Raw genomic sequence first — 56,611 nt, forward strand, 5'->3', positions numbered from 1 at the left:
CCGGCCAGAATTAACACAATCAGGAACAGATTCAGGATAAATTCCCGGATAAAATTCAGCACCCGCCAGCTCCAGCGGAACAGGCCAGCAATAATTCGCCACAATGTGCGCATAAACTCTCCATATTCACGTAGCCAGGGCAGCCGGTATGCGGTCTGCCCCGATGTCGGGTTCATCCTAAAGAGCAGCGTGCGAAAAGTCAGCAGGAAATCGCGCCAGACTGTTACAAAAGATCGCGCTGTGCCAGGATTAGCCCACGCTTTGTTAATCACGGGAGAATCAAGATGGATGCACTGGAATTACTGGTAAACCGTCGTTCAGCGTCGCGCCTGACCGAGCCGGCACCCGCCGGTGAAGTGCTGCAGAATATTCTGCACGCGGGTATGCGCGCACCGGATCACGGCACGCTGCAGCCGTGGCGCTTCATCATTATTGAAAATGAGGGGCGCGAACGCTTCAGTCATCTGCTGGAGCAGGCCGCACGCGACAGCCAGCTGGATGACAAAGCCATTGAGAAGGCCCGGACGTCACCGTTCCGCGCGCCGATGATCATCACCGTTGTCGCACACTGCGAAGCCTCCGCTAAAGTCCCGCGCTGGGAGCAGGTCGTGTCCGCTGGCTGCGCGGTGATGGCGATGCAAATGGCGGCTGTCGCGCAGGGCTTTAACGGCATCTGGCGCAGCGGGCCATGGACCGACCATCCGCAGGTACGCGCCGCCTTTGGCTGCCGCGAGCAGGATGCGATTGTGGGTTTCCTCTACCTCGGAACGCCGCAGCTGAAAGCCAATACCACCGTGGTTGCGCCCGACAGCGAGGCGTTTGTCAGTTATTTCTGACAGACAGCAGCGGGTTTCTGCGGCAAGGTGCATGCAACGACACTGATTGCACAGTCGCTGTGCGAAAGATCGCGCTTAGCGGCGACAGCGCTTACCAGCAGCGGGCAGCCAGGCTAACATAGCCCTCTCTGTTCAGCGCACAAGGAACCCGCCATGAGCGAACCGCTTCGTTTGACGCAATACAGCCACGGCGCTGGCTGCGGCTGTAAAATTTCACCTCAGGTGCTTGAGACCATTCTGCACAGCGAACTGGCTGCCTTTCACGATCCGCGACTGCTGGTCGGCAATGAAACCCGTGACGATGCTGCCGTGTACGATCTTGGTAACGGCACGGCGGTGGTCAGCACCACTGACTTCTTTATGCCCATCGTTGACGATCCGCACACCTTTGGCCGTATCGCGGCCACCAACGCCATCAGTGATATTTACGCCATGGGCGGCAAACCGATCATGGCCATCGCTATTCTCGGCTGGCCGGTTAATGTGCTGGACGCGAAAGTGGCACAGCAGGTGATTGAAGGCGGTCGCGCGGCCTGCCAGGCGGCCGGCATCGCGCTGGCGGGGGGCCACTCAATCGATGCGCCGGAGCCGATTTTTGGCCTTGCCGTTACCGGCATCGTTGACGTGGCGCGCGTGAAAAAGAACAGCGCCGCGCAGGCGGGCTGCGAGCTGTTCCTCACCAAACCGCTCGGCATCGGAATTCTGACTACCGCAGAGAAAAAAGGGCTGCTGCGTGCGGAGCATCAGACGCTGGCGGCGCAGGTGATGTGCCAGCTCAATAGCGCAGGCGCGGAATTTGCTAAACTGCCCGGTGTCAGCGCCATGACCGATGTCACCGGCTTTGGTCTGCTGGGGCACCTGAGTGAAATCTGTCTGGGCTCCGGCCTGCGCGCACATGTGCAGGCCGCACAGGTACCGCGTCTGCCCGGCGTGGACCAGTACATTGCGGCCGGCGCGGTGCCGGGCGGCACCAGCCGCAACTTCGCCAGCTACGGCGAGCACATTTCTGCGATGGATGAGGCCACGCGCGCACTGCTGTGCGATCCGCAAACTTCCGGCGGGCTGCTGGTGGCGGTGCAGCCTAACGCTATTGCGGCGTTTCACGCGTGCGCCGTGCAGGCTGGCGTCGAGGCCACGGCGATTGGCTCGCTGCTGCCGGCCGACCGCGCCCATCCACTGATTACTGTAGTCACCTGACGTAAAGGAACGACGCCATTCATGCGTTTGTTTATTGCTGAAAAACCCAGTCTGGCGCGCGCCATCGCCGATGTGCTACCCAAACCGCATCGACGTGGCGACGGCTATATTGCCTGTGGTAATGACCAGGTTGTGACCTGGTGTGTCGGGCATCTGCTGGAGCAGGCGCAGCCTGACAGCTATGACAGCCGCTATGCGCGCTGGAATCTGGCGGATTTACCCATCATCCCGGATAAATGGCGCCTGCAGCCGCGCCCGTCGGTGGCGAAGCAGCTCAAAGTGATCGAGGGCTTACTGCAGCAGGCCAGCGTGGTGGTGCACGCCGGTGACCCGGATCGCGAAGGACAATTGCTGGTCGACGAAGTGCTCGATTATCTGCAGCTGCCGGCTGAAAAGCGCCAGCAGGTGCAGCGCTGCCTGATTAACGACCTGAATCCTGCGGCGGTCGAGCGCGCGGTGAGCCGTCTGCGCGAGAACCGTGAATTCATTCCATTGTGTGTCTCGGCGCTGGCCCGGGCGCGCGCTGACTGGCTGTATGGCATCAACATGACCCGCGCCTGGACGCTGCTGGGCCGCAACGCCGGTTACGACGGCGTGCTCTCGGTGGGACGCGTTCAGACGCCGGTGCTGGGGCTGGTGGTGAGGCGCGATGAAGAGATCGAAAACTTTGTGCCGAAGGATTACTTCGAAGTGAAGGCGCACATTGTCACCCCGAAAGAGGAGCGCTTCGTTGCCAGCTGGATCCCCAGCGATGCCTGTGAACCGTGGCAGGATGACGAGGGCCGTTTACTGCATCGTCCTCTCGCTGACCACGTGCTTGAACGTATCAACGGCAAACCGGCGTGGGTTACCGGCTACAACGATAAGCGGGAGTCAGAAACGGCGCCGCTGCCATTTTCCCTCTCCAGCCTGCAAATCGAGGCGGCGAAGCGTTTTGGCCTGAGTGCCCAGACGGTACTGGACTGCTGTCAGCGTTTGTATGAAACCCATAAGCTGATTACGTATCCGCGTTCGGACAGCCGCTATCTGCCGGATGAACATTTTGCCGGACGTCATGCGGTGCTGAACGCCATTCAGGCGCATCAGCCGGACGTGTCGCTGCCAGCGGATTTCAATGCGGATCAGAAAAATCGCTGCTGGGACGATAAAAAAGTGGATGCGCACCATGCCATCGTTCCTACGGCGCGCGCCAGCAAGGTGAACCTGAGCGACAATGAAGCCAATATTTACGGTCTGATTGCGCGCCAGTATCTGATGCAGTTTTGTCCCGACGCGGTATTTCGCAAATGCGTCATCGACCTCGATATCGGCGGTGGCAAGTTCGTCGCCAAAGCACGTTTTCTTGCCGAAGCCGGCTGGCGTGCGCTGCTGGGCAGTAAAGAGCGCGATGAAGAGAATGATGGCACGCCGCTGCCAGTGGTGAGTAAAGGCGATGAGCTGTTGTGTGAGCGTGGTGAGGTGCTGGCGAAGCAGACTCAGCCGCCGCGGCCGTTCACCGACGCCACGCTGCTGTCGGCCATGACCGGTATTGCCCGCTTTGTGCAGGATAAAGAATTAAAGAAAGTGCTGCGTGCGACCGATGGTTTAGGAACGGAAGCGACGCGCGCCGGCATCATAGAATTGCTGTTCCGCCGTACATTTCTGGTGAAAAAAGGTCGCTATATTCACTCAACCGAGGCGGGCAGGGCGCTGATTCATGCGTTACCTGAGATGGCCGCGCGGCCGGATATGACGGCGCACTGGGAGTCAACGCTTACCCGCATCAGTGAAAAAGCCTGTCGCTATGATGAGTTTATGCAGCCGCTGGTCAGTACCTTAATTGGTTTGATCGGTGAGGCGCGCCAGAGGCCGTCGCTGCAGGCTTTTCGTGGATTAGCCGCGACCGGAGCGAAGACGCGCAGTAAAGGCAAAACGCCCCGGCGCAAAACGAAGGAGACGGAATAATGCGTTACGCAACGCTGTTGCTGAGTGGGCTGCTGTTGTGCAGCCATGCCGCGCTGGCTAATCGCCAGCCGGAGCCCGCGCGAATGGGCAATACCGATGTGGTGGTGGATATGCCGCCGGAAGTGTGGACGCAGGGGCAGAATCGTCAGCAGAACAACTGCCTGCAGTGCTGTATCTATGAAAACCGCAGCTACTCCGAAGGCGCCGTGGTGAAAGCAGAGGGCGTATTGCTGCAGTGTGCGCGTGACGAAAAAGTGCTGGGTACCAATCCGCTGATCTGGAAAATCATTAAATAAGCGGGCGTGGCGCGCAGGCGCCACGCTGTTCAGTTACAGCTTGAAACTGGACCACACTGGCGCGTGATCGGACGGCTTTTCCATACTGCGAATGTCGTAGTCGATGCCGCTGTCGATGCAGCGTGATGCCAGCGGTGGGCTGGCCAGCAGCAGATCGATGCGCAGACCGCGGTTGTCATCAAATCCTTTCGAGCGATAGTCGAACCACGAGAAGCGATCTGCGGTTTTCGGGTTTTTCTCACGCCACGTATCGACCAGCCCCCACTGCAGCAAACGATCCATCCACTCGCGCTCTTCCGGCAGGAATGAGCATTTGCCGGTGCGCAGCCAGCGCTTGCGGTTCTCTTCACCAATACCAATGTCCAGGTCGGTACTGCTGATGTTCATATCGCCCATGATCAGCACCGGCTTGTCGGCCGCCAGTTGCTGCTCGAGATAGCTTTGCAGGTCGCGATAGAACTTCTCTTTGGCCGGGAACTTGATGGGATGGTCACGGCTTTCCCCCTGCGGGAAGTAACCGTTGATGACGGTGATATCGCCAATCGGGCTGGGAATTTCTGCCATGATCAGACGTCGCTGGGAATCTTCGCCGTCATCAGGAAAACCGCGTCGAACTGCCACCGGCTGCGTCTTGGTCAGCAGCGCCACGCCGTAATGGCCTTTCTGGCCGTGATAAAACACGTTGTAACCGAGCTTGCTGACCTCTTCCAGCGGGAACATGTCATCGTGCACTTTGGTTTCCTGCAGGCCGATGACATCCGGTTGATGCTGTTCAACCAGCGCCGCCAGCTGATGAGGGCGTGCGCGCAAACCGTTGATGTTAAAAGAGACAAATTTCATTTCGCTGCCATTTTTCGTCGCAAAAGGTTGCGGCGATGGTAACCAGGTTTGCGGCAAAAGTCATGGCTTGCGTCATAAGGGCGTGCCGATAAGAGCAAGAGGCAGAACGCAGGTGATTTGTGGTGGGAGACGCTGGAGAGCGGGGTAAGACAGGCGATGCCGTTTAGCTTAGGGGCGTTGATGTGAATATCCAGGTGCGCATTAATGCGCACCCTACAATCCGGGTGACAACTGGGACGATGAGAATATAAACCGGTCACATGGGTAACATTTCAGGCCGTATCACTGCAGGGGTGGCATGTGGGTACAAACCGGTCACATGGGTAACACTTGAGTCCGTGTCACTGTAGGGGCGCCATTGATGGCGACCTTGCATTGCCTGAATTCAGATGACAACTGGAGGAGAAGTGCAAAATGAAATGGTGGCGGGAGAAGGATTATTCGCCGCAAGCGGCTCACCTTGTGCGCTGAACCAGGTGCGCATTAATGCGCACCCTACCAGCCAGTCTCATAGGTAAGATATCAGTACGCACCACTGTAGGGGCGCCATTGATGGCGACCTGGCATCGCGTAAATTCAGATGTCGGTCTGGTGAAAAGTGCAGCATGAAATGGTGGCGGGAGAAGGATTATTCGCCGCAAGCGGCTCACCCTGCGGGCCGCGCTGCGCGCGTTGTCTCACTGCGTTCGACCCGAAGCTTCGGTCGAAGCTTCTCATCCTTCTCCAGGTGTTATTAACTGGCTTTGTTGACTGGCTGGAAGAAGAGTGCAGCATAGAATGGTGGCGGGAGAAGGATTCGAACCTTCGAAGTCGATGACGGCAGATTTACAGTCTGCTCCCTTTGGCCGCTCGGGAATCCCGCCAGGGATATGAAGCTCAGAAGATTCAGGCGCAGAATGGATTCAGATGGTGGCGGGAGAAGGATTCGAACCTTCGAAGTCGATGACGGCAGATTTACAGTCTGCTCCCTTTGGCCGCTCGGGAATCCCGCCACTGGCCTGAATCTTTATGCCTGAAAGCGGGGCGCATCATACCAAATGCGTTCAGTCTGTAAAGCGCCCGCAGTAAAAAACTCAATCGTTTGCCCACTTTTTACGCGTGGCGCTGAAGAGTTGCGCAAATCAGCGCCGCAGTGGTTAAAGAATGATCGTGCGGTTGCCGTAAACAAATACGCGCTGGCCCAGCACTTTATACAGCGCGCGGCTCAGTACATTCTTCTCCACGTCGCGTCCGGCACGCATCATCTCTTCAGCGGTATAGCTGTGATCGACGTTAATCACGTCCTGCATGATGATCGGGCCTTCATCCAGGTTGTCGTTCACGTAGTGCGCTGTGGCACCGATGATCTTCACGCCGCGCTCATAGGCCTGATGATAAGGACGGGCGCCAATAAAGGCTGGCAGGAACGAGTGGTGAATATTGATGATCTGGTTGGGATAACGCTGCACAAACGCCGGCGTCAGCACGCGCATGTATTTCGCCAGCACCACGTAATCCGGCTGATAGCGATCGATCTCATCCGCCATGCGGTTATCGTGCTCTTCGCGCGTCAGGCCTTCATGGCTGACCAGCACGAACGGGATGTCAAAACGCTCGACCAGCGAACGCAGCGTTTCATGGTTACCAATAACGGCGGCGATTTCCATGTCCAGACCACCAAAGGCACTCTTCATCAGCAGATCGCCCAGGCAATGCGCCTCTTTGGTGACCAGAATCACCACGCGGCGACGTCCGGCGCTGTGCAGCTCACGTACTGAACCGGTCGGCAGCGCGCTGTCGAGGTCAGCCAGCAGCGTGTTGTCGTTGAAAATGCCTTCCAGCTCTGTGCGCATGAAAAAGCGCCCGGTACGGTGATCGACGAACTCATTGTTCTGCACAATGTTCAGTTCGTGCTTGTAGCAAATGTTGGTGATCTTGGCGATCAGACCTTTGGCATCGGGGCAAATGGTCCGTAAAACTTTTCGTTGCATGGTTTGCGCTTGCATCTCGATCAGAGTCCTGTCAAAGCGATGAATGGTGAAGCTGTTGGGCATCTGTCCAGATTAGCCACAACATTTTTTGTATTTTTTATCGGAGCCACAAGGACAGCGATCGTTACGCCCTAACTCCGGCGTTGTTCCGTCGACATAGTACCAGCGTTGATCCTCGCGAAGAAAGCGTGAACATTCATACAGGCTGCAGGTACGGCCTTTTTCGAGATAACGCGCAAAAAAAGTCACGAAGGCTTCATTCTCATGGCTTCCGTGATTACAACGGGTTACATTCAGGCCAAGCCATTCTGTGGTGGCGAAACTTTCGGATAATAGCGTCTCCAGTCCGGCCACGCGCTGGCTGGGATGCCAGGTTTCTACCAGCCAGGCGGCGTTTTGCTTAACGTAAGCGCTGTAACGCGAGCGCATTAACTGTTCAGCGCGCTGTGGCGTTTGTTGCCCGTTCAGAAAGGGCTGACAACATAGGCTATACTGCTCTCCGCTGCAGCAGGGGCACTTTTCGGACACATCATCTCCTGAGAGTGATTAAAGTTAATGGAAGTGTGCGCTATGTTAGCCGACTGGCCAGCGTGAAGCTACGCATCAGGTTGATCACGAGGTGAGATGAGAAAAGTCAGGATTGGGCTGGCCCTGGGATCGGGCGCTGCCAAAGGCTGGGCGCATATCGGTGTCATTAACGCGCTGGAGCGCGCCGGTATTGAGGTGGATGTCGTGGCTGGCTGTTCCGTCGGCGCACTGGTGGGTTCTGCCTACGTCAACGGCCGTCTGGCGTTGATGGAGAAGTGGGTCAGCGCGTTTCGCTACTGGGATGTTATCCGTCTGATGGATCTCTCATGGCAGCGTGGTGGCCTGCTGCGCGGCGACAGGGTGTTTAGCCATATCCGTCAGTTGATCCCTAACGAGCTCATCGAAGACGCGGATAAGCGCTTTGGCGTGGTGGCAACCAACCTCAGCACCGGACGCGAGCTGTGGCTGACCGAAGGGGATTTGCACCAGGCGGTGCGTGCATCGTGTAGTATGCCAGGCTTATTGCCTCCGGTTGGCTACAATGGTTATTGGCTGGTGGATGGTGCGGTGGTCAACCCGGTGCCGATTTCGCTGACCCGCGCGCTGGGCGCTGACATTGTGATTGCCGTTGACCTGCAACATGATGCGCACCTGATGCAGCAGGATCTGCTGTCGGTCACGCCGCAGAGCGGTGAAGAGGCGGCAGCGGCAGAAGCACTGAGCTGGGGCAAAAAACTGCGCCAGCGTCTGATGGGGTTGACCCATCGGCGCGCCAGCCAGTCTCCAGGCGCGATGGAAATTATGTCAACGTCAATCCAGGTATTGGAAAATCGCCTGAAACGTAACCGTATGGCAGGCGATCCGCCGGATGTGCTGATTCAGCCTTTTTGTCCGCAGATTTCAACGCTGGACTTTCATCGGGCTGAAGAGGCCATTGCGGCAGGCAAGGCCGCCGTGGAGAAAAAAATGGATGAACTATTACCGCTGGTCCGTAGCAGATAATCAGTTGTTCATTCACGGGGGTTGTGACTTCAGCCAATTCTGAAAGGCGCAACGGCGTTTTATGAACCACTATTGAAATATCTGGTACGCAGGGGGAGAGAATGGAAAAACCGCTAATCGGCAAAAAGATACTCATTGTCGAAGATGAGGTCGTTTTCCGTTCATTGCTGGACACATTGTTAACTGGCCTTGGAGCCAGCACGTTCGAAGCGGGCGACGGACTCGACGGCCTGAATTTACTCGCCGCGCAGTCGGTGGACCTGGTCATTTGCGATCTGGAAATGCCGCGCATGGGCGGTATTGAGTTTGTCGAGCGAATTCGTACACGCGGTAATAGCGTGCCCATCCTGATCATCTCCGCCACGCAGAACATGGCCGATATTGCCCACGTGCTGCGCCTTGGCGTGCAGGATGTGCTGCTCAAGCCGCTAAAAAACCTGGAACGTTTCCGTGAAGCGGTGTTTGAGTGCCTCTATCCTTCGATGTTCACCTCGAAAGTGGAAGAAGATGAACAGCTCTTTCAGGACTGGGATGCCCTGGTGCGCGATCCGCTCGCTGCCGCCAAGCTGCTCAAACAGCTGCAACCGCCAGTCCAGCAAACCATCGCCAGCTGCCGCATAAACTATCGTCAACTCACCATGGCGGAACAGCCGGGGCTGGTGCTGGATATCGCCGCGCTGTCGGACAAAGATCTGGCGTTTTATTGCCTGGACGTAACGCGTGCCGGCGACAACGGCGTGCTGGCTGCATTATTGCTCAGAGCACTGTTTAACGGTTTATTGCAGGAGCAACTGTCCGGGCAAAAGCAGCGTCTGCCGGAACTCAATGGGCTGCTGCGCCAGGTGAATATGCTGTTGCGTCAGGCCAACCTGAACGGTCAGTTCCCGCTGCTGGTGGGCTACTACCATCGTCAGTTGAAAAATCTGATTCTGGTTTCAGCCGGTCTGAATGCCACGCTACACATCAATACTCAGCAAATCCAGCTCAGTAACGGCGTGCCGCTTGGCACTATGGGCAGCACCCATCTTAATCAAATCAGCCAGCGCGCCGATGCCTGGCAATGTCACGTCTGGGGAGCCGGCGGCCGGCTTCGCCTGATGTTATCGTCCGAAGAATAGCCACTCAGATTTATATTTTCCGCGGGTTAAAGACAGGGCCAAAGCTTAGCTTTACACTTGGGTAATAGTCTTAAATTCCGCGGATTAACTCCATCCAGGATAAATCCGTCTGACACTAACTGATATACTCATTTCGTTTTTAAACCGACATATCAAGTATTAACTTGAACGGCCTATTAAGAGAGGTATTTGATGTCTGCCTATAAGTCTAAAGTAAAAAAAGCGGTAATCCCGGTTGCAGGTCTGGGTACGCGTATGCTGCCTGCCACCAAAGCTATTCCAAAAGAAATGTTACCGCTGGTCGATAAGCCGTTGATCCAGTATGTCGTGAACGAGTGTATTGCTGCGGGTATTAATGAGATCGTGCTGGTTACGCACTCCTCTAAAAACTCCATCGAAAACCATTTTGATACCAGTTTCGAACTGGAAGCGATGCTGGAAAAACGCGTGAAGCGTCAGCTGCTGGATGAAATCCAGTCAATCTGCCCGCCACACGTCACCATCATGCAGGTACGTCAGGGTATCGCCAAGGGCCTCGGTCACGCCGTGATGTGTGCTCATCCGCTGGTCGGTGATGAGCCAGTCGCGGTGATTCTGCCAGACGTGATCATTGATGAGTACGAATCTAACCCAACCAAAGATAACCTGGCAGAAATGCTGACGCGCTTCGAAGAGAGCGGTCGCAGCCAGATCATGGTTGAGCCAGTTGCCGATGTCACCGCTTACGGCGTGGTTGACTGCCAGGGCGCAGAGCTGGCACCGGGCCAGAGCGCACCGATGGTGGGCGTGGTTGAGAAGCCAAAAGCCTCGGAAGCGCCATCTAACCTGGCGGTAGTCGGTCGTTACGTGCTGTCTGCGGACATCTGGCCTCTGCTGGCGAAAACCCCTCCGGGTGCTGGCGGCGAAGTACAGCTGACCGACTCCATCGCCATGCTGATGGAAAAAGAGACCGTAGAAGCTTACCACCTGACCGGCGTGAGCCACGACTGCGGTAACAAACTGGGTTATATGCAAGCTTTTGTTGAGTATGGCGTGCGTCATCCGGTGCTGGGCAAAGATTTCGCTCAGTGGCTCGACGGCGTTGCAGGCAACAAAAAGTAATTCATTAAGCACAGGATAATTCAATGAAAGTCACTGTATTTGGTATCGGCTATGTCGGTCTGGTTCAGGCTGCGGTGTTGGCCGAAGTCGGACATGACGTTCTCTGTATTGATGTCGACGAAAAGAAAGTCGAAAACCTGAAAAAGGGCATCATCCCAATTTTTGAACCGGGCCTGACGCCGCTGGTTATGTCGAACTATGAAGCGGGGCGCCTGAAATTCAGCACCAACGCAGAAGAGGGCGTAAACCATGGCGTAATGCAGTTTATTGCTGTGGGCACGCCGCCGGATGAGGATGGCTCTGCCGACCTGAAATATGTGACTGCGGTTGCGCGTACTATCGCGCAGCACATGAACGATCACAAAGTCGTCATCGACAAATCTACCGTACCGGTAGGCACCGCTGACCGCGTGCGCGCGGTGATGAGCGAAACGCTGAAGCAGCGTGATGCCAATATCGCGTTCGATGTGGTCTCCAACCCGGAGTTCCTGAAAGAGGGCGCCGCAGTTAACGATTGCATGCGTCCGGAACGTATCGTGGTGGGCACCGATAATGATGAAGTGGTCGAACTGCTGCGTGAACTGTACGAGCCGTTTAACCGTAATCACGATCGCATGATTCTGATGGATATCCGCAGTGCAGAGCTGACCAAATATGCAGCTAACTGCATGCTGGCGACCAAAATCAGCTTCATGAACGAGATTTCCAACCTTGCGGAACGCCTGGGTGCTGACGTGGAAAAAGTACGTCAGGGCATCGGTTCTGATTCACGCATCGGTTATCACTTTATTTATCCGGGCTGTGGTTACGGCGGTTCCTGCTTCCCGAAAGACGTGCAGGCGCTGATTCGCACTGCAGAGTCAATCGGCTACACCCCGCGCCTGTTGCAGGCGGTAGAAGACGTCAATGATTCGCAGAAGAACAAGCTGCCGACGTTTATTAAACGTCACTTTGGCGACGATCTGCGTGGCAAGACGTTTGCGCTGTGGGGTCTGGCGTTCAAACCGAACACCGACGACATGCGTGAAGCCTCAAGCCGCGTGCTGATGGAAGCACTGTGGCAGGCGGGTGCAACGGTGCAGGCGTTTGATCCGGAAGCGATGGAAGAAGCTCAGCGCATCTACGGCCATCGTGACGATCTGAAGCTGTGCGGCACTAAAGAAGCTGCGCTGCAGGGCGCCGATGGTCTGGTGATCTGCACCGAGTGGCAGAACTTCCGTGCTCCGGATTTCGACGTGATTAAATCCTCGTTAAAACAACCCGTGATTTTTGATGGTCGTAACCTGTATGATCCGGAGCGTATCAGCAAACGCGGTTTCGTTTATTATGCAATCGGCCGCGGAGCGTCTATTCAAATTGTGTAATAAATGAGGGATGTATGAATTTTCTGGTCACCGGCGCGGCAGGATTTATTGGTTTTCACGTTAGTCAGCGTTTGCTGGCTGCCGGTCACCAGGTTGTTGGTATCGATAACCTGAATGATTACTACGATGTCAGCCTGAAACAGGCGCGCCTCGACCAGATTACCGCACATCCCGCGTTTACTTTTCTTAAAATGGACCTGGCAGATCGCCAGGCCATTTCTTCCCTGTTTGAACAGCATGCGTTTGCGCGTGTGATCCATTTAGGTGCACAGGCGGGTGTTCGCTATTCCATCGAGAATCCGCACGCCTACGCTGATGCCAACCTGATTGGTCACTTAAATATTCTGGAAGGTTGCCGTCATCATAAGATTGGCCACCTGCTGTATGCTTCATCGAGTTCGGTTTATGGCCTGAACCGTAAAATGCCGTTCTCCACGGATGATTCCGTTGACCATCCGGTATCACTTTATGCTGCGACGAAAAAAGCCAACGAATTAATGTCGCATACCTATTCACATCTTTACCAATTACCCACCACCGGATTGCGCTTCTTTACCGTTTATGGTCCGTGGGGCCGCCCGGATATGGCGCTGTTTAAGTTCACCCGCGCGATGCTGGCCGGTGATGCGATTGATGTGTATAACCGCGGCCAGATGACACGTGACTTTACCTATATTGATGATATTGCCGAAGCGATTGTGCGTTTGCAGGACGTGATTCCGCAGGCAGATGAAAACTGGACGGTGGAAAACGGCTCGCCTGCCACCAGTTCGGCGCCGTATCGTGTGTACAATATTGGCAATAGTCAGCCTACCAGCCTGATGACTTACATTGAGTCGCTGGAAAAAGCGCTGGGGATTGAGGCGAAGAAAAATATGCTGCCGATGCAGCCCGGCGATGTATTAGGCACCAGCGCAGACACGCAGCCGCTGTATGACGCGATAAATTTCCGCCCGCAGACCAGCGTAGAGCAGGGCGTGCAGCGTTTTGTTGACTGGTACCGCGACTTCTATCAGCAATAAGTCGCGATAAAAAAAAGGAAGCCAGCGGCTTCCTTTTTTCTTACCCGGTGTAAAACAGAGCACAGCGCCAGGGCTGGCATGCTGCGAAGCACTGGTTCCTTACAGCAGGAAATCGTCCAGTTGTTTACCTTGTTCTTCAATCGCTTTTTTAATCACGGCTGGCGTACGTCCCTGGCCGGTCCAGGTACGGTTCTCACCGTTCTCGTCGACGTAACCATACTTCGCCGGACGTGCCGCGCGTTTGGCTTTACCTGGCGCTTTGGTTTCCGCTAATGCCTGCAGCAGTTCGTTTGGATCAATACCGTCTGCCATCAGCATTTCACGATATTGTTCCAGCTTACGGCTGCGCTCGGCATTTTCCGCCTGGGCAAGAGATTCTTCTTCACGACGTTCATTCACCACAACCTCAAGCTTTTCCAGCATCTCTTCCAGTGTTTCCAGAGAGCATTCCCGAGCCTGCGCGCGCAATGTACGGATATTATTAAGAATTTTAAGTGCTTCGCTCATTGTCCTAATCTCAAAATATAATAAATGGAGTTGTTCTGCCGCCTCATAATAGTGGCGGTGAAAAATAACTGCAATAGCCAGATTAAAAAGCAAAACGTAAAGTTAATGTTGTTAAGCTTTTTAAGGCGCTATTTATTATTCTTTTTATAGATTTGATAGCACAGGTTTTGCAGGGATAAATACCGCTGCGCGCCTTTCGCCCGGGCATCAGCGCTATTAATGCTGAATAAAATTGCTGCATGATCACGGCTTTGACATAACGTGCGAAATGTTGATAAGGATGCTGCTGATCTATGACGATGGCGTTAATTTGAGCAGTTGATAAAATAATGCATCGCAACAGTGCAGCAGCTTTATGATAGACTCCCGCGCAACAGTTTCGGGCAGTGACAAGAGACATTTTATGGCGCAACTCTATTTTTATTACTCAGCGATGAACGCGGGAAAATCCACCGCACTGCTGCAGTCTTCCTACAATTACCACGAGCGCGGCATGCGTACGCTGGTGTATACCGCGGAAATTGACGACCGCTTCGGCGCCGGAAAAGTCAGCTCGCGTATTGGTCTTTCGTCTCCGGCTTTTTTATATAACGCGCAGACCAACCTGGAAAGTGAAATAGCGGAACAGCACGCGAAGCAGACGGTTCACTGTGTACTGGTGGATGAGAGCCAGTTTCTGACGCGGGAGCAGGTGAAAGCCCTGTCGGACGTGGTAGATAATCTGGATATTCCGGTGCTGTGTTATGGTCTGCGTACCGACTTTCGCGGTGAGTTATTTACCGGCAGTCAGTATTTACTGGCCTGGGCCGATAAGCTGGTGGAATTGAAAACCGTGTGTCACTGTGGACGCAAAGCCAGCATGGTGTTACGACTGGATGCTAAGGGTAAACCGTTCAGCGAAGGGGAGCAGGTGGTGATCGGTGGTAATGAGCGTTATATCTCTGTGTGCCGCAAGCACTATAAACAGGCGATTAATGACGGCTCGCTAAACGCCATTTACGGTTCACAACTGCCTCACGCCTGAATAGCCGCAGCATAAAAAAACCCGCCGCAGCGGGTTTTTTTGTATCAGGCCAGTCAGGCCTTCTTGGTTTTCTTCTCACTCTTTACGGCTTTAGCTTCACCCTCAGCAGCAACACTGTTATCTGCTTCTGAGAACTCACGTCCATAGAAGGTATCCAGCATGATTTGTTTCAGTTCGGCAATCAGCGGATAGCGTGGGTTAGCACCGGTACACTGGTCATCGAACGCATCATCCGCTAGCTTGTCGACTTTCGCCAGGAAGTCAGCTTCCTGCACGCCCGCTTCGCGGATAGAAGTTGGGATGCCCAGCTGAGTTTTCATCTCTTCCAGCCATGCCAGCAGTTTTTCAATTTTCTGCGCGGTACGGTCACCGGCTGCGCTCAGACCGAGATGGTCAGCAATCTCAGCATAGCGGCGGCGTGCCTGCGGACGGTCGTACTGGCTGAAGGCAGTCTGCTTGGTTGGATTGTCATTCGCGTTGTAGCGAATCACGTTACAAATCAGCAGGGCGTTGGCCAGACCGTGTGGAATGTGGAACTCAGAGCCCAGTTTATGCGCCATGGAGTGACACACGCCGAGGAAGGCGTTGGCGAAAGCGATACCGGCAATGGTCGCCGCATTGTGAACACGCTCACGCGCCACAGGATTTTTCGCGCCGTCGCGGTAGCTGGCAGGCAGATTCTCTTTCAACAGCTTCAGTGCCTGCAGCGCCTGACCATCGGAGTATTCGTTGGCCAGTACCGATACGTAGGCTTCCAGCGCATGGGTGACGGCATCCAGACCCCCAAAGGCGCACAGCGAACGCGGCATCTCCATTACCAGGTTGGCATCGACAATCGCCATATCCGGCGTCAGGGCATAGTCTGCCAGCGGATATTTCTGGCCGGTGGCATCGTCGGTTACTACCGCAAACGGCGTAACTTCTGAACCGGTACCGGAAGTGGTGGTAATGGCCACCATGCGCGCTTTGACACCCATTTTCGGGAACTTGTAGATACGTTTACGGATGTCCATAAAGCGCAGCGCCAGTTCTTCAAAATGGGTTTCCGGATGCTCGTACATCACCCACATAATCTTAGCCGCATCCATCGGTGAACCCCCGCCCAGGGCAATGATCACGTCAGGTTTGAAGCTGTTCATCTGCTCGGCACCTTTACGTACGATGCTCAGCGTTGGGTCTGCTTCTACTTCAAAGAACACTTCGGTTTCAATCCCGTGTGATTTGAGCACGCGGGTGACCTGGTCAGCATAACCGTTGTTGAACAGGAAGCGGTCGGTGACGATAAAGGCGCGTTTTGCACCGTCAGTCGCCACTTCTTCCAGCGCAATTGGCAGAGAACCGCGGCGGAAGTAGATAGACTTCGGAAGTTTATGCCACAACATATTTTCAGCTCGCTTGGCCACGGTTTTCTTGTTGATCAGGTGTTTTGGACCCACGTTTTCAGAGATAGAGTTACCACCCCATGAACCGCAGCCCAGCGTGAGTGAAGGGGCCAGCTTGAAGTTATACAGGTCACCGATCCCGCCCTGTGAAGCCGGGGTGTTGATCAGGATGCGCGCGGTTTTCATTTTGTCGCCGAAGAAGTTAACGCGCTCGCGCTGGTTATCCTGGTCGGTATAAAGACAGGAGGTGTGGCCGATACCGCCCATTGCCACCAGTTTTTCTGCTTTATCCACCGCATCGTAATAGTCTTTCGCGCGGTACATGGCCAGCGTTGGCGAGAGCTTCTCATGGGCGAACGGCTCAGACTCATCCACCAGTTTCACTTCACCAATCAGAATCTTGGTGCTCACCGGCACGCTAATCCCTGCCAGTTCAGCAATTTTGTAAGCCGGCTGACCGACAATCGCCGCGTTCAGCGCGCCATTTTTCAGGATGATATCCTGCACCGCTTTCAGCTCTTTGCCCTGCAGCAGGTAGCCACCGTGGCTGGCGAAGCGCTCACGCACGGCATCATAGACAGAATCCACGACAATCACTGACTGTTCAGACGCACAAATCACGCCGTTGTCGAAGGTTTTTGACATCAGGATTGAAGCAACCGCGCGTTTGATATCGGCCGTTTCGTCAATCACCACCGGGGTGTTACCCGCGCCCACACCAATCGCTGGTTTGCCGGAGCTGTAAGCCGCTTTCACCATGCCCGGACCACCGGTGGCGAGAATCAGGTTGATATCCGGGTGATGCATCAGCTGGTTAGAGAGCTCAACCGATGGCGCATCAATCCAGCCAATAATGTCTTTTGGCGCGCCGGCCGCGATAGCAGCCTGCAGTACGATATCTGCCGCTTTGTTGGTGGCATCTTTGGCACGTGGATGAGGAGAGAAGATAATACCGTTACGGGTTTTCAGGCTAATCAGGGCCTTGAAGATGGCGGTAGAGGTCGGGTTGGTGGTGGGCACGATGCCACAAATCAGGCCAATCGGCTCAGCGATGGTGATGGTGCCAAAGGTATCATCGGTGTCCAGCACGCCACAGGTTTTTTCGTCTTTGTAAGCGTTATAAATATATTCGGAAGCGAAGTGGTTTTTGATGACTTTATCTTCAACGATACCCATGCCGGATTCGGCAACGGCCATTTTGGCGAGAGGGATACGGGCATCGGCAGCGGCGAGGGCGGCTGCACGGAAAATGGTATCAACTTGTTCCTGACTAAAATTGGCGTATTCGCGCTGTGCCTTTTTAACACGTTCTACCAGTGCGTTAAGCTCGGCAACATTAGTAACGGCCATAATACTCTCCTAAGGAAGTTAAACTTTTTTAGTAAACAAGCCTGAATCCAGAAGTATAGTCTCGTTACGCTTATGGATGGGTTAGGATGGCGATGTCTGTGCCGTTGCTTACTAAAAAGGTTTTTCCGCCAGGATGACCTGTGTCACAGGGTTGAGTTCCGATGGGCTAAGATTACCCCTGATGGGGTAGGCGATTTATGATGCAGATCAATTTAACTATCAGCTGACACCTTTCAGCGCTCACTTTTGCAAGTAAAGTTAGCGTCGACGGCTACAGAAGCCGATCTGACCGGCTGCAGGCCGATAACATCGCGCTAACAGTAGCGGAATAAACTGGGATAGTGCTTTAAGTGCAGCATTTATTTCTGCGTTAGCCTCTGGTGTTTCGCCAGGCTTTTGCACTACATTAAGCGCGATTTTTTCGCCATCACCTGGAGCCCACCGTGACCCCTGCGCTACTCGATCTTTCTGGCTACATTAAATTTTTTGTGGGTTTGTTCGCGCTGGTTAACCCGGTCGGCATTATTCCGGTATTTATCAGCATGACCAGCTACCAGGCGGTGGCGGAGCGCAATAAAACCAACCTGACCGCGAACCTGGCGGTGGCGATTATCCTCTGGACCTCGCTGTTCCTTGGCGACGGTATCCTGCATCTGTTTGGTATCTCGATTGACTCTTTCCGCATCGCCGGCGGCATTCTGGTGGTCACCATCGCCATGTCGATGATCAGCGGCAAGCTGGGTGAAGACAAACAGAACAAGCAGGAGAAGTCAGAAACGGCGATTCGTGAAAGCATCGGCGTGGTGCCGCTGGCGCTGCCGCTGATGGCAGGGCCGGGCGCGATCAGTTCGACCATTGTCTGGAGCTCGCGTTATCACAGCTGGCCAAATCTGCTGGGCTTTACCCTGGCGATTGCGATATTTGCCTTCTGCTGCTGGTTATTGTTCCGGGCCGCACCGCTGATGGTGCGCGTATTGGGACAAACCGGTATCAACGTCATTACGCGTATCATGGGGCTGCTGCTCATGGCGCTGGGCATTGAATTTGTCGTGACCGGAATGAAAGCCCTGTTTCCAGGATTACTGAATTAACGGCGGTTATTTTTTATCGCTAAGCGCTTTATGAACCAGAATGGTGCAATTAAACGGAATATTGCACCATTATAGTGATTTTATTTGTCGCGCTTAATATCGGCTTAACCTCATCAGTTTTACTACTTATGCCATCCTGCACATAGCCTGAGCCGCAAAATACTGTGATAATTGTCACAGTACATCCCTCTGCTCTGCAAATAATCCGCAGTATCATTCTATAGCTTGCGCTATAAATCCGAATAAATATCCGGGCTTCAGCATTAAAAGCAGCAATATTCGTAAATATTATAAAGTTAGTTGATTAACGAATAATTAACGTGCAAATCAGGCTGTAAAATATTATTTATCAGTGGCTTAATCGATAATTCTGCTCAAGAATTAACACTTTTCCTGTGCGCGGCAACGTGATAAAAGAGAATCAGCTAACATTTTTGTGGTTTAGCTTTGGCGTGCGGGCAACGCTTCTGATAATTTTCGGCTCACCGCAAAATTTTTTATCTGCTAGCAACAAATGTGTACGCTTCTTGCTTACTGCTATCAGGTTTATGTTGAAGGTTGATATTGGTTGATGAAAAGCTTGGTAGCGAAAACGGCAGCGCGCACGTTTCTGGCGCTTTGCCTCTCCAGTGCGCTGGCGCAAAGTCAGGCCGCTGAGATCCCAGCCGGGACGTCATTAGCGGATACGCAACGCATCGTTATTAACAACGGCAGCGAAGTGTCCTCGCTTGATCCACAAAAAGTCGAGGGTGTGCCGGAATCCAATGTGATTCGCAATCTGCTGGAAGGACTGGTTGAGACCGACAACAACGGTCAACTGGTGCCCGGCGTGGCGCAGCAGTGGCAAAATCAGCAGGGCCGCATCTGGACGTTCACGCTGCGTAAAGACGCCCGCTGGAGCAATGGTGAGCCGGTCACCGCGCAGGATTTTGTCTACAGCTGGCAGCGTCTGGCCGATCCCTGCACCGCCTCGCCGTACGCCAGCTATTTGCAGGCTGCGCACATCAGCAACATTGATGCCATCCTCGCCGGTAAAGCTGCGCCTTCCCAGCTCGGCGTGAAAGCGCTGGACGATCATCATTTGCAGGTTACGCTCTCTGAACCGGTCCCGTATTTTGTTGATATGCTGGCTCATACTTCGATGAAACCGGTGTATCGTCCGGCGGTAGAGCAGTGGGGCGATGCCTGGACACAGCCGCAGCACTACGTGGGTAATGGTGCTTACACGCTGGCAGATTGGGTGGTGAACGAGCAGATCGTGGTGAAGCGTAATCCGCACTACTGGGACAATGCCCATACCACGCTGGACGAAGGCGTGTTTCTGGCGCTCACCTCTGAGAATAGCGATATAAACCGCTATCGCAGTGGCGGCACCGACATGACCAACAGCGTGGTGCCGCCCGATATGTTCAAAAAACTGCAGCAGGCGCTGGGAGATGAAGTAAAAGTCAGCCCGCTACTGTGCACCTTCTATTACGAAATCAATAACAAGAAAGCGCCGTTTGACGACGTCCGCGTACGCAGCGCGCTGAAGTTAACGCTCGACCGCGACATCATCGCGCAGAAAATTATGGGGCAGGGACAGATCCCGGCCTACGGCCTGACGCCGCCCTTTATTCACGGTATTTCCCTCAATACGCCAGCGTGGGCGCAGCAGACGCAGGCGCAACGTAACGCGGCAGCGAAGCAGCTGCTGGCGGAAGCTGGCTTCAATGCCCGGCATCCGCTGCGTTTTACTCTGCTGTATAACACCTCAGAACAGAACAAGCGTCAGGCGATTGCGGCTGCCTCAATGTGGCAAAAGAATCTCGGTGCGCAGGTGACGCTGCAAAATCAGGAGTGGAAAACGCTACTGGAGACCCGTCATCAGGCACAGTTTGACGTGGTGCGCGCCACCTGGTGTGCGGATTACAACGAGCCATCCAGCTTCCTCAATCTGCTGCTGAGTGGCTCCTCCATCAACACCGCGTTTTATCACAGCGCCGCATTTGATGCGCTGATGGCGCAAACGCTCAACACCGCTGATGACGCGCAGCGCGCGCAGCTCTATCAGCAGGCGGAACAACAGCTGGATCAGGATTCACCGATCATCCCGGTTTACTACCGCGTTAGCGTGCGGCTGGTGAAGCCGTGGGTGGGCGGTTTCAGCGGCAAAGATCCGCAGGATATGCTGGCGCTGAAATACTATTACATAAAGAAACATTGAGTAATGTGACGATCCGGCGCTACAGTCGGGCGTCACGTTGCCGTGGTAACCCTGCAGGGTGGTAGTGATCTTCGCGCAGACAGGCGGAGATCTCCCGGAAACGGGGTACGCCGGGCGGTCAGCCGACCCGGTGACGATAATAAAACTGGAGCGTAATAATGAACAACATCACGAAAAAAAGCCTGATCGCCGCAGGCGTACTGGCGGCCATCGGCGCGCTGGCAGGGAATGCTGCACTGGCGGCCAACGTACCGGCGGATACCGAATTGGCAGCGAAACAGGAACTGGTGCGCGGCAATGGCGATGAAGTGCAGTCGCTGGATCCGCACAAAATCGAAGGCGTGCCGGAAGATAATATCGCCCGTGACCTGTATGAAGGTCTGATCGTGAGCGACAGCAACGGCAAGCCGGTTCCGGGCGTCGCGGAAAGCTGGGAAAACAAAGACTACAAAGTCTGGACCTTCCATCTGCGTAAAAATGCCAAATGGTCAAACGGCGAGCCGGTCACCGCGCAGGACTTCGTCTACAGCTGGCAGCGTCTGGTCGATCCAAAAACCGCCTCGCCTTATGCGAGCTACCCGCAGTATGGCCACATCCTCAACGTGGATGACATCATCGCCGGTAAAAAACCGACCTCCGATCTTGGCGTGAAAGCACTGGATGACCACACGCTGGAAGTGACGCTGAGCGAGCCGGTACCGTACTTCGATAAGCTGCTGATCAACGCGGTGATGTCACCGGTGTATAAGCCCGCCATTGAGAAGTTTGGCGACCAGTGGACGCAGCCGCAGAACTGGGTCGGCAACGGTGCATTTAAACTGGAATCTCACGTGATCAACGAACGCGTGACGCTGGTGCGTAACCCGGAATACTGGGACAACGAACATACCGTACTGAATAAAGTCACCTTCCTGCCAATCAACTCCGAAGTCAGCGATGTGAACCGTTATTTCTCCGAGAACGGCAGCGACATCACTTACAACAACATGCCGATCGAGCTGTTTAAAAAACTGCAGCGTGATAACGGTAAAGAGCTGATGGTGAAACCGTATCTGTGCACCTACTACTATGAAATCAACAACCAGAAAGCACCGTTTACCGATGTTCGCGTGCGTACCGCGCTGAAGCTGGGTCTGGATCGCGACATCATGGTGAACAAAGTGCTGGCGCAGGGTCAACAGCCGGCCTACAGCTTCACACCGCCAGCCACTGACGGCATGGAACTGCTGCCGCCGGACTGGTACAAGTGGGATCAGAACAAGCGTAACGAAGAAGCGAAGAAACTGCTGGCCGAAGCCGGTTATACCGCCGACAAACCGCTGACCTTCAACCTGCTGTACAACACCTCCGATCTGCACAAAAAACTGGCGATTGCCGCTTCGTCTATCTGGAAAAAGAACATCGGCGTGAACATCAAGCTGGAAAACCAGGAGTGGAAAACCTTCCTGGATACCCGTCATCAGGGCAACTTCGATGTCTCCCGCGCAGCATGGTGTGCCGACTATAACGAACCGACTTCCTTCCTGAACATCATGCTGTCGGACAGCAGCAGTAACACCTCGCACTATAAGAGCGCGGACTTCGACAAAGTGATTCACGATGCGGTGAAAGCGGCGGATGACAAAGCGCGCGTGGCCGATTATCAGAAAGCAGAGCAGATCCTGGATAAAGACAGCACCATCGTGCCGGTTTACTACTACGTGAACGCGCGTCTGGTGAAACCGTACGTTGGCGGCTACACCGGCAACGATCCGCTGGATAAAACCCTGGATAAGAACCTGTACATCATTAAGCATTAATAGCACTCAGGCTATCGACAGTGGCGGTGCTGCGGCGCCGCCTTTTTGACTTTGTGAAGCAACAGCCTGGTAGGTACGGCAATGTTAAAATTCATCCTGCGTCGGCTCCTTGAAGCCATCCCGACGCTATTCATTCTGATCACCATCTCCTTCTTTATGATGCGACTGGCACCCGGCAGTCCGTTCACCGGCGAGCGTGCGCTGGCGCCGGAAGTCATGGCCAACATTGAGGCCAAATATCACCTCAACGACCCGATCGGCAAACAGTATCTCAGCTACCTGGTGCAGCTGGCACACGGCGATTTCGGGCCGTCGTTTAAATATAAAGACTACTCGGTTAACTACCTGGTCGGTCATGCGTTTCCGGTATCGGCCAAACTGGGGCTGGCAGCCTTCTTCCTTGCGGTGGTGCTGGGCGTCACGGCAGGGGTTATCGCCGCGCTGAAGCAAAACAGTTTGTGGGATTATGCGGTCATGGGGGTGGCGATGACCGGGGTGGTCATTCCCAGCTTCGTGGTGGCACCGTTGCTGGTACTGATCTTTGCCATCACCCTGCGCTGGCTGCCGGGCGGCGGCTGGAATGGCGGGCAGTGGAACTACATGCTGCTGCCGATGGTGGCGCTGTCACTGGCTTACATCGCCAGTATCGCCCGTATTACCCGCGGCTCGATGATTGAAGTGATGCACTCCAACTTCATCCGCACCGCGCGTGCGAAAGGTCTGCCGCTGCGCCGTACTGTGCTGCGCCACGCGCTGAAGCCGGCGCTGCTGCCGGTGCTCTCCTATATGGGGCCGGCGTTTGTTGGCATCATCACCGGTTCGATGGTAATCGAATCAATTTACGGTCTGCCGGGCATCGGTCAGCTGTTCGTCAACGGCGCGCTAAACCGTGACTACTCACTGGTGATGAGCCTGACCATTCTGGTCGGCGTGCTGACCATCCTGTTCAACGCGATCGTTGACGTGCTGTACGCCGTTATCGATCCGAAAATTCGTTACTGATGGTGGAGCTCGCTCATGATGTTAAGTAAGAAAAATAGCGAAGCTCTGGACGCGTTCAGCGAAAAGCTGGAAGTGGAAGGGCGCAGCCTGTGGCAGGACGCACGTCGCCGCTTTATTCATAACCGTGCGGCCCTCATCAGCCTGCTGGTGCTGCTGGTGATTGCGCTGTTCGTGGTGTTCGCCCCGATGCTGGCGCAGTTCAAATATGATGATACCGACTGGGCGATGATGTCTGCACCGCCGGACACCACCTCAGGGCACTGGTTTGGCACCGACTCCTCGGGACGTGACCTGCTGGTGCGCGTGGCGATTGGCGGCCGTATCTCACTAATGGTTGGCATCGCTTCAGCGCTGATCGCGGTGCTGGTGGGCACGCTGTACGGTTCGCTGGCCGGCTACCTTGGCGGCAAGATTGACTCGGTGATGATGCGTATCCTGGAAATCCTCAACTCGTTCCCGTTTATGTTCTTCGTCATCCTGCTGGTGACCTTCTTTGGCCGCAATATCCTGCTGATCTTTGTTGCCATTGGCATGGTGTCATGGCTGGATATGGCGCGTATCGTGCGCGGCCAGACGCTGGGACTGAAGCGCAAAGAGTTCATCGAAGCAGCGCAGGTCGGCGGCGTTTCAACCGGCAATATCGTGCTGCGTCACATCGTGCCGAACGTGCTGGGTGTGGTGGTGGTGTATGCCTCGCTGCTGGTGCCAAGCATGATCCTGTTTGAATCCTTCCTGAGTTTCCTTGGCCTCGGCACCCAGGAGCCACTGAGCAGCTGGGGCGCGCTGTTGAGCGACGGCGCCAACTCGATGGAAGTATCACCGTGGCTGCTGATGTTCCCGGCGGGCTTCCTGGTGGTGACGTTGTTCTGTTTCAACTTTATCGGCGATGGCCTGCGTGACGCCCTCGACCCGAAAGATCGTTAAGGAGTTTCCCGATGACCCATCATGATACTCAGCAGCCGCTGGCGGCTGCACCTGCGGGAAACGCTAACCTGCTGCTGGACGTTAAAGATCTGCGCGTCACCTTCAGTACTCACGACGGCGACGTGACCGCTGTGAACGACCTCAACTTTTCCCTGCGCGCCGGTGAAACGCTGGGCATTGTCGGTGAATCCGGCTCCGGAAAATCGCAAACCGCGTTTGCACTGATGGGACTGCTGGCGAAAAATGGTCGCATTGGCGGCTCGGCGCAGTTCAACGGCAGCGAAATCCTCAATCTGCCGGAAAGCAAACTGAACAAGCTGCGCGCGGAACAGATTGCGATGATTTTCCAGGACCCGATGACATCGCTCAATCCGTACATGCGCGTCGGCGAACAGCTGATGGAGGTGCTGAAACTGCACAAAGGCATGAGCAGCGCCCAGGCGTTTGAAGAGTCGGTGCGCATGCTGGATGCGGTGAAAATGCCGGAAGCGCGCAAGCGCATGAAGATGTTCCCGCACGAGTTTTCCGGTGGCATGCGTCAGCGCGTAATGATCGCCATGGCGCTGCTGTGCCGGCCAAAGCTGCTGATTGCCGATGAGCCAACCACCGCGCTGGATGTCACCGTGCAGGCGCAAATCATGACGCTGCTGAATGAGCTGAAGCGTGAATTCAACACCGCCATTATCATGATCACTCACGATCTCGGCGTTGTTGCCGGGATCTGTGACAAGGTGCTGGTGATGTATGCCGGGCGCACCATGGAATATGGCCGTGCGCGCGATGTGTTCTACCAGCCGGCCCATCCGTACTCGATCGGTTTGCTGAGCGCGGTGCCGCGTCTTGACGCGGAGGGAGAGTCGCTGACCACCATTCCCGGCAACCCGCCCAACCTGTTGCGTCTGCCGCAGGGCTGTCCGTTCCAGCCGCGCTGCGCATATGCCATGGATATTTGTGCCAAATCACCGCCGCTTGAACCGTTTGCCGAAGGGCGCCTGCGCGCCTGCTTCAAACCGGTGGAGGAGTTAGTATGAGCACCGTAACTGAAGAGAAAAAAGTGTTGCTGGAAATCGCCGATCTCAAGGTGCATTTCGATATCAAAGACGGCAAGCAGTGGTTCTGGCAGCCGCCGAAAACCCTGAAAGCGGTGGATGGTGTCAGCCTGCGCCTGTATGAAGGCGAAACCCTCGGCGTGGTCGGTGAATCCGGCTGCGGCAAATCCACGCTGGCGCGCGCCATTATCGGCCTGGTGAAAGCTACCGATGGGCGCGTGGCGTGGCTGGGGCGCGATCTGCTGGGCCAGAGCCAGGAAGAGTGGCGTCAGGCGCGCAGTGACATTCAGATGATCTTCCAGGACCCGCTGGCCTCGCTCAACCCGCGTATGACCATTGGTGACATCATTGCCGAACCGCTGCGCACCTACTATCCAAAGATGCCGCGTCAGGAAGTGAAGGATAAGGTTAAAACCATGATGATGAAGGTCGGTTTGTTGCCGAACCTCATCAACCGCTATCCGCACGAGTTCTCCGGTGGCCAGTGCCAGCGTATCGGTATCGCCCGTGCACTGATTCTTGAGCCGAAGCTGATTATCTGTGATGAGCCGGTGTCGGCGCTCGACGTATCGATTCAGGCGCAGGTGGTCAACCTGCTGCAGAAACTGCAGCGTGAAATGGGCCTGTCGCTGATTTTCATCGCGCATGACCTGGCGGTGGTGAAGCACATCTCTGATCGCGTACTGGTGATGTATCTCGGCCACGCGGTTGAGCTGGGGACCTATGATGCGGTATATAACGATCCGCAGCATCCGTATACCAAAGCGCTGATGTCGGCGGTGCCGATTCCTGATCCGGACCTGGAGAAGAACAAGCAGATTCAGCTGCTGGAAGGGGAACTGCCGTCGCCGATCAATCCGCCATCAGGCTGCGTATTCCGTACCCGCTGCCCGATTGCCGGCCCGGAGTGCGCCAAAACCCGACCGCTACTGGAAGGCAGTTTCCGCCATGCGGTGTCCTGTCTGAAGGTTGATCCGCTATAAGAGCGGTGCCATAAACAACAACGCCGGGCAGTGCCCGGCGTTTTTTATGCGCTGCGGCTTATTCACGCCACAGAATATGACACAGCTTATGGTCTTTCTCGCGGCACAGCAGGATGCGCGCGAACACATCGGTAATCGGTTCGCCGTCCGCTTCACCGAGGCCGATCACCACTTCTGAGAAGAAGTCAGGGTTGAGATCGAAATCCACATGTTCCTGCCAGTCTTCGGATGGATCAAACAGCTCGGCGCCGCCGCGCTCTTCAAATTGCAGATTGAACAGAATGATGTCTGCCGGATCGAGGTTATCGCCTGCCAGCTCAAGAAAAATATCGTAAGCCTGTTCCAGCGTTTCATCTTCAGTAAGGCGATTATTTAAATCCATGGTCATTCCTGCTTGCCCTGAGGCGGTAATATTTTCGCTCGTTTTACAGTAAAGGGCTAAAGAAGTAAAACAGTCGTTCGACGATGCGCTGCCACCAGGCACGTTTTGCCCAGCGCGCGCCGTCCAGCAGACGTGAACGGGCGATATAATCATCCTGGACGGTGGCGAGATCGCTACCAAAGCCATCATCATCCACCACCAGCGTGATCTCGAAGTTGAGCCACAGGCTGCGCATATCCAGGTTCACCGTGCCCACCAGGCTGAGCTGACCGTCTACCAGCACGCTCTTGGTGTGCAACAGGCCATCTTCAAACTGATAGATTTTCACCCCGGCTTCCAGCAGTTCAGTGAAGAAGGCGCGGCTGGCCCAGCCGACCAGCAGCGAGTCATTGTGGCGCGGTACCACAATGCTCACCTCAACGCCACGCAGCGCGGCGGTACAGATGGCGTGCAGTAAGTCGTCGCTCGGCACGAAGTAGGGCGTGGTCATGATCAGCTGCTCGCGCGCCGAATACACCGCCGTCAGCAGCGCCTGATGAATCATGTCCTCCGGGAAGCCCGGACCTGAGGCGATCACCTGAATGGTGTGACCGCTCTCCTGCTCAAACGGCATCACATTGCCGTCCGGCGCCGGCGGCAGAATGCGTTTGCCGGTTTCGATTTCCCAGTCGCAGGCGTAGACGATGCCCATGGTGGTGGCCACCGGGCCCTCCATGCGCGCCATCAGATCAATCCACTGACCCACGCCAGCCTCCTGTTTAAAGAAGCGCGGATCCACCAGATTCATGCTGCCGGTATAAGCAATATAGTTATCGATCAGCACCACTTTGCGGTGCTGACGCAAATCCATGCGGCGCAGGAATACACGCCACAGGCTAACCTGCAATGCCTCGACCACATCAATACCGGCGTTGCGCATCATGCCCACCCACGGACTGCGGAAGAACGCCACGCTGCCGGCGGAGTCCAGCATCAGGCGGCAGTGCACGCCGCGCCGTGAGGCAGCCATCAGCGATTCCGCTACATCATCAGCCAGACCACCCGGCTGCCAGATGTAAAACACCATCTCAATATTATGGCGCGCCAGCTGGATATCGCGGATCAGCGCCTGCATCACGTCATCGGCGCTGGTCAGCAGCTGCAGCTGATTGCCTTTAACGCCGGCAATACCCTGACGATGACGGCACAGCTCGAACAGGGAACGCGCCACGTCGCTGTGTTCAGTCGCGAAAATGTGACGACACTGTTTCAGGTCGTTGAGCCATTTGGCGGTCGAGGGCCACATGGTGCGGGCGCGTTCTGCGCGACGTTTACCTAAATGCAGTTCGCCAAACGACAGATAGGCGATAATACCCACCAGCGGCAGAATGTAGATGATCAGCAGCCAGGCCATCGCTGAGGTCACCGCACGCCGCTTCATCAGGATGCGCAGCGTAACCCCGGCAATCAGCAGCCAGTAGCCAAACAGCAGCAACCAACTGATAAGGGTATAAAATGTGGTCATAAAGTGGACGTCCCGTTCGCGCTTTGATGGGCAAAGTTTACGTGTTGATCTGCGCCAGCGAAACCTTTAATCGTTGATGACGTTTCGATGAAGGTTTCGATTTGGCATTTTTAGCCAGATCACTATAATTCGTCGCGGGTTTAGCCAGTCAGAGAGGATGTGATGAGACGCAGCAGAAATGAAGTGGCCCGCTGGAGAATGTTACGCCAGGCGCATCGCCGTCGTGCCCGCTGGCTGGAAGGGCAGTCACGTCGTTATAAGCGCATCCATGCGATTCGTCATCAGATAGCGCAGCAGCAGCGCCGCTCCATCCTGTTTATCACGCAGAATACCTGAGCAATTAGCGCGGTCGTCAGTGGCCGCGTAATACCAGTGAAACATTTACTATCTGCAGGGCCGCCGCCAGTACCACCAGCATGACGATGTGCTGGCGCGCCTGACGCCAGCCCTGACGGCGCCACAGCCACAGCGCACGACCAATCAGCAGCAGCACCAGCACTAACAACAGAAGGGGCTGCCACTGCATCAGAACACCCGTTTAAACGGTTTAACCGTGACTTTATCGTACACGCCCGCGGCGATATACGGATCGTCATTGGCCCACGACTGGGCCGTTTCCAGCGATGAGAACTCGGCAACAATCACAGAACCGGTGAAACCAGCCGGGCCCGGCTCATTACTGTCGACGGCAGGCAGAGGACCGGCGACAATCAGACGCCCCTCATCCTGCAGCAATTGCAGACGCGCCAGGTGTGCCGGGCGCACAGAGTTACGTTTTTCCAGTGAATCTGCGGTATCTTCCGCATAAATGACGTAAAGCACGATGGGATACTCCCGTTAGACTTGCCGAATTTGCGAGACACGTTAAGTGATCGCTAAACAGAGTGCAAACGAAAGATAATGGGCGTGCGCTGCAACGCAGGCAGGGTTAAAAAGCGCCTTTCTTTTAGCCTTCAGTAGTGTGCTTATTGAAACTGATTGCTATTTGCATTTAAAATCAGCGCTTCACTCAATGAACATGACTGATATGACGACGTTGACTACGCCTTTTCCAACCCGAACGCCTGTGTCCGTGATTTTATCCGTGCTCCTTCACGGTTCGGTAATCGCCGGCATTCTTTATGCTTCATTTCATCAGACCATTGAGGTTCCTAAAGCGTCTCAGCCTATCAGCATTAGTATGGTAGCCCCCGAAGTGCAGCCTGAACCGGCACCGGCAGCAGTAACCCCGCCGCCGCCGCCCGAGCCGGAACCCGAGCCGGAAGTCGCGCCAGAGCCACCAAAAGCCGAGCCGGTGCCGATCCCTAAGCCGGAACCGAAACCTAAACCGAAGCCAAAACCGAAACCGAAGCCAAAGGTGGAGAAAAAGGCAGAGCCGAAGCCGCGCCAGCAGGTGAAGCCGCAGGAGAATCCGTTTAAACAGGACGCGCCTGCCGCGCAAACGCGCCCCTCGACGGCACCGAAGAGTAACCCGGCCCCGACGCAGACGGTGTCGGATGGACCGAAAGCGATGAGCGTCAGCAAGCCGGCGTATCCGGCGCGTGCGTTCGCGCTGCGCGTTGAAGGGCGGGTGCGGGTGAAGTTTGACGTGGACAGCGATGGGCGCGTCGATAACGTCGAGATTTTGTCTGCCGAGCCGCGCAACATGTTTGAGCGCGAAGTGAAGCAGGCGATGAAGAAATGGCGCTATCAGCCAGGGCGGCCGGGCAAAGGGCTGACGATGAACATCGTGTTCCGCATTAACGGCGGCGCGAACATCGAGTAAAGCCAGACAGGCAAAGAAAAAGCGGCCATTCCGGGCCGCTTTTTTATACGCTTAATTGCTCAGATTGGCCTGGCCTTCCGGCAGCGGGCGGGATTTCCCGCTGTTATCGACCGCCACGTAAACAAACACCGCTTCGGTGGCGCAGTAAGTCTGGCCGATCGGTTCGGACGACACTTTTTTAATCCACACTTCCACGTTGATGGTCATCGAGCTATTGCCGGTGCGGATGCAGCGCGCGTAGCAGCTCACCACATCGCCGACGGCGACGGGCTTGAGGAAGGTCATACCATCCACGCGCACCGTTACCACGCGACCTTTGGCAATTTCTTTAGCCAGTATCGCGCCGCCCATATCCATCTGCGACATCAGCCAGCCGCCGAAGATATCACCGTTGGCATTGGTATCTGCCGGCATCGCCAGGGTGCGCGAGACCATCTCGCCTTGCGGCAACTTATGTTTTTCGTCCATTGCTCAGTTCTTCTGCAGGTGAAGACAAGCCCGGCGGAGACCAGGCTGCATCGATTATTTTTGTTCTTGTTGCGGCATCTGTCGCCAGATATACAGGCCGCTTAACAGCGTAAACAGCAGGGTCAGGCCGGTAAGACCGAACACCTTAAAGTTAACCCAAAACGCCTGGGATAACCAAAACGCAACATAAATATTCGCCAGTCCGCAGGCCAGGAAGAACAGGGCCCAGGCGATATTCAGCCGACGCCATACCGCACCCGGCAGCTGCAGCTCTTTGCCAAGCATGGTCTGGATCAGCGGTTGCTGCATAAACCACTGGCTGTACAGCAGCGCCAGCGCGAACAGCGAGTAAATCACCGTGACTTTCCACTTGATGAACTCATCGTTGTGGAACACATAGGTCAGGGTGCCGAACACCGCAACCAGCACAAAGGTGAAAATGGTCATCTTTTCCAGCTTGCGGTACAGCACCCAGCTGACCACCAGCGCGATACCGGTCGCCACTACCAGCGCGCCGGAGGCGACGAAAATGTCGTACAGCTTGTAGAAAATAAAGAAAACTACCAGGGGAAGAAAATCGAGTAACTGCTTCATAGCGTTTCCAGTCAGGGGCAGGAGCGTTGAGTTACGGCGCCGCCGCGGGCGCCGTAACGCTTAACGTAACAGCATATACAGCCGGTACAAATAGATAATCAGAATGGCTGATACCAGGTTGCCCAGCGCGTTGAGCACCACCGAAGCGATATTGGCAGGCAGCACGGTCAGCGAGGAGAAGAAGAACATCAGCGCAATTTTCGCCAGCAGCCACAGAATAATCGCCGGGGCGATCACCTTAATGTTCTTCCATGCCAGACGCATACTGGCGCGCATCGCACTGAAAATGCCCATTTTTTCACTTGCCAGCATCACCGGCGCCAGCGACAGCAGAATCGCCAGAATCACACCCGGCACCATCAGTACCATAAAGCCCAGCTGAACCAGCAGGGTGATCAGGAAGGTCTGCACCAGCAGTTTCGGCAGCAGCGGTGCAGAGGCGCCAATCGCGCGCAGCGCGCTGACGCGCTGTCCACTGGATACCATCGGCAGCAGGCACAGCATGCCGCCCAGCAGCAGCGTGTTGCCAATCAGGGCAGCAAAAGTGCCGGCGGCAGAGGCGCGCAGCAGAATGCGTTGCTGATCCGGTGACATGTTCTGGACGATTTCAAACAGCGATGAGGCGCTGCTGTCGGTCTGGCTGAGCAGGGATAACTGATCCTCGCCCGGCGTCAGGGCGTGGCCAACAATCACGGTAATAAACGAGGTCAGCAAAGCCATCAGCACGATGGTGACCAGCTGATGGCGCAGAAAATTTCCTGTGTCACGGTATAACGAGCTTGCCGTGATAGACATGTACACTCCTTGAAGGAACCGGGTTAATTAACCCGGCGATTGTACATGTTCTGCAGGCAGGCTGGCACCCGGAATCCCATAACTTTCTGTCATCTCAGGTAAAGAAGGGTGAAAAAGCGCGGGTAAACCATAGCGCGCCCGCGCGCGATCGCAGGCGTCATTCGGCACGCCATTTTCGCCGGACATGGCGAACTCCCGGCACGGTGACGGCCGCTGCGCATAAATCCCACAGGAAACACAGCCGCCAATTTCACCCTGCAGCGCCACGCAGCGCGGGGCACGATCGTTGGTGCCGCGCATGTTGCGCATCATCAGGCTCAGGGGTTCTGTCAGTTCAACCGGCACCGCGCCACCGCCGTCGTCGGCTTCGGCCCAGTAAAAAGAAACGCGAAAATGGGCGCAGCAGGCGCCACAGGTCATACAGGGGTTAAGTAAATCGCTCATCTGATCGCCCGCCACTCCTGAGGCTTCGAACCAAAATCACAAAAGGGGAATAGCAACATAATCACGCCGTGTCATGGCGGCAACAGGATTTTTATGTCCGCTTGTAAAGGCAAAATTGATCTGAATCAATTCATTGTTTTATAAGTGATTAATTTGAATTGATGCTGATGATCTTTTCGCAAAAAAGGGGTAAATCTTGTGCCGCGATTAACCTCAATACCCTGTTTTCCGGCAAAGGAGTGATTATGAAACTGGCTAAATGCGCGCTGCTGCTGGCGCTGGCGATCCCGCAACTGGCACTGGCTCACCAGGCCGGTGATTTTTTTGTGCGCGCCGGTAGCGCGACCGTTCGTCCGACCGAAGGCTCTGATAATGTGCTGGGTATGGGCGGCTTCAGCGTCAGTAATGATACCCAGCTGGGTCTGACGTTTACCTGGATGGCGACCGACAATATCGGCGTTGAGCTGCTGGCGGCCACGCCGTTCCGCCACAAAGTGGGACTTGGCCCGACCGGCAACCTCGCTACCGTGCGTCAGCTGCCGCCCACCCTGATGGCGCAGTACTACTTTTTCGACAGCCAAAGCGCGCTGCGCCCTTACGTTGGCGTCGGGATCAACTACACCACCTTCTACGATGCGAAGTTCAACCAGACCGGGCAGGATGCGCAGCTGAGCGATTTGAGCGTGAAAGATTCATGGGGCGTGGCGGGTCAGGTCGGGCTGGATTATCAGATCAACCGCGACTGGATGCTCAACGCGTCATTGTGGTACATGGACATCGATACCGAGGTGAAATTCAAAGCGGCGGGCGAACAGCAGAATATCAATACCCGCATCGATCCGTGGGTGTTCTTCTTTGGCGCGGGCTACCGTTTCTGATTTTTACACCAGAAAGAAAAAGGGCGACCCGCAGGTCGCCCGTTTAGTTACTTAATCTGCATATTGTTGACGACGGATTTTACCCCCGCCACGTTACGCGTTACCGCAACCGCACGGTTGGCCATCTGCGGCGAGCTGACAAAGCCGCTCAGCTGTACTTTCCCTTTGAAGGTCTCAACGTTAATTTCTGTCGATTTCAGCGCCTCGTCATTCAGCAGCTGAGCCTTCACTTTGGTGGTAATGACCGTGTCATCGATGTAACCGCCGGTCCCTTCCTTTGTTGCTGTTGGTGCACAGGCACTTAAGGTGAGCGCCATCACTGCAGCCACTAAAAAACCCGCAACGACTTTGAACAATTTCATTGGTTATCTCCCTGTCATAGATGGTGGTGCACCGTAACGTGACGGCACGCTTAAGTGTGGGCCGTGCCTCGCATTTCGGCAACTCAGGCGCGATGAAAAAGTTTGTCGCAGGGGAGAAAAAAGGGGGCAGGAAGTAAGAAGGGCCCTGCAGCTTGTGCAGGGCCGTGCCAACTCAGCGGGTAGCCGCTTTGAGATCGCTGACGAACGTTTGCAGTTCGCTAAGCAGCGCCGTTGGGTCGTTCTGATTACGCTCGATGATTTTTACGATGGCCGAGCCGGAGATGGCTCCGGCGGCTCCGGCGGCAACGGCCTCTTTCACCTGACCCGGCTCAGAGATGCCGAAGCCCTGCAGCGGCGGCGCAGCATGATATTCGCGCAGCTTCTCGATCAGATGATGCAGCGGCAGGCTGGCGCGATTTTCCGCACCGGTAACGCCGGCGCGTGACAGCAGATAGGTGTAGCCACGGCCGTGCGAGGCGATTTCGCGCAGCAGATCGTCATCCGCGTTGGGCGGACAGATAAAGATCGGCGCAATGTTGTGACGCATCGCCGCCTGGCGGAATGGGGCCGACTCCTCCACCGGCACGTCTGCCACCAGCACCGAGTCAACGCCCACCGCAGCGCACTGCGCGTAGAAGTTGTCGATACCTCTGCTGAACACCAGGTTGGCGTACATCAGCAGGCCAATCGGCAGATCGGGGTATTTCTGGCGCACGGTGGCGAGCATTTCAAAACACTGCGCTACGGTGGTGCCGGCGGCAAAGGCGCGCAGCGTAGCGCCCTGAATGGTTGGTCCATCGGCCAGCGGATCGGAGAACGGAATGCCCAGCTCCAGCGCATCCGCACCGCCCGCGACCAGCGCATCAATAATTTTGAGCGACAGCGCCGGCGACGGATCGCCAAGGGTGACGAAGGGCACAAACGCGCCTTCCTGTTTCGCGGACAGACGTTGAAACAGCTGATTATAACGCTCCATCAGATCTCTCCCTTAGCTTTCAGAATATCGTGAACGGTAAAGATGTCTTTGTCGCCGCGGCCGGAAAGGTTCACCACCAGCAGCTGCTCTTTGTCCGGGTTTTCGCGGATCATCTTCAGCGCATACGCCAGCGCGTGCGATGACTCCAGTGCCGGAATGATGCCTTCGGCACGACACAGCGTTTTAAAGGCATCCAGCGCTTCATCATCCGTGATTGACACGTAGTCAGCGCGGCCGGTGCTGTTCAGGTGCGCATGCTGCGGACCGACCGACGGGAAATCGAGACCGGCAGAGATGGAGTAGGACTCTTCGATCTGTCCCTCTTCGGTCTGCATCATCGGCGCCTTCATGCCGAAATAGATGCCGACGCGACCGTGCTTGAGCGGCGCACCGTGCTCACCGGTGTCAATACCATGACCCGCAGGCTCCACGCCGATCAGGCGCACGCTGCTCTCTTCGATGAAGTCCGCAAACATGCCGATGGCGTTAGAACCGCCGCCGACGCACGCCAGTACCGCATCCGGCAGGCGACCCTCTTTTTCCAGAATCTGCGCTTTGGTCTCTTCGCCAATCATGCGCTGGAATTCACGCACAATGGTCGGGAACGGATGCGGGCCTGCGGCAGTGCCAAGCATGTAGTGCGCGGTTTCGTAGCTGCCGGACCAGTCGCGCAGCGCCTCGTTACAGGCATCTTTCAGCGTGGCCGAGCCGCTGTGTACCGGAATCACCTCCGCGCCCATCAGCCGCATACGGAACACGTTGGGTGACTGACGTTCAACGTCTTTTGCGCCCATGTAAATACGGCATTTCATGCCGAGCAGGGCACACGCCAGTGCCGACGCCACGCCGTGCTGACCGGCGCCGGTTTCCGCGATGATCTCGTTTTTGCCCATGCGTTTTGCCAGCAGCGCCTGGCCCAGCACCTGGTTAGTTTTGTGTGCGCCGCCGTGCAGCAGGTCTTCGCGCTTCAGGTACAGGCGGGTTTTGCTGCCTTTGGTCAGGTTGCTGCACAGCGTCAGGGCCGTCGGGCGACCGGCGTAATTTTTCAGCAGGTCAGTAAATTCTGCCTGAAACGCCGGATCGCGCTGTGCTTCAACAAAGGCCGTTTCCAGCTGACGCAGTGCTGGCATCAAAATCTGCGGCACATACTGGCCGCCGAATTCGCCAAAGTAGGGATTAAGTAATGTCGTCATCGTGTCCTCTTCCTTATCCGGCCCGCCCGCAGGCGGGCAGACGCAATTAATAGGCGCGCAGCGTGCGGAATACCGCCGCGACTTTGCTGGCATCTTTGATGCCCGGCGCGGACTCCACGCCGGAGTTGAAGTCGAGGCCGGCACAGCCGAGCTGAGCGGCTTCGACGCAGTTATCGGCGCTCAGGCCACCGGCCAGCAGCACATCAGCCAGGTCTTCACCCTGCAGCAGCGACCAGTCAAAGCGCTGACCGCTGCCACCCTGGCCATTATCCAGCACGTAGCGATCAACGTGCGGCCAGTCGCGTGGCGGCAACCGATCTTTAATGCTCAGTGCCTTCCAGATGCGCACGCTGGCTGGCAGCGCCTGGCGCAGTTCCGCGACGTAGGCTTTGTCTTCGTCGCCGTGCAGCTGAACGGCCGCAAGCGATAAACGCGAGGCTGACGTGACAACGTCACTGGTAGTCTGATTGCGGAACACGCCGACATACTTCAGTGGCGCAGCGGCGATCACCGCCTGCGCCTGCGCCTCGTTAACCTGGCGCGGCGAACCGGCGGCAAAGATCACGCCGCCATACAGCGCGCCAGCCTGATGCGCGGCCTGCGCATCTTCCGGGCGGGTCAGGCCGCACACCTTGTTATCGCCCAGTAGCACGCGGCGCACACCGGCGTCGAGGTCGTGCTCTTCCATCAGCGCCGAGCCAATTAAAAAGCCGTTAGCAAAATGGCTCAGCTCGCGTACCTGGGCGTAATTATGGATGCCGGACTCGCTGATCACGGTGACGCCATGGCTGAGACGCGGGGCCAGCTGACGCGTGCGATTCAGGTCAATCGACAAATCACGCAGATCGCGGTTGTTGATGCCGACCACTTTAGCTTCCAGCGCGATAGCGCGCTCCAGCTCTTCTTCGTTACTGACTTCGGTCAGCACGCCCATTTTCAGGCTGTGCGCCACCGCAGCCAGCTGACGGTACTGCTCATCATCCAGTACGGACAGCATCAGCAGAATGGCATCGGCCTGATAATGGCGCGCCAGGTAAATCTGGTAGGGATCAATAATAAAGTCTTTGCACAGCACCGGCTGCGTGATGGCGGCGCTGACCACCGGCAGGAAATCAAAGCTGCCCTGGAAATATTTCTCATCGGTCAGCACTGACACCGCAGAGGCGTAATGGCGGTAGATCCCGGCGATAGTCGCGGGATCAAAATCGGCGCGAATCAGTCCTTTAGACGGGGAGGCTTTTTTACACTCCAGAATGAAGACGGTGCGCGTGCCACGCAGCGCCTCGTAAAAATGACGCTCCGCCGGCTGCAGATCGTTCTGGAAGGAGGCCAGCGGCTGCTGCGATTTACGTGCTTCAACCCACAGGGCTTTATCCTGCACAATTTTCTCTAATACGGTGCCCTTGATACTCATTTCATCCTCTCGCTGCCAGTGCCACAACGCGCTCGTACGCCTGACCGCTGCGAATGGCAGCCATGGCGCGCTCAGCGTTATCGCGCAAATCTTCATTTCCGAATACTTTCAGCAACATTGCGACATTTACCGCAACGGCCTGCTCGTGGGCGGGCTGGCCTTTACCCTGGAGCAAACGCGTCAGAATGTCACGGTTTTCTTCCGGTGTGCCGCCGGCCAGCGCCTCTTTCGGCTGGAAGCTGAAGCCAAAGTCTTCCGGCGTCAGCTGGTAGCTGGTGATCTCGCCGTCACGCAGCTCAGCGACCTGGGTCGCACTGTGCAGCGCCACTTCATCCATGCCGCCACCGTGCACCACGGCAGCACGCTGGTAGCCCAGCACTTTCAGCGTCTGGGCGATGGGCAGCACCAGTTCCGGACTGTAGACGCCAATCACCGCCAGCGGTGGGCGCGCCGGGTTAATCAGCGGACCCAGCACGTTAAACAGCGTGCGGGTTTTCAGCTGCTGGCGCACCGGCATCGCGTGGCGGAAACCGCTGTGATACTGCGGCGCAAACAGGAAGCAGACGTTGAGATCGTCCAGCGCCTGCCGTGCCTGCTGTGCCGGCATGTCGAGATTGATACCGAAAGCGGCCAGCAGATCGGAAGATCCGGATTTGCTGGAGACGCTGCGGTTGCCGTGCTTGGCCACTTTCAGCCCGCAGGTGGCGGCGACAAAGGCGCTGGCCGTTGAAATATTAATGCTGTTGCTGCCATCACCGCCGGTGCCAACGATATCGGCAAAGGTATAGTCCGGACGCGGGAAAGGTCTGGCATCGGCCAGCAGCGCAGAGGCGGCACCGGCGATCTCTTCCGGGCGCTCGCCACGCACTTTCATGGCGATCAGCGCCGCTGCCAGCTGCGTCGGCTCCAGCTGTCCGGTAATAATCGCGCTGAACAGCTGGTGGCTCTCGGCCTGGCTCAGCGTTTGCGCCTGATACAGTTTTTCCAGAATAGTTTGCATCATCATCTCCCTGTTATTTCGCCAGCGCCCAGGCCAGTGTTTGCTCCAGCAGACGTGCGCCCTGCGTGGTGAGAATCGACTCAGGATGGAACTGGAAGCCGCACACGCGGTCCGTTTCGTGACGCACCGCCATCACCATGCCGTTGTAGCTGGCGTTAACCGTCAGTTCCGCCGGCGTATTGCTGCCCACCAGCGAGTGGTAACGCGCCACCGGCAGCGGGTTGCTGAGGCCGGTAAACATTGCCTCGCCATCATGGGTAATGGCGGAGGCTTTACCATGCAGAATTTCGCCCGCCTGGCCGACGTGCCCGCCGTAAGCTTCGACAATGGCCTGATGGCCGAGACAGATACCAATGATCGGCAGCTGACCGCGCAGCGCCTGTAACAGCTGCGGCATGCAGCCGGCATCTTTCGGTGCGCCAGGGCCGGGTGAGAGCATCAGCACCGGGTTTTCCATCTGCTGCAGGCGGTCGATCAGCACTTCTGCCGGGACGTTGTTGCGGTAAATCACCACGTTGTGGCCAAAAGTACGCAGCTGATCAACGAGGTTGTAGGTAAAGGAGTCGATATTATCGAGCAGCAGGATATCGGCCATCAGAAAATCTCCTTGCAGTGATGGGCAGTAGCGATGGCGCGCAATACCGCGCGGGCTTTGTTGCGGCTCTCATCCGCTTCAGCCTGAGGCTGAGAATCCAGCACCACGCCGGCACCAGCCTGCACGGTGGCGACGCCACCTTCCACCCAGGCGGAGCGGATGACGATGCAGGTATCAAGGTCGCCGCTGGCGGTGAAGTAGCCGACCGCGCCGCCGTAGCTGCCGCGCCGCGTGCCTTCTTTTTCCGCAATCAGCTGCATCGCACGCACTTTCGGTGCACCACTTAGCGTGCCCATGTTCATGCAGGCGCGATAGGCGTGTAGCACATCAAGATCGTTGCGCAGCGTGCCTACCACGCGGGACACCAGATGCATCACAAACGAGTAGCGGTCCACTTTGGTTAAATCCGCCACGTAACGGCTGCCGGGCACACAGATACGCGCCAGGTCGTTGCGCGCCAGATCCACCAGCATCAGGTGCTCAGCCAGCTCTTTATGATCGGTGCGCATTTCCAGTTCAATACGGCTGTCCAGGTCGCGATCCAGCGAGCCATCCGCATGGCGACCGCGCGGACGCGTACCGGCAATCGGGTAGATTTCGATCTGGCGTGAGCTGGCGTCATACTTCAGCGAGCTTTCCGGCGAAGCGCCGAACAGCGCAAAATCCTGATCCTGCATAAAGAACATGTACGGGCTGGGATTGCTGTTTTTCAGCGTATCGTAAGCCGCCAGCGGTGACGGGCACGGTAGCGAGAAGCGGCGCGACGGTACCACCTGGAAGATTTCGCCGATGCGAATGGCCTGCTGCAGTTCGCTTACCACGTTGCAGTAAGCTTCATCGCTCTGGCTGGTGCTCAGCGTCATTTGCTCGACGCGCTGCACCGGCAGCGCTGGCGCTGGCTGCGTCATCTGACCGTGCAGCTGTTCAATACGGCTCTGCAGACGCTGAAACTCGCTGGTGGACGGCGCAAACAGGCTGGCCTGCAGACGGGCGCTGCGCTGCTGATGATCGATCACCAGTAACGTTTCGGCGAGGTAGAAACAGTAGTCCGGGCAGCTTTGGTCATTGCGCAGCGGCGGCAGATCTTCAAATCCCGCCACCAGATCGTAGGCAAACAGGCCGCCCAGCAGCATGGCTTCACGTTCTTCGGCCGGGCTGTTTACCAGATGCGGAATCAGACGCAGCGCATCAAACACCGACAGCGCCTTCAGGCGGGAGTCTTCATCATGCAGACCCTCAACCGGCGTGAAATGCAGCTCACGTCCGTCCGGGCGAACGGCGATGCGCACCTCGGGGGGCAGTGCTTCGTCCAGCAGCGGCAGCAGCGCGCGGCCATTTTCCGACAGCGCCTGCAGGGTAACAACATTGCCCAGGGCGCTGATGCGCAGCGCGCTGTCGACAATCAGCAGGCTTTTCAGGTTCTGCTTGCTGTCGATATCGGCAGATTCAAGCAGCAGAGTTGCCGGACGTGCGCCGCATAATTGATGAAACACTGCGGCCGGATCTTCGCGGTAGGGCGCGGTACCGGTAATCAACTTCAATGTAGGTTTCGCATTAGCCATAATGGATTCTCTGAATTTCGCTCAAAAAAAAGCCCGCTCGGTGGCGGGCTCAGGTATCTGCACTGCGGTTACGCAAAATGTGCATGACGACGTCGCCCGTGAAAGGGATCATCGCGCCACCAACCATTAACATGCGTACCGATAAGAGCCATGATTAAATACCCGTTACGTGTGAACTTGTGTACTAGTTAACTGGTTCGGGTGAAAAAAGTCAATACCCTTTTTCAGTTACGGGCAAAATCGTTATCATGCCAGCCGGTTTAATGCAGTCGCTGGAGTGACCTTGTCAGATATCGCCCGTTTTCCACTTTATGATTTACACAGCCATACCCAGGCTTCTGACGGTTTGCTGACGCCGACCGCGCTGGTGCAGCGCGCCGTTGAGATGCACGTCGGCGTGCTGGCGATTACCGATCACGACAGCGTGGCGGGCGTTGCCGAAGCGCAGGCGGCGGTGCAGCAGCTTCAGCTACCGCTGCGGGTACTGGCCGGTGTGGAAGCGTCGACGCTGTGGGAAAACCACGAAATTCATATTGTCGGACTCAACGTTGATACGCAGCATCCGGCGTTAACTGCTTTTCTGGCGCAGCAGCACCAGTGCCGTATGGCACGTGCAGAACTGATTGCCGAACGGCTGGAGCGCGCGCGCATTCCTGACGCACTGGCCGGCGCTCAGCGTCTGGCGCAGGGCGGGGTGATTACCCGCGGGCATTTTGCCCGCTATCTGGTAGAGCTGGGCAAAGCCGATAACATGGCGCAGGTATTTAAAAACTATCTGGCGCGCGGCAAAACCGGCTACGTGCCACCACAATGGTGTACAATTAAACAAGCCATTGATGCTATTCATCATTCTGGTGGCGTGGCGGTACTGGCCCATCCTGCGCGCTACGGGCTGTCGGCCAAATGGCTGAAGCGACTGATTGCGCATTTTGCCGCAGAAGGCGGCGATGCGATGGAAGTGGCGCAGTGTCAGCAGGCACCGAATGAACGTACCCAGCTGGCGAGCTATGCGCGCGATAATCAGCTGGCGGCTTCGCAGGGGTCCGATTTTCACCAACCCTGTCCGTGGATTGAACTGGGGCGCAAGCTATGGCTGCCGGGCGGCGTGGAGCCGGTCTGGGAGCGTTTTCCCGCTTTAGCGCCGGTCAGATCGCACGTTGATGGGTGATATGAGGTTTTTATGAGTCAACTTTTTCACATTCATCCGGAAAATCCGCAGCCGCGTCTGGTTAATCAGGCGGTGGATTATCTCAATAAAGGCAGCGTTATTGTCTATCCGACCGATTCCGGCTACGCGCTGGGATGCCGTCTGGAAGAGAAGAATGCCATGGAGCGTATCTGCCGCATTCGTCAGCTCGATGGTAACCATAACTTTACCCTGATGTGCCGCGATCTTTCTGAGCTGTCGACCTATTCGCAGGTGGATAACAGCGCGTTTCGCATTCTGAAAAACAATACGCCAGGCAATTACACCTTCATTCTGAAGGCCACCAAAGAAGTGCCGCGTCGTCTGATGAACGACAAACGTAAAACCATCGGCCTGCGCGTACCGTCAAATCCGGTGGCGCTGGCGCTGCTGGAACGCCTCAATGAGCCGATGATGTCGACCTCACTGATGCTGCCAGGTAATGACTTCACTGAATCCGATCCGGAAGAGATCCAGCACAGCATCGGCAAGCTGGTGGATTTAATTATCGATGGCGGCACGCTGGGCCAGCAGCCAACCACCGTGATCGATCTCACCAGCGATGCGCCCGTCATCGTGCGTGAAGGGGCAGGCGATACCCGCCCGTTCCTGTAATTACGCCGGGCCGGGCGCTGTTTGTGGCGTCTGGCCAATATTGGCTTCCAGCCAGCGTTTGAAATCGCCGTACGGAATGTACAGCGAGACATCTTTTAAGATGACTTTTTTGCTGCGTACGTTAGCAATTTCATGGCTGTAACCCACAATCACCCCGCTGATTGTCTGGTCGGCATTATAGACAGCGCCGCCTGACATCCCCTGAACGACACCGGCATCGGAAGCCATTGCCATGCAGGGCTTTTTATTCCAGCGATTATTAATGGCGGTGCGCGCCAGATTAACGCCGCTCGACTCGACCGGCATCGCGGAAATAAAACTGTAGCCATACATTTTAATTGGCTCGCCCACCGCGCTGCTGCGGAATTTCGCCAGCGTATCCGGGCTGTTTTTATGATAAATAATCGCGACGTCGCAATAGGGGTGATAAGCCTTCACGCGCTGCACGGCGGTTTTGGCCACGTGCGCGGCAGTCAGACTGTATTCCGGCGTTAACGGAATGGTTGTACCGAGGATGCCCAAACCCAGTACCGTCGGGATGCCGGTCACGCTCATATCCACGTGCTGCAGCGCCGTACGACTGTACTCAGTATGGCCCACGGAACAGCCGCTCAGTGCCAGCGCTGCAAGCGCCGGCCAAAGCAGGGAGGTTCTCATGATGGCGGTCTTCATTTAATGTCCGTCAGCAAAATCCCTGGTGAAGACTTTCGACAGACAAATTAAATTCAATCCGTGAAACGATTAGCGCGCCATTTCCCGTGCGCGCCGGATTATATTATCAGGCCAGCTGTACCATTATTTGTTAATGGCTTGTTGTTTGGAAGCTTATAAAAAGTAATTAAAATAATTTCTGATACTGCTTAGCCGAATTCAGGATTAAATTTTACACAGTTTTCGCGGCAGAACAATTCATCATATTTAATCTTTATCAAATAAAAGCGAAAATACAGACTTAATCCAACCTGCAGCGCCAATCCGCTGTATAGCTGGTTCTGCTGGCTGCAATAAGCTTTACTAACACCATTGTTTAGTTCTTTGTGCTGATTTTGGTGTTTTGTGCCGATTTTCTGTTTGCACAACTGCGGCATGGCCGGGAACGCTGCGGGTAACAGACTGGTGAGCCTCTTTAATCTATTGCGGCACTAATCGGCGCAACATTAAATAAATAAACGGTCTCAGGCAAAACGGCGTAATTTCAGCGGGTTGCGCAGGCTATCATTACGCTCTTTACGCAAATCAATCAGAAATCTGAATCAATGACCTTGCTGCCCGCTTCAGCCTCCGGATCACAGGCGCTTTATTATCGGCAGAAAAGGAAAAGGTGTTAACGAAACTGTAGCTGGTGTAAAATCTCCGGCCGTCCGCGCTGGCACCTGGCGCGAAGCGGTCACAGATTCTGATACGGGACCTGGTAACGCCGGTATCTTACCTCTTCATTACCACGACGCCTGGGAAGGCGACAACGAGGCAGCTCCATGAGCGAGAAATTACAAAAAGTATTAGCGCGCGCCGGACACGGTTCTCGCCGTGAAATCGAAGCAATGATTTCAGCCGGACGCATCAGCGTCGATGGCAAACTGGCGACGCTGGGCGATCGCATCGAAAATGACAAAACCCTGAAAATCCGTATTGATGGCCATCTGGTATCGATTGCTGAATCGGCCACCGAGGTGTGTCGCGTACTCGCGTATTACAAACCGGAAGGTGAGCTATGCACGCGCAACGATCCGGAAGGGCGCCCAACAGTATTTGATCGTCTGCCGCGCCTGCGCGGTTCACGCTGGATTGCCGTCGGCCGTCTGGACGTGAACACCTGCGGTCTGATGTTGTTCACCACCGACGGTGAGCTGGCCAACCGCCTGATGCACCCAAGCCGCGAAGTTGAGCGTGAATACGCAGTGCGCGTATTCGGTGAAGTGGATGACGAAAAAGTGCGTCAGCTGAGCAAGGGCGTGCAGCTGGAAGACGGCCCGGCAGCGTTCAAAACCATCAAATTCGCCGGCGGCGAAGGCATTAACCAGTGGTACAACGTCACCCTGACGGAAGGGCGTAACCGTGAGGTGCGTCGTCTGTGGGAAGCGGTTGGCGTGCAGGTTAGCCGTCTGATGCGCGTGCGCTACGGCGATATTCAGCTGCCAAAAGGTCTGCCGCGCGGCGGCTGGATGGAGATGGAACTGCCGGCGGTCAACTACCTGCGTAAGCTGGTGGGACTGCCGGAAGAGACGGTGACCAAAGTGGCGGTCGAGAAAGATCGTCGCCGCACCAAAGCGAACCAAATCCGCCGGGCGGTGAAACGTCATAGCGCGGTAAGCAATAACAGCCCGCGTCGCAACAGTAATAAACGCGGTTCCTGATGCTCCCTGACGCCGCGCCTGCGGCGTCAGTTTTACCAGTCGATTCCCTGCTGTGCCTGAATTCCAGCGTCGAACGCGTGTTTGACCGGACGCATCTCGCTGACGGTATCCGCCAGTTCCAGTAGCGTGCGGTGACAGCCGCGCCCGGTTATGATCACACTTTGCTGCGGCGGACGCTGCTGCAGTGCAGTGACCAGCTCATCCAGATCGAGATAATCCATACTCACCATGTAGGTGATTTCATCCAGTATCACCAGATCCAGCGACGCGTCTTGCAGCATGCGTCTGGCGTGTTGCCACACCTGCTGGCAGGCGGCCGTATCGCTGGCACGGTTTTGCGTCTCCCAGGTAAAGCCGGTGGCCATCACCTGAAACTCCACGCCGTGCTGCGCCAGCAGATTACGTTCACCATTGGGCCATTCGCCCTTAATAAACTGCACGGCAGCCACGTTTTTACCGTGGCCGCAGGCGCGCAGCGCGGTGCCAAAAGCGGCGGTGGTTTTACCTTTGCCGTTGCCGGTAAACACCATCAGGATGCCGCGCGTTTCGGTGGCGGCGGCGATGCGGGCGTCAACCTGTTCTTTCAGCCGCTGCTGGCGTTGCTGGTGACGATCGCTCATGCGCTGGCCGGTCCCGGCTTGCGCCCCGGTTGTGCATCGTAGCTGATGCCGGTTTTACGGCGGCTGTCATCGCCCATCAGATAGAGGTAGAGCGGCATCAGGTCGGCCGGGGTTTTCAGCAGGCTGGCATTCTCCTCCGGGAAGGCGCTGGCACGCATTTTGGTGCGCGTGCCGCCGGGATTGATGCAGTTCACCCGAAGATGGCGGTTTTTATACTCATCGGCCAGCACCTGCATCATGCCTTCGGTGGCGAATTTCGACACGGCATACGCGCCCCAGCCTGCGCGGCCGGTGCGGCCCACGCTGGAGGTGGTGAACACCAGCGAACCGGCGTCGGATTTCAGCAGCAGCGGCAGCAGCGCCTGCGTTAAATAGAAGGTGGCGTCGAGATTGATTTGCATCACCTGCTGCCAGACCGCCGGATCGAGTTCCGCCAGCGGCACGATCTCACCGAGAATGCCGGCGTTATGCAGCACACCATCCAGCCGCGGCACCAGCGCGGCAACCTGTTGTGCCAGCTGCTGGCAGCTTTCCGGTGTGGCGTGCGCCAGATCCAGCAGCAGCGTAGCCGCGGGCTGTTTATTGAGCTGACTAATCGCCTCAGCGGTTTGCTGCAGCGTGGTGGCATTGCGGCCGAGCAGAATCACGCGCGCACCGTAGCGCGCATAGGTCAGGGCGGCTTCACGGCCGATGCCGTCGGAAGCACCGGTCACGAGAATGATGCGATTGTCCAGCAGGTCGCTTTTCGGTTGATAATGCACAGCGATGTCCTTTGCAGGTCAGAGGGTTTTTTGGCTTTATGCCTCAATTTGGCGCAAGGTGCAATCGCCGCAACGCGCATTCTGTGCCGCCTGCCGGCATTTCAGGCGACGAATGGCATCAAAGCGGGTAAACTCAGGGTTTGACTGTAATTCACTGTTTAATAAGGCGGCAGAATGGATTTACTCTCCAGCTATGGATTATTTCTGGCCAAGGCCGTCACCGTCGTGGTGGCGATCGCAGCTATTGTACTGATTGTGCTAAATGCCGCGCTGCGTAAACGTCACAGCGGCGGTCAGCTGCGCTTAACCCATCTCGACGAAGCCTATCGTGAGATGAAAGAGGACCTGCAGCTGGCGAAGATGAAGCCGCAGGCGCAAAAAGTGTGGCTGAAGCAGCATAAGAAAGAAGAGAAACAGAAAGCCAAAGCCGAAAAGCGCAATGCCAAAACCGGTGTAACTGAAGCGGCGAAGCCGACTCTCTATGTGCTGGAGTTCAAAGGCAGTATGGACGCCGGCGAAGTCAGCTCGCTGCGCGAAGAGATCTCTGCGGTGCTGGCGGTGGCACAGCCGGGTGATGAAGTGCTGCTGCGGCTGGAAAGTCCCGGTGGCGTGGTGCACGGTTATGGCCTGGCCGCGTCGCAGCTACAACGTCTGCGTGATGCGGGGCTGCAGCTGACGGCGGTAGTGGATAAAGTTGCCGCCAGCGGTGGCTACATGATGGCCTGTGTCGCGGATCGCATCGTGGCGGCGCCGTTCTCCATCATTGGTTCTATCGGCGTGGTGGCGCAAATCCCCAACTTTAACCGTCTGCTGAAGCGCAACGATATTGATGTGGAGCTGCACACTGCCGGCCAGTACAAGCGTACGCTGACGCTGTTTGGTGAGAATACCGAGGAAGGGCGGGAGAAGTTTCAGGAAGACCTGAATGAAACCCATCAGCTGTTTAAAGATTTTGTGCATCAGATGCGTCCGGCGCTGGATCTGGACAAAGTGGCGACGGGCGAACACTGGTATGGCCGTCAGGCGCTGGATCTGGGGCTAATTGATGAGATTGGTACCAGCGATGCGCTGATCATTGCGCGTATGGACCGTTTTAGCGTGCTGGGCGTGCACTTCGCGCGTAAGAAAAAGATGATTGATCGCGTGACCCACAGTGCGAGCGTTGCAGCCGAGCGGCTGATTCTGAAAATCTGGCAGCGCGGTGATAAACCGCTGTTGTGAAGCAACCCGGCGAAGGCCGGGTTTTTTTATGCCAGGTGATACTGCGCGGAGAGCACCACGGCAAGGTGCTTAAACACGTTAAACACCGCCGTGGTTTTGGCGGTCGGCAACCCTTCATCGTCGAGGAACCACGGGCCGCGAAACACCAGAACCTCGCCCTGCTGAATCACCTCAGTGGCTTCCATGCCAGCAAAATATTCATCGTGCTGCTGAATGAGCTGATTAGCGATTTCCAGTAGCGCCTGGCGTGAAATGGATTCCGTTTCTGCTGACATTTTTCACCTCTTTTTTGACAGCGAATTTTCTCCTTCTATATTACTTGCCTGTCGGTGCGTTCAGCAAATCAGCGTTCGGTCAGAAAACTGGCGAGAAATTAAACAGAATGCTAATTAAGTTGCGTAACAGATTTTATCAGGTAGAGTGTGGGCGATTCAGCTTTCAGGGAGATCACACCAGGATGTGTGATACCGTCAGACGGAAAACTCGCTCTTAATCATCAAGTTGCAAATGCCGATGCAATCTGACCAGAGATTGTCCCCGCTGGCTTGAAAAGCAAAAAGTCAGCAGCAATATTGAACCCATTGGGTTTTGGGGCTGCCAATCCTCTCCCGTTTATCAGGACGTTTCAATTAGGTAAAGGTACATATGGGTAAAGCACTCGTCATCGTTGAGTCCCCGGCAAAGGCCAAAACAATCAATAAATACCTCGGTAATGACTACGTGGTGAAATCCAGCGTCGGTCATATCCGTGATTTGCCGACCAGTGGTTCAACGGCCCGTAAAAGTGCCGACGGGGAAAAGGCGAAAACCGGCAAGAAAGTAAAGAAAGATGAAAAGGCCGCGCTGGTTAATCGCATGGGCGTTGACCCGTGGCACGGCTGGGAAGCGGACTATCAGATTCTGCCCGGCAAGGAAAAAGTCGTCTCCGAACTGAAGAACCTGGCTGCCGATGCCGACCACATCTATCTCGCAACCGACCTTGACCGCGAAGGGGAAGCCATTGCCTGGCACCTGCGGGAAGTGATCGGCGGCGATGACAAACGCTTCAGCCGCGTGGTGTTTAACGAAATCACCAAAAATGCGATCCGTCAGGCGTTCGAGAAGCCGGGCGAACTGAATATTGAGCGCGTCAATGCGCAGCAGGCGCGTCGTTTTATGGACCGCGTGGTGGGCTATATGGTCTCACCGCTGCTGTGGAAAAAAATTGCCCGTGGCCTGTCGGCCGGACGCGTGCAGTCGGTTGCCGTGCGCCTGGTGGTGGAGCGCGAGCGCGAAATCAAAGCCTTCGTACCGGAAGAGTACTGGGAAATTGACGCCGATCTGTCGACGCCGAAAGGCGATGCGCTGGCGGTCAGGGTGACGCATCAGGGCGATAAAGCGTTCCGCCCGGTGAACCGCGAGCAAACCGAAGCGGCCGTGGCCATCCTGGAAAAGGCGCGTTACGCCGTTCTGGATCGTGAAGACAAGCCGACCAGCAGCAAACCGTCGGCGCCGTTTATCACCTCGACGCTGCAGCAGGCGGCGAGCACCCGCCTTGGTTTTGGCGTGAAGAAAACCATGATGATGGCGCAGCGTCTGTATGAAGCGGGTCACATCACCTATATGCGTACCGATTCCACCAACCTGAGTCAGGATGCGGTGGCGATGGCGCGTGGCTACGTGGAGAAAAAATTCGGTAAGAACTACCTGCCGGATGCGCCCAACACCTACGCCAGCAAAGAGAATTCACAGGAAGCACACGAAGCGATTCGTCCTTCTGATGTCAACGTTGCCGCCGAGCAGCTGAAGGATATGGAAGCGGATGCGCAGAAGCTGTATCAGCTGATCTGGCGCCAGTTCGTGGCCTGCCAGATGGTGCCTGCGCAATATGATTCCACCACGCTGACCGTCGGCGCGGCAGATTTCAAACTGAAAGCGAAAGGGCGTACGCTGCGTTTTGACGGCTGGACCAAAGTGATGCCGGCGCTGCGTAAAAATGATGAAGATTTGACGCTGCCGCCGGTGAACGTAGGCGACACGCTGGATCTGAAATCCCTGCTGCCGGGCCAGCACTTTACCAAGCCACCGGCGCGCTTCAGCGAAGCTTCGCTGGTACGCGAGCTGGAGAAGCGTGGCATTGGCCGTCCGTCTACCTATGCTTCGATCATTTCCACCATTCAGGATCGCGGTTACGTGCGGGTGGAAAACCGCCGTTTCTACGCCGAGAAGATGGGGGAGATTGTTACCGATCGTCTGGAAGAGAACTTCCGTGAGCTGATGAATTATGATTTCACCGCGCACATGGAAGACAGTCTCGACCAGGTTGCGAATAACGAAGCGCAATGGAAAGCGGTGCTGGATTCATTCTTCAGTGATTTCAGCCAGCAGCTGGAGCAGGCGGAGAAAGATCCGGAAGAGGGCGGCATGCAGCCGAACCAGATGGTGCTGACCTCCATCGACTGCCCAACCTGCGGACGCAAAATGGGGATTCGTACCGCCAGCACCGGCGTGTTCCTGGGCTGTTCCGGTTATGCACTGCCGCCGAAAGAGCGCTGCAAGCAGACCATTAACCTGATCCCGGAAAACGAAGTGCTTAACGTGCTGGAAGGCGATGATGCCGAAACCAACGCGCTGCGCGCCCGTCGTCGCTGCCAGAAGTGCGGCACCGCGATGGACAGCTACCTGATCGATAACGGCCGTAAACTGCACGTCTGTGGTAATAACCCGGAGTGTGACGGTTATGAAATCGAGCAGGGTGAATTCCGTATTAAAGGTTATGACGGTCCGATTGTTGAGTGCGAAAAATGTGGCTCTGAAATGCACCTGAAGATGGGGCGTTTTGGTAAGTACATGGCCTGTACTAACGACGAGTGTAAAAATACACGTAAGATTCTGCGTAACGGCGAAGTTGCGCCGCCGAAAGAAGATCCGGTACCGCTGCCGGAGCTGCCGTGCGAGAAATCGGATGCGTATTTTGTGCTGCGTGACGGAGCTGCAGGCGTGTTCCTGGCCGCTAATACCTTCCCGAAATCGCGTGAAACCCGTGCGCCGCTGGTGGAAGAACTGCAGCGCTTTGCTGATCGTCTGCCGGAGAAACTGAAGTATCTGGCCGAAGCGCCGGCAGTGGACCCGGAAGGCAATAAAACGCTGGTGCGTTTTAGCCGTAAGACCAAACAGCAGTATGTTGCCTCAGAAAAAGAGGGCAAAGCGACCGGCTGGTCGGTTTTCTATATCGACGGTAAGTGGCAGGAAGCGAAGAAGTAATCACCCCTACAGGCCAGCGTTCGCTGGCCTTTTTCCCATCCTTATAGCTAATCGTTCTACATTCTTACGTTAACTGATATAGTAGTTATAGCTTATTGCATTTTGCTGACTCGCTTTCCCTCATTATTACGCCATCAGGGCGGATACACGCCTGCAGGGAATGCACCTCTGTCGCTATCGGGAAGATATAACTATGAAATTGCAGCAGTTGCGTTACATCGTTGAAGTCGTTAACCACAACCTCAATGTCTCCTCCACGGCAGAGGGGCTGTATACCTCGCAACCGGGCATCAGTAAGCAGGTGCGCATGCTGGAAGATGAGCTGGGCGTGCAGATTTTTGCCCGCAGCGGCAAACATCTGACGCAGGTGACGCCAGCGGGTGAAGAGATTATCCGTATTGCCCGCGAAGTTTTGTCCAAAGTGGATGCGATCAAATCGGTTGCCGGTGAACACACCTGGCCAGATAAAGGATCGCTGTACGTGGCCACGACCCATACTCAGGCGCGTTATGCACTGCCTGGCGTAATCAAAGGTTTTATCGAACGCTATCCGCGCGTTTCCCTGCATATGCATCAGGGCTCGCCCACACAAATTGCTGAGGCGGTCTCCAAAGGCAATGCCGATTTCGCCATTGCCACCGAAGCGCTGCACCTGTACGACGACTTGATTATGCTGCCGTGCTATCACTGGAACCGTGCCATTGTGGTCACGCCGGATCATCCGCTGGCGGGGAAATCCAATGTGTCGATTGAGGAGCTGGCTGATTTCCCGCTGGTAACTTACACCTTCGGTTTTACCGGCCGCTCAGAACTGGATACTGCGTTTAACCGTGCCGGTTTAACGCCGCGTATTGTTTTTACCGCAACCGATGCCGACGTGATCAAAACCTACGTGCGTTTAGGCCTGGGGGTTGGGGTGATTGCCAGCATGGCGGTGGACCCGGTTTCCGATCCGGATCTGGTGCGCATTGAAGCTTCAGAAATCTTCACCAATAGCACCACCAAGATTGGTTTCCGGCGCAGCACCTTCCTGCGCAGCTATATGTATGATTTCATTCAGCGCTTCGCACCGCATCTGACGCGAGACGTGGTGGACGCCGCTGTGGCGCTGCGTTCAAACGAAGATATCGAAGCGATGTTCCGTGATATCAAGCTTCCTTTCAGGTAATCACCTAACTCATTATTTTTGCGGGATGTCCAGCGACTTCCCGCACACCTCCCGCCGCTTAGCACCAGCAGAACCTCAAAAAATTCCATTATTTTTTTGTAAATGAAACATACGTCACATGTTTTTTCATTGTTATTTATTAAATGCGAATCAGTACACAATTTTTACTTTGCCGCTTTGCGGACTGCCAGGAATATTCCCATACTCCAGTTAAGAGCTGATGAGAAAGGGCTTTTTAACTGGCTCGTTAAATTAAACTCAAATTTAGAGTGGATCTAATTTTGGTTTAAGCCAAATTTACAATGTAACTATTAAATTAATAGTTTGCAGCGTGCTTAAATTTATCTCATCAGTTTTGGCGGTTTTGATAAATAGCGTTAATCGTTGTGCTCAATAAAAATAACTGGATTTTTGGACTTAACAAGTTTAGGATTCGTCCTAAATCTTCATCGTTGTTATCAATCGTTTTATTGAGAGTGATTATCAAAAACTATGACTACGAGATTAACTGTACAACCGGACTTCCGGGCTAAAAGCACTAAGGTAGAGCGTTCAGGTAACATCCGTCGCAAAGCCTGGTTGACTGTCTTCGCTGCTTCAGCACTGTTCTGGGTAGTGGTGGCGTTAATGATTTGGCGTATGTGGGGTTAAGCAATGTGGGCAAATACACTCAGTCGTAAATTTCCGGTCGCTGCGCGTCAGCCCAAAGCACCGGTGTGCAAAGCCAAAGAAGCGCCTGCTGAACCGCAAGTGGCAATCCCGGCTTCCTGGGAACTGAGTGAACAGCAGCGCAGCTTTATTGAATCATTCATGGATCCGAAGTCTAAATAACGCAGTCTGCGTCCAATTCTTATTAAGACATACTGTCGCGCATTTTTACCGGACTCTCCGGTGGGCACGTTAAAAGCCCGTCCTTTAACACTCAGCATCTAAAAAAACGGTGTCATCAGTACAACGCTGAAGACGATGGCTTTTTGTTGCCCGCGATCCGGGAGGAGTGACAGATGAATACCACAACTTTTTCATGGCTCAGCGTTTATGCCTTCTCAATGGCCTTTTGGGCTGCGGCCGTCTGGGCCGTCCTGTAATTCGCTAATCCTGCCAGTTAACGCTTTCTGAATGCCCTGACACTAGTCAGGGCATTTTTCGTTGCGGTTTTGTGTGTCAATTCGTGTTGTTATCAAAACGTTAACGAAAATGTGGTCTATCTTTAAGCTAAACCTTGCACTCTCTGAGGTTTAGCAGAAGAGCCCATAAAAGGAGGAGTTATGTCGTTAACGTTACGTGAGCAGAGTCAGGATGCGCTGGAAGTAGGGGCAAAAAAATATCATTACTACAGCTTGCCGAAAGCCGCTCAGCAGGTCGGTGATATCGATCGCTTACCAAAATCCCTTAAGGTTCTGCTGGAAAACCTGCTGCGCTGGCAGGATGAAGATTCCGTAACGGCAGCAGATATTCAGGCGCTGGTGGCGTGGCAGCAAACTGCACATGCCGATCGCGAAATTGCTTATCGTCCGGCGCGCGTGTTAATGCAGGATTTCACCGGCGTACCGGCCGTGGTTGACCTGGCGGCGATGCGTGAAGCCGTTAAGCGGCTGGGCGGTGATGTGGCGAAAGTTAACCCGCTGTCACCGGTCGATCTGGTGATTGACCACTCGGTCACGGTCGACCACTTTGGCGATGACGATGCGTTTGAAGAAAACGTGCGCCTGGAGATGGAACGCAACCACGAACGCTACGTTTTCCTGCGCTGGGGGCAAAAAGCCTTTAACCGTTTCCGCGTCGTGCCGCCGGGCACCGGTATCTGTCATCAGGTCAATCTGGAGTACCTCGGTAAAGCCATCTGGCATGAAACGCTGGACGGCAAAGAAGTGGCTTATCCGGATACGCTGGTCGGCACCGATTCTCATACCACCATGATTAACGCCCTGGGCGTGCTTGGCTGGGGCGTAGGCGGCATTGAAGCTGAGGCCGCCATGCTGGGCCAGCCGGTTTCAATGCTGATTCCCGATGTGGTGGGTTTCAAGCTGACCGGCAAACTGCGCCCCGGTATCACCGCCACCGACCTGGTATTAACCGTGACGCAGATGCTGCGCAAGCACGGGGTGGTCGGTAAGTTTGTCGAATTCTACGGTGACGGACTGGCCGATCTGCCGCTGGCGGATCGCGCAACCATCGCCAACATGGCACCGGAATATGGCGCAACCTGCGGTTTCTTCCCGATTGATGAAGTAACGCTCAGCTACATGACGCTCACCGGGCGCGATGCGCAGCAGGTTGAGCTGGTGGAAGCCTATGCAAAACAGCAGGGGCTGTGGCGTAAACCGGGCGATGAGCCCATCTTCACCAGCACGCTGGCGCTGGATATGGCAGAGGTAGAGTCGAGCCTCGCCGGTCCGAAACGTCCGCAGGACCGCGTCTCCCTCGGCGACGTACCGGCGGCCTTTGAAGCCAGTAACGAGCTGGAAGTGAATCACGCGCAGAAGCCGCATAAAACGGTCAGCTATCTGGACAGTGAAACCGGCGACCGCATCCAGCTGGATGATGGCGCCGTGGTGATTTCGGCGATTACGTCCTGTACCAACACCTCCAACCCCAGCGTATTGATGGCGGCTGGCCTGCTGGCGAAAAAAGCCGTCGAGCGCGGGCTGATGCGCAAACCCTGGGTAAAAGCCTCGCTGGCACCAGGATCAAAAGTGGTGTCGGATTATCTCGCCGTGGCGCAACTGACCCCGTATCTTGATGAGCTGGGCTTTAACCTGGTGGGTTACGGCTGCACTACCTGCATCGGTAACTCCGGCCCGCTGCCGGATGAGATCGAAAGCGCGATCAAAGCGGGCGATTTGACGGTGGGTGCCGTGTTGTCCGGCAACCGTAACTTCGAAGGGCGCATCCATCCGCTGGTGAAAACCAACTGGCTGGCGTCTCCGCCGCTAGTGGTGGCGTATGCGCTGGCGGGCAATATGAAGATCAACCTGCAGACTGATCCGATCGGTCAGGATCAACAGGGCAATGACGTCTATCTGAAGGATATCTGGCCATCGCCGGAAGAGATTGCCGCCTCGGTGCAGAAAGTTACCAGCGACATGTTCCATAAAGAGTACGCCGAGGTGTTCGACGGCACGCCCGAGTGGCAGCAGATCAAAGTCAGCGAAGCCGCTACCTATGACTGGGACGAAGGCTCCACCTATATTCGTCTGTCACCGTTCTTTGACGATATGGAAAAAACGCCGCAGCCGGTGCAGGACATTCACGGCGCGCGCATCCTGGCGATGCTCGGTGATTCGGTGACAACCGACCATATCTCCCCGGCTGGCAGCATTAAAGCGGAGAGTCCGGCGGGGCGTTATCTGCTGGCGCACGGCGTTGAGCGTAACGACTTCAACTCGTATGGCTCACGACGCGGCAACCACGAAGTCATGATGCGCGGTACTTTCGCTAACATCCGTATTCGCAACGAAATGGTGCCTGGTGTCGAGGGCGGTTATACCCGGCACTATCCGAGCCAGGAACAGCTGGCTATCTACGATGCGGCGATGAAGTATCAGGAGGAGGGCGTGCCGCTGGCAGTGATCGCCGGGAAAGAGTACGGCTCCGGCTCCAGCCGCGACTGGGCGGCGAAAGGTCCGCGTCTGCAGGGCGTGCGCGTGGTGATTGCCGAATCGTTCGAGCGTATTCACCGCTCTAACCTGATCGGCATGGGCATTTTACCGCTGGAGTTCCCGGCGGGCGTGACGCGTAAGACGCTACAGCTGACCGGGGAAGAGCGGATCGACGTGGCAAATCTGGCGCAGCTACAGCCCGGCTGCAGCGTCCCGGTAACGCTGACGCGGGCTGACGGCAGTCAGCAGACGCTGGAAACCCGCTGTCGTATCGATACCGGTAATGAGCTGACCTATTACCAGAACGACGGCATCCTGCATTACGTGATACGCAATATGCTCAACTAAAAAACAAAGCCGGGCATGCCCGGCTTTATTAATTGACGCTGAAAATGCATGATGCGAGGGCGCTATGGCGTGCGCGCACCGCCGCGTTACGATTTCGGCAGCAGATGTCCCATCTTCTCGGCTTTCGTATCGAGATAGTGCGCATTTTTTGGGTTACGGCCAACGATCAGCGGCACGCGCTCAACGATATTGATACCCGCTTCTGACAGGATCTCCACTTTGCGCGGATTGTTGGTCAGCAAACGCACTTCATTGATGCCCAGCAGTTTAAACATGTCGGCGCACAGGGTGAAATCACGCTCATCGGCGGCAAAGCCCAGCTGATGGTTTGCTTCCACCGTGTCGTAGCCTTTGTCCTGCAACGCATAGGCGCGAATTTTGTTCAGCAGCCCGATGTTACGGCCTTCCTGACGATGGTACAGCAGCACGCCGCGTCCTTCTTCCGCAATGGCGGTCAGCGCCGCTTCCAGCTGGAAGCCGCAGTCGCAGCGCAGGCTGAACAGCGCATCGCCGGTGAGACATTCGGAGTGGACGCGCGCCAGCACCGGATTGTGATCGCTAATATCACCATAAACCAGCGCGACGTGGTCGTGGCCGGTTGCCAGTTCTTCAAAACCAACCATCAGGAAATCTCCCCATGGCGTGGGCAGTTTGGCTTCTGCTACCCGTTTCAGCTGCATGTGACTCTCCAGAACCTTCAGAGGATGCGCTATCATCATGATAACGCACGGGCCCGACTGGCCCGACGAAACTGCCGATATTGTGCCACAACCTGAACCAGGGCCGCTAATCAGTCAGAGTGATTGTAGTGATAAAGCACAATTATCTAAGCCGCAACGGGTATGTTATTCTTTTTTCAACTAAAGTTATGCAATACGCCTGTCAGGTCGTGAAACAATAAAGGGACGAAATGTTAAAAATTGTGCAACGCACCACGCTGGGCGCGTTTTTATTACTGCTGATGCCGCTGGGCGTATGGCTTTCCGGCTGGCAGTGGCAACCGGGGGAGAGCGGGCATCTGTTGCG

Annotated in this window: 55 protein-coding genes, 2 tRNA genes, 1 other RNA gene, 1 pseudogene and 1 other annotated feature (2 of these 60 running past the window's edge); of the genes and pseudogenes, 30 read left to right on the plus strand and 29 right to left on the minus strand. The window is 55.8% G+C overall.

Annotated elements, in window-relative coordinates; all coding sequences use genetic code 11:
• Window positions 1-113, minus strand: partial view of a signal peptide peptidase SppA gene (gene sppA / locus H7K56_RS00570; protein ID WP_021510066.1) — the beginning only. The gene continues 1,744 nt to the left of window position 1, outside the view; 113 of the gene's 1,857 nt are visible here — the first part of the coding sequence; the start codon lies at window positions 111-113; its stop codon lies beyond the left edge, outside the window.
• 171 nt (window positions 114-284) lie between these two features.
• On the opposite strand from sppA, the gene H7K56_RS00575 reads away from it, so the two are divergent.
• From H7K56_RS00575 to H7K56_RS00590, 4 genes are all read left to right on the plus strand, one after another.
• The gene (locus H7K56_RS00575) at window positions 285-836 is read left to right on the plus strand and encodes an NAD(P)H nitroreductase (protein ID WP_058774609.1); all 552 of its coding nucleotides are present in this window, start codon (window positions 285-287) and stop codon (window positions 834-836) included.
• Between the two features lie 153 nt (window positions 837-989).
• Window positions 990-2,033 carry a selenide, water dikinase SelD gene (gene selD, locus H7K56_RS00580; RefSeq protein ID WP_150360553.1) on the plus strand — a complete coding sequence of 348 codons (1,044 nt, stop codon included), beginning with the start codon at window positions 990-992 and terminating at the stop codon, window positions 2,031-2,033.
• Between the two features lie 21 nt (window positions 2,034-2,054).
• A complete protein-coding gene (locus tag H7K56_RS00585) occupies window positions 2,055-3,977 on the plus strand; it encodes a DNA topoisomerase III (RefSeq protein WP_021510069.1) in 1,923 nt (640 codons plus the stop codon).
• Window positions 3,977-4,273: a YnjH family protein gene (locus H7K56_RS00590; protein WP_021510070.1), complete on the plus strand. Its 297-nt coding sequence runs from the start codon at window positions 3,977-3,979 to the stop codon at window positions 4,271-4,273. The genes H7K56_RS00585 and H7K56_RS00590 overlap by 1 nt, the downstream gene beginning before the upstream one ends.
• A 33-nt stretch (window positions 4,274-4,306) precedes the next feature.
• Here the strand turns inward: H7K56_RS00590 and xthA are convergent, their stop codons facing one another.
• The 6 genes from xthA to H7K56_RS00620 form a co-directional block, all read right to left on the minus strand.
• On the minus strand, window positions 4,307-5,113 hold the full coding sequence (gene xthA / locus H7K56_RS00595; protein WP_136548163.1) for an exodeoxyribonuclease III: 807 nt from the start codon (window positions 5,111-5,113) through the stop codon (window positions 4,307-4,309).
• A 611-nt stretch (window positions 5,114-5,724) separates the two neighbouring features.
• Window positions 5,725-5,851, minus strand: a non-coding RNA gene (locus tag H7K56_RS00600) — RtT sRNA.
• 40 nt (window positions 5,852-5,891) lie between these two features.
• Window positions 5,892-5,976: transfer RNA gene (locus H7K56_RS00605), tRNA-Tyr, on the minus strand.
• A gap of 44 nt (window positions 5,977-6,020) precedes the next feature.
• A tRNA-Tyr gene (locus tag H7K56_RS00610) sits at window positions 6,021-6,105 on the minus strand.
• A 144-nt stretch (window positions 6,106-6,249) separates the two neighbouring features.
• A complete protein-coding gene (gene purU, locus H7K56_RS00615; protein ID WP_031280214.1) occupies window positions 6,250-7,098 on the minus strand; it encodes a formyltetrahydrofolate deformylase in 849 nt (282 codons plus the stop codon).
• A gap of 57 nt (window positions 7,099-7,155) precedes the next feature.
• The gene (locus tag H7K56_RS00620) at window positions 7,156-7,611 is read right to left on the minus strand and encodes a YchJ family protein (protein ID WP_040679954.1); all 456 of its coding nucleotides are present in this window, start codon (window positions 7,609-7,611) and stop codon (window positions 7,156-7,158) included.
• Window positions 7,612-7,707: 96 nt separating this feature from the next.
• Between H7K56_RS00620 and rssA the strand changes: the two genes are divergently transcribed.
• The 5 genes from rssA to H7K56_RS00645 all read left to right on the plus strand — a co-directional run bounded on the left by rssA (window position 7,708) and on the right by H7K56_RS00645 (window position 13,218).
• Window positions 7,708-8,613: a patatin-like phospholipase RssA gene (gene rssA / locus H7K56_RS00625; RefSeq protein ID WP_021510074.1), complete on the plus strand. Its 906-nt coding sequence runs from the start codon at window positions 7,708-7,710 to the stop codon at window positions 8,611-8,613.
• A 101-nt stretch (window positions 8,614-8,714) separates the two neighbouring features.
• Complete coding sequence (rssB, locus tag H7K56_RS00630; protein WP_021510075.1) at window positions 8,715-9,731, plus strand: two-component system response regulator RssB; 1,017 nt, start codon at window positions 8,715-8,717, stop codon at window positions 9,729-9,731.
• A 192-nt stretch (window positions 9,732-9,923) separates the two neighbouring features.
• Entirely contained in the window at window positions 9,924-10,832 is a 909-nt protein-coding gene (gene galU / locus H7K56_RS00635; protein WP_021510076.1) for a UTP--glucose-1-phosphate uridylyltransferase GalU, read from the plus strand.
• A gap of 23 nt (window positions 10,833-10,855) precedes the next feature.
• Window positions 10,856-12,196, plus strand: coding sequence for a UDP-glucose dehydrogenase family protein (locus H7K56_RS00640; protein WP_021510077.1), 1,341 nt, complete (start codon window positions 10,856-10,858; stop codon window positions 12,194-12,196).
• Window positions 12,197-12,210: 14 nt separating this feature from the next.
• On the plus strand, window positions 12,211-13,218 hold the full coding sequence (locus tag H7K56_RS00645; RefSeq protein ID WP_058757710.1) for an NAD-dependent epimerase: 1,008 nt from the start codon (window positions 12,211-12,213) through the stop codon (window positions 13,216-13,218).
• A gap of 99 nt (window positions 13,219-13,317) precedes the next feature.
• Here H7K56_RS00645 and hns read toward each other — a convergent pair whose 3' ends face one another.
• Both hns and H7K56_RS00655 read right to left on the minus strand, forming a co-directional pair.
• The gene (gene hns, locus H7K56_RS00650) at window positions 13,318-13,725 is read right to left on the minus strand and encodes a histone-like nucleoid-structuring protein H-NS (protein ID WP_031280215.1); all 408 of its coding nucleotides are present in this window, start codon (window positions 13,723-13,725) and stop codon (window positions 13,318-13,320) included.
• A gap of 82 nt (window positions 13,726-13,807) precedes the next feature.
• Window positions 13,808-14,125, minus strand: coding sequence for a hypothetical protein (locus tag H7K56_RS00655; RefSeq protein WP_150360552.1), 318 nt, complete (start codon window positions 14,123-14,125; stop codon window positions 13,808-13,810).
• Window positions 14,126-14,128: 3 nt separating this feature from the next.
• Here H7K56_RS00655 and tdk point away from each other — a divergent pair, with 3 nt between their 5' ends.
• A complete protein-coding gene (gene tdk / locus H7K56_RS00660; RefSeq protein ID WP_058774613.1) occupies window positions 14,129-14,749 on the plus strand; it encodes a thymidine kinase in 621 nt (206 codons plus the stop codon).
• Between the two features lie 53 nt (window positions 14,750-14,802).
• Here the strand turns inward: tdk and adhE are convergent, their stop codons facing one another.
• The gene (gene adhE / locus H7K56_RS00665) at window positions 14,803-17,481 is read right to left on the minus strand and encodes a bifunctional acetaldehyde-CoA/alcohol dehydrogenase (RefSeq protein ID WP_058771261.1); all 2,679 of its coding nucleotides are present in this window, start codon (window positions 17,479-17,481) and stop codon (window positions 14,803-14,805) included.
• A gap of 443 nt (window positions 17,482-17,924) precedes the next feature.
• On the opposite strand from adhE, the gene H7K56_RS00670 reads away from it, so the two are divergent.
• The 7 genes from H7K56_RS00670 (at window position 17,925) to oppF (ending at window position 26,535) form a co-directional block, all read left to right on the plus strand.
• Window positions 17,925-18,572, plus strand: a complete 648-nt coding sequence (locus H7K56_RS00670; RefSeq protein WP_031280216.1) for a YchE family NAAT transporter — start codon at window positions 17,925-17,927, stop codon at window positions 18,570-18,572.
• A gap of 571 nt (window positions 18,573-19,143) precedes the next feature.
• A complete protein-coding gene (locus tag H7K56_RS00675; RefSeq protein WP_150360551.1) occupies window positions 19,144-20,778 on the plus strand; it encodes an ABC transporter substrate-binding protein in 1,635 nt (544 codons plus the stop codon).
• Window positions 20,779-20,936: 158 nt separating this feature from the next.
• Window positions 20,937-22,577 (plus strand): oligopeptide ABC transporter substrate-binding protein OppA, encoded by a 1,641-nt coding sequence (gene oppA / locus H7K56_RS00680; protein ID WP_150360550.1) that lies wholly within the window; start codon window positions 20,937-20,939, stop codon window positions 22,575-22,577.
• 81 nt (window positions 22,578-22,658) lie between these two features.
• Window positions 22,659-23,579 (plus strand): oligopeptide ABC transporter permease OppB, encoded by a 921-nt coding sequence (gene oppB, locus H7K56_RS00685; RefSeq protein ID WP_150360549.1) that lies wholly within the window; start codon window positions 22,659-22,661, stop codon window positions 23,577-23,579.
• Window positions 23,580-23,594: 15 nt separating this feature from the next.
• Entirely contained in the window at window positions 23,595-24,503 is a 909-nt protein-coding gene (oppC, locus tag H7K56_RS00690) for an oligopeptide ABC transporter permease OppC (protein WP_021510086.1), read from the plus strand.
• A gap of 11 nt (window positions 24,504-24,514) precedes the next feature.
• Window positions 24,515-25,534: an ABC transporter ATP-binding protein gene (locus tag H7K56_RS00695; protein ID WP_021510087.1), complete on the plus strand. Its 1,020-nt coding sequence runs from the start codon at window positions 24,515-24,517 to the stop codon at window positions 25,532-25,534.
• A complete protein-coding gene (oppF, locus tag H7K56_RS00700; RefSeq protein ID WP_058785617.1) occupies window positions 25,531-26,535 on the plus strand; it encodes a murein tripeptide/oligopeptide ABC transporter ATP binding protein OppF in 1,005 nt (334 codons plus the stop codon). The genes H7K56_RS00695 and oppF overlap by 4 nt, the downstream gene beginning before the upstream one ends.
• Before the next feature lie 58 nt (window positions 26,536-26,593).
• Here oppF and H7K56_RS00705 read toward each other — a convergent pair whose 3' ends face one another.
• The gene (locus H7K56_RS00705) at window positions 26,594-26,923 is read right to left on the minus strand and encodes an HI1450 family dsDNA-mimic protein (RefSeq protein WP_013509338.1); all 330 of its coding nucleotides are present in this window, start codon (window positions 26,921-26,923) and stop codon (window positions 26,594-26,596) included.
• Between the two features lie 37 nt (window positions 26,924-26,960).
• On the minus strand, window positions 26,961-28,421 hold the full coding sequence (gene cls, locus H7K56_RS00710; RefSeq protein ID WP_125308554.1) for a cardiolipin synthase: 1,461 nt from the start codon (window positions 28,419-28,421) through the stop codon (window positions 26,961-26,963).
• A 162-nt stretch (window positions 28,422-28,583) separates the two neighbouring features.
• On the opposite strand from cls, the gene H7K56_RS00715 reads away from it, so the two are divergent.
• The gene (locus tag H7K56_RS00715; RefSeq protein ID WP_150360548.1) at window positions 28,584-28,757 is read left to right on the plus strand and encodes a YciY family protein; all 174 of its coding nucleotides are present in this window, start codon (window positions 28,584-28,586) and stop codon (window positions 28,755-28,757) included.
• 16 nt (window positions 28,758-28,773) lie between these two features.
• On the opposite strand, the gene H7K56_RS00720 is transcribed toward H7K56_RS00715, so the two are convergent.
• Window positions 28,774-28,947 (minus strand): hypothetical protein, encoded by a 174-nt coding sequence (locus H7K56_RS00720; protein ID WP_021510092.1) that lies wholly within the window; start codon window positions 28,945-28,947, stop codon window positions 28,774-28,776.
• Window positions 28,947-29,243: a YciI family protein gene (locus tag H7K56_RS00725; protein WP_010617723.1), complete on the minus strand. Its 297-nt coding sequence runs from the start codon at window positions 29,241-29,243 to the stop codon at window positions 28,947-28,949. The genes H7K56_RS00720 and H7K56_RS00725 overlap by 1 nt, the downstream gene beginning before the upstream one ends.
• Window positions 29,244-29,448: 205 nt before the next feature.
• On the opposite strand from H7K56_RS00725, the gene tonB reads away from it, so the two are divergent.
• Window positions 29,449-30,186 (plus strand): TonB system transport protein TonB, encoded by a 738-nt coding sequence (tonB, locus tag H7K56_RS00730; RefSeq protein WP_182688951.1) that lies wholly within the window; start codon window positions 29,449-29,451, stop codon window positions 30,184-30,186.
• 51 nt (window positions 30,187-30,237) lie between these two features.
• Here tonB and yciA read toward each other — a convergent pair whose 3' ends face one another.
• The 4 genes from yciA to H7K56_RS00750 are packed head-to-tail and all read right to left on the minus strand — an operon-like array spanning window position 30,238 to window position 32,487.
• Window positions 30,238-30,654, minus strand: a complete 417-nt coding sequence (yciA, locus tag H7K56_RS00735) for an acyl-CoA thioester hydrolase YciA (RefSeq protein ID WP_058758638.1) — start codon at window positions 30,652-30,654, stop codon at window positions 30,238-30,240.
• A gap of 54 nt (window positions 30,655-30,708) precedes the next feature.
• Window positions 30,709-31,248: a septation protein A gene (locus tag H7K56_RS00740; RefSeq protein ID WP_058758637.1), complete on the minus strand. Its 540-nt coding sequence runs from the start codon at window positions 31,246-31,248 to the stop codon at window positions 30,709-30,711.
• Between the two features lie 60 nt (window positions 31,249-31,308).
• On the minus strand, window positions 31,309-32,043 hold the full coding sequence (locus tag H7K56_RS00745) for a YciC family protein (RefSeq protein WP_104092993.1): 735 nt from the start codon (window positions 32,041-32,043) through the stop codon (window positions 31,309-31,311).
• Window positions 32,044-32,070: 27 nt separating this feature from the next.
• Window positions 32,071-32,487: a YkgJ family cysteine cluster protein gene (locus H7K56_RS00750; RefSeq protein ID WP_021510097.1), complete on the minus strand. Its 417-nt coding sequence runs from the start codon at window positions 32,485-32,487 to the stop codon at window positions 32,071-32,073.
• Window positions 32,488-32,732: 245 nt separating this feature from the next.
• On the opposite strand from H7K56_RS00750, the gene ompW reads away from it, so the two are divergent.
• Window positions 32,733-33,365, plus strand: a complete 633-nt coding sequence (gene ompW / locus H7K56_RS00755; protein WP_058771265.1) for an outer membrane protein OmpW — start codon at window positions 32,733-32,735, stop codon at window positions 33,363-33,365.
• A gap of 47 nt (window positions 33,366-33,412) precedes the next feature.
• Here the strand turns inward: ompW and H7K56_RS00760 are convergent, their stop codons facing one another.
• The 6 genes and pseudogenes from H7K56_RS00760 to H7K56_RS00790 all read right to left on the minus strand — a co-directional run bounded on the left by H7K56_RS00760 (window position 33,413) and on the right by H7K56_RS00790 (window position 40,467).
• Complete coding sequence (locus tag H7K56_RS00760; protein ID WP_021510099.1) at window positions 33,413-33,727, minus strand: BON domain-containing protein; 315 nt, start codon at window positions 33,725-33,727, stop codon at window positions 33,413-33,415.
• A 172-nt stretch (window positions 33,728-33,899) separates the two neighbouring features.
• Complete coding sequence (trpA, locus tag H7K56_RS00765) at window positions 33,900-34,703, minus strand: tryptophan synthase subunit alpha (protein WP_058771266.1); 804 nt, start codon at window positions 34,701-34,703, stop codon at window positions 33,900-33,902.
• A complete protein-coding gene (trpB, locus tag H7K56_RS00770; RefSeq protein ID WP_021510101.1) occupies window positions 34,703-35,896 on the minus strand; it encodes a tryptophan synthase subunit beta in 1,194 nt (397 codons plus the stop codon). The genes trpA and trpB overlap by 1 nt, the downstream gene beginning before the upstream one ends.
• 46 nt (window positions 35,897-35,942) lie before the next feature.
• Window positions 35,943-37,310 carry a bifunctional indole-3-glycerol-phosphate synthase TrpC/phosphoribosylanthranilate isomerase TrpF gene (gene trpCF, locus H7K56_RS00775; protein WP_104092992.1) on the minus strand — a complete coding sequence of 456 codons (1,368 nt, stop codon included), beginning with the start codon at window positions 37,308-37,310 and terminating at the stop codon, window positions 35,943-35,945.
• A gap of 1 nt (window position 37,311) precedes the next feature.
• Window positions 37,312-38,905 (minus strand): annotated as a pseudogene (gene trpD, locus H7K56_RS23265) (bifunctional anthranilate synthase glutamate amidotransferase component TrpG/anthranilate phosphoribosyltransferase TrpD).
• Entirely contained in the window at window positions 38,905-40,467 is a 1,563-nt protein-coding gene (locus H7K56_RS00790) for an anthranilate synthase component 1 (protein WP_031280219.1), read from the minus strand. The pseudogene trpD and the gene H7K56_RS00790 overlap by 1 nt, the downstream one beginning before the upstream one ends.
• 23 nt (window positions 40,468-40,490) lie before the next feature.
• Window positions 40,491-40,595, minus strand: a sequence feature (Trp leader region).
• A gap of 155 nt (window positions 40,596-40,750) precedes the next feature.
• Between H7K56_RS00790 and rnm the strand changes: the two genes are divergently transcribed.
• Together rnm and H7K56_RS00800 are read left to right on the plus strand one after the other, a co-directional pair.
• The gene (rnm, locus tag H7K56_RS00795; protein WP_088517175.1) at window positions 40,751-41,635 is read left to right on the plus strand and encodes an RNase RNM; all 885 of its coding nucleotides are present in this window, start codon (window positions 40,751-40,753) and stop codon (window positions 41,633-41,635) included.
• Window positions 41,636-41,647: 12 nt separating this feature from the next.
• Window positions 41,648-42,268 (plus strand): L-threonylcarbamoyladenylate synthase, encoded by a 621-nt coding sequence (locus tag H7K56_RS00800; protein ID WP_021510107.1) that lies wholly within the window; start codon window positions 41,648-41,650, stop codon window positions 42,266-42,268.
• Here the strand turns inward: H7K56_RS00800 and H7K56_RS00805 are convergent, their stop codons facing one another.
• Complete coding sequence (locus H7K56_RS00805) at window positions 42,269-42,925, minus strand: S1 family serine peptidase (protein WP_181444749.1); 657 nt, start codon at window positions 42,923-42,925, stop codon at window positions 42,269-42,271.
• An 818-nt stretch (window positions 42,926-43,743) separates the two neighbouring features.
• On the opposite strand from H7K56_RS00805, the gene rluB reads away from it, so the two are divergent.
• Window positions 43,744-44,622: a 23S rRNA pseudouridine(2605) synthase RluB gene (rluB, locus tag H7K56_RS00810; RefSeq protein WP_059011621.1), complete on the plus strand. Its 879-nt coding sequence runs from the start codon at window positions 43,744-43,746 to the stop codon at window positions 44,620-44,622.
• A 32-nt stretch (window positions 44,623-44,654) separates the two neighbouring features.
• Here rluB and cobO read toward each other — a convergent pair whose 3' ends face one another.
• Window positions 44,655-45,242, minus strand: coding sequence for a cob(I)yrinic acid a,c-diamide adenosyltransferase (gene cobO, locus H7K56_RS00815; protein WP_021510111.1), 588 nt, complete (start codon window positions 45,240-45,242; stop codon window positions 44,655-44,657).
• Complete coding sequence (locus H7K56_RS00820) at window positions 45,239-46,003, minus strand: YciK family oxidoreductase (RefSeq protein WP_150360546.1); 765 nt, start codon at window positions 46,001-46,003, stop codon at window positions 45,239-45,241. The genes cobO and H7K56_RS00820 overlap by 4 nt, the downstream gene beginning before the upstream one ends.
• 174 nt (window positions 46,004-46,177) lie before the next feature.
• Here H7K56_RS00820 and sohB point away from each other — a divergent pair, with 174 nt between their 5' ends.
• Entirely contained in the window at window positions 46,178-47,224 is a 1,047-nt protein-coding gene (gene sohB / locus H7K56_RS00825; protein ID WP_150360545.1) for a protease SohB, read from the plus strand.
• Window positions 47,225-47,250: 26 nt separating this feature from the next.
• Here the strand turns inward: sohB and H7K56_RS00830 are convergent, their stop codons facing one another.
• On the minus strand, window positions 47,251-47,499 hold the full coding sequence (locus H7K56_RS00830; protein ID WP_132462435.1) for a YciN family protein: 249 nt from the start codon (window positions 47,497-47,499) through the stop codon (window positions 47,251-47,253).
• A gap of 370 nt (window positions 47,500-47,869) precedes the next feature.
• On the opposite strand from H7K56_RS00830, the gene topA reads away from it, so the two are divergent.
• The 5 genes from topA (at window position 47,870) to acnA (ending at window position 55,585) form a co-directional block, all read left to right on the plus strand.
• Window positions 47,870-50,467 (plus strand): type I DNA topoisomerase, encoded by a 2,598-nt coding sequence (topA, locus tag H7K56_RS00835; protein ID WP_058774627.1) that lies wholly within the window; start codon window positions 47,870-47,872, stop codon window positions 50,465-50,467.
• 193 nt (window positions 50,468-50,660) lie between these two features.
• The gene (cysB, locus tag H7K56_RS00840) at window positions 50,661-51,635 is read left to right on the plus strand and encodes an HTH-type transcriptional regulator CysB (RefSeq protein ID WP_021510116.1); all 975 of its coding nucleotides are present in this window, start codon (window positions 50,661-50,663) and stop codon (window positions 51,633-51,635) included.
• A 492-nt stretch (window positions 51,636-52,127) separates the two neighbouring features.
• Entirely contained in the window at window positions 52,128-52,286 is a 159-nt protein-coding gene (locus H7K56_RS00845) for a YmiA family putative membrane protein (protein WP_071813666.1), read from the plus strand.
• Window positions 52,287-52,289: 3 nt separating this feature from the next.
• Entirely contained in the window at window positions 52,290-52,466 is a 177-nt protein-coding gene (locus tag H7K56_RS00850) for a YciX family protein (protein WP_170264748.1), read from the plus strand.
• 437 nt (window positions 52,467-52,903) lie between these two features.
• Window positions 52,904-55,585 carry an aconitate hydratase AcnA gene (gene acnA / locus H7K56_RS00855; protein WP_150360544.1) on the plus strand — a complete coding sequence of 894 codons (2,682 nt, stop codon included), beginning with the start codon at window positions 52,904-52,906 and terminating at the stop codon, window positions 55,583-55,585.
• An 86-nt stretch (window positions 55,586-55,671) separates the two neighbouring features.
• Here the strand turns inward: acnA and ribA are convergent, their stop codons facing one another.
• Window positions 55,672-56,265: a GTP cyclohydrolase II gene (ribA, locus tag H7K56_RS00860; RefSeq protein ID WP_058758620.1), complete on the minus strand. Its 594-nt coding sequence runs from the start codon at window positions 56,263-56,265 to the stop codon at window positions 55,672-55,674.
• 230 nt (window positions 56,266-56,495) lie between these two features.
• Between ribA and pgpB the strand changes: the two genes are divergently transcribed.
• Window positions 56,496-56,611, plus strand: partial view of a phosphatidylglycerophosphatase B gene (pgpB, locus tag H7K56_RS00865; RefSeq protein WP_150360543.1) — the start only. Its footprint extends 649 nt past the window's final position; only the first 116 of its 765 coding nucleotides appear in the window; it begins with the start codon at window positions 56,496-56,498; its stop codon lies beyond the right edge, outside the window.

It is taken from the genome of Pantoea dispersa, assembly GCF_014155765.1.
Lineage (GTDB): Bacteria > Pseudomonadota > Gammaproteobacteria > Enterobacterales > Enterobacteriaceae > Pantoea > Pantoea dispersa.

Bases quoted from the DNA above. Each gene is read 5' to 3' on its own strand.
- H7K56_RS00675 (WP_150360551.1), top strand. From the start codon at position 19,144: ATGAAAAGCTTGGTAGCGAAAACGGCAGCGCGCACGTTTCTGGCGCTT.
- oppF (WP_058785617.1), top strand. From the start codon at position 25,531: ATGAGCACCGTAACTGAAGAGAAAAAAGTGTTGCTGGAAATCGCCGAT.
- H7K56_RS00740 (WP_058758637.1), bottom strand. From the start codon at position 31,248: ATGAAGCAGTTACTCGATTTTCTTCCCCTGGTAGTTTTCTTTATTTTC.
- H7K56_RS00750 (WP_021510097.1), bottom strand. From the start codon at position 32,487: ATGAGCGATTTACTTAACCCCTGTATGACCTGTGGCGCCTGCTGCGCC.
- H7K56_RS00800 (WP_021510107.1), top strand. From the start codon at position 41,648: ATGAGTCAACTTTTTCACATTCATCCGGAAAATCCGCAGCCGCGTCTG.
- H7K56_RS00805 (WP_181444749.1), bottom strand. From the start codon at position 42,925: ATGAGAACCTCCCTGCTTTGGCCGGCGCTTGCAGCGCTGGCACTGAGC.
- rssB (WP_021510075.1), top strand. From the start codon at position 8,715: ATGGAAAAACCGCTAATCGGCAAAAAGATACTCATTGTCGAAGATGAG.
- cysB (WP_021510116.1), top strand. From the start codon at position 50,661: ATGAAATTGCAGCAGTTGCGTTACATCGTTGAAGTCGTTAACCACAAC.
- cobO (WP_021510111.1), bottom strand. From the start codon at position 45,242: ATGAGCGATCGTCACCAGCAACGCCAGCAGCGGCTGAAAGAACAGGTT.
- hns (WP_031280215.1), bottom strand. From the start codon at position 13,725: ATGAGCGAAGCACTTAAAATTCTTAATAATATCCGTACATTGCGCGCG.
- trpB (WP_021510101.1), bottom strand. From the start codon at position 35,896: ATGACGACATTACTTAATCCCTACTTTGGCGAATTCGGCGGCCAGTAT.
- xthA (WP_136548163.1), bottom strand. From the start codon at position 5,113: ATGAAATTTGTCTCTTTTAACATCAACGGTTTGCGCGCACGCCCTCAT.
- purU (WP_031280214.1), bottom strand. From the start codon at position 7,098: ATGCAAGCGCAAACCATGCAACGAAAAGTTTTACGGACCATTTGCCCC.
- ompW (WP_058771265.1), top strand. From the start codon at position 32,733: ATGAAACTGGCTAAATGCGCGCTGCTGCTGGCGCTGGCGATCCCGCAA.
- H7K56_RS00745 (WP_104092993.1), bottom strand. From the start codon at position 32,043: ATGTCTATCACGGCAAGCTCGTTATACCGTGACACAGGAAATTTTCTG.
- H7K56_RS00575 (WP_058774609.1), top strand. From the start codon at position 285: ATGGATGCACTGGAATTACTGGTAAACCGTCGTTCAGCGTCGCGCCTG.
- selD (WP_150360553.1), top strand. From the start codon at position 990: ATGAGCGAACCGCTTCGTTTGACGCAATACAGCCACGGCGCTGGCTGC.
- oppB (WP_150360549.1), top strand. From the start codon at position 22,659: ATGTTAAAATTCATCCTGCGTCGGCTCCTTGAAGCCATCCCGACGCTA.
- H7K56_RS00850 (WP_170264748.1), top strand. From the start codon at position 52,290: ATGTGGGCAAATACACTCAGTCGTAAATTTCCGGTCGCTGCGCGTCAG.
- sohB (WP_150360545.1), top strand. From the start codon at position 46,178: ATGGATTTACTCTCCAGCTATGGATTATTTCTGGCCAAGGCCGTCACC.
- yciA (WP_058758638.1), bottom strand. From the start codon at position 30,654: ATGGACGAAAAACATAAGTTGCCGCAAGGCGAGATGGTCTCGCGCACC.
- H7K56_RS00720 (WP_021510092.1), bottom strand. From the start codon at position 28,947: ATGCAGTGGCAGCCCCTTCTGTTGTTAGTGCTGGTGCTGCTGCTGATT.
- oppC (WP_021510086.1), top strand. From the start codon at position 23,595: ATGATGTTAAGTAAGAAAAATAGCGAAGCTCTGGACGCGTTCAGCGAA.
- rluB (WP_059011621.1), top strand. From the start codon at position 43,744: ATGAGCGAGAAATTACAAAAAGTATTAGCGCGCGCCGGACACGGTTCT.
- trpA (WP_058771266.1), bottom strand. From the start codon at position 34,703: ATGGAGCGTTATAATCAGCTGTTTCAACGTCTGTCCGCGAAACAGGAA.
- H7K56_RS00655 (WP_150360552.1), bottom strand. From the start codon at position 14,125: ATGTCTCTTGTCACTGCCCGAAACTGTTGCGCGGGAGTCTATCATAAA.
- H7K56_RS00705 (WP_013509338.1), bottom strand. From the start codon at position 26,923: ATGACCATGGATTTAAATAATCGCCTTACTGAAGATGAAACGCTGGAA.
- H7K56_RS00715 (WP_150360548.1), top strand. From the start codon at position 28,584: ATGAGACGCAGCAGAAATGAAGTGGCCCGCTGGAGAATGTTACGCCAG.
- topA (WP_058774627.1), top strand. From the start codon at position 47,870: ATGGGTAAAGCACTCGTCATCGTTGAGTCCCCGGCAAAGGCCAAAACA.
- H7K56_RS00590 (WP_021510070.1), top strand. From the start codon at position 3,977: ATGCGTTACGCAACGCTGTTGCTGAGTGGGCTGCTGTTGTGCAGCCAT.
- H7K56_RS00830 (WP_132462435.1), bottom strand. From the start codon at position 47,499: ATGTCAGCAGAAACGGAATCCATTTCACGCCAGGCGCTACTGGAAATC.
- adhE (WP_058771261.1), bottom strand. From the start codon at position 17,481: ATGGCCGTTACTAATGTTGCCGAGCTTAACGCACTGGTAGAACGTGTT.
- H7K56_RS00640 (WP_021510077.1), top strand. From the start codon at position 10,856: ATGAAAGTCACTGTATTTGGTATCGGCTATGTCGGTCTGGTTCAGGCT.
- H7K56_RS00760 (WP_021510099.1), bottom strand. From the start codon at position 33,727: ATGAAATTGTTCAAAGTCGTTGCGGGTTTTTTAGTGGCTGCAGTGATG.
- rssA (WP_021510074.1), top strand. From the start codon at position 7,708: ATGAGAAAAGTCAGGATTGGGCTGGCCCTGGGATCGGGCGCTGCCAAA.
- cls (WP_125308554.1), bottom strand. From the start codon at position 28,421: ATGACCACATTTTATACCCTTATCAGTTGGTTGCTGCTGTTTGGCTAC.
- oppA (WP_150360550.1), top strand. From the start codon at position 20,937: ATGAACAACATCACGAAAAAAAGCCTGATCGCCGCAGGCGTACTGGCG.
- H7K56_RS00585 (WP_021510069.1), top strand. From the start codon at position 2,055: ATGCGTTTGTTTATTGCTGAAAAACCCAGTCTGGCGCGCGCCATCGCC.
- H7K56_RS00695 (WP_021510087.1), top strand. From the start codon at position 24,515: ATGACCCATCATGATACTCAGCAGCCGCTGGCGGCTGCACCTGCGGGA.
- trpCF (WP_104092992.1), bottom strand. From the start codon at position 37,310: ATGAGTATCAAGGGCACCGTATTAGAGAAAATTGTGCAGGATAAAGCC.
- H7K56_RS00845 (WP_071813666.1), top strand. From the start codon at position 52,128: ATGACTACGAGATTAACTGTACAACCGGACTTCCGGGCTAAAAGCACT.
- galU (WP_021510076.1), top strand. From the start codon at position 9,924: ATGTCTGCCTATAAGTCTAAAGTAAAAAAAGCGGTAATCCCGGTTGCA.
- H7K56_RS00790 (WP_031280219.1), bottom strand. From the start codon at position 40,467: ATGGCTAATGCGAAACCTACATTGAAGTTGATTACCGGTACCGCGCCC.
- acnA (WP_150360544.1), top strand. From the start codon at position 52,904: ATGTCGTTAACGTTACGTGAGCAGAGTCAGGATGCGCTGGAAGTAGGG.
- H7K56_RS00645 (WP_058757710.1), top strand. From the start codon at position 12,211: ATGAATTTTCTGGTCACCGGCGCGGCAGGATTTATTGGTTTTCACGTT.
- tonB (WP_182688951.1), top strand. From the start codon at position 29,449: ATGACGACGTTGACTACGCCTTTTCCAACCCGAACGCCTGTGTCCGTG.
- ribA (WP_058758620.1), bottom strand. From the start codon at position 56,265: ATGCAGCTGAAACGGGTAGCAGAAGCCAAACTGCCCACGCCATGGGGA.
- tdk (WP_058774613.1), top strand. From the start codon at position 14,129: ATGGCGCAACTCTATTTTTATTACTCAGCGATGAACGCGGGAAAATCC.